This is a genomic window from Pseudomonas sp. AMR01, from assembly GCF_041946035.1.
GTDB classification, from domain to species: domain Bacteria; phylum Pseudomonadota; class Gammaproteobacteria; order Pseudomonadales; family Pseudomonadaceae; genus Aquipseudomonas; species Aquipseudomonas antarctica_B.
In genome coordinates, this window is the sequence record NZ_JAUTYR010000033.1 from 1 (window position 1) to 49,912 (window position 49,912).

A 49,912-nucleotide genomic window follows, 5' to 3' on the forward strand; every position below is an offset into this window, starting at 1 on the left:
GGTGCACTCGACAGGATTCGAACCTGTGACCGCTCGGTTCGTAGCCGAGTACTCTATCCAGCTGAGCTACGAGTGCATTTGTTGCCGCGCATTATAGGCCGTTCAATCTCTATGTAAAGCTATTTTTTCGAGTAATTTCAACAACTTACCGAAAAAACCAGATTGCAACGTACTAAGCAAATAATGGCGGAGAACGGGGGATTCGAACCCCCGACACCCTTTTGAGGTGTACTCCCTTAGCAGGGGAGCGCCTTCGGCCACTCGGCCAGCTCTCCGCAACACGGGGCGTATATTAACCACGTTCATCCCCGTTTGCAAACATAAAAAACGATAAAAATTAAAGGCTTGGTTCTTCGTCCTTCTCTTTCTTGATCCGCAGGTAAATTTCCTCGCGGTGGACCGCTACCTCTTTCGGAGCGTTAACCCCGATACGCACTTGATTGCCTTTGACGCCGAGCACGGTCACGGTGATTTCGCCATCACCGATAATCAGGCTTTCTGCGCAACGACGAGTCAGAATCAGCATACCTTTCACCTCACGCAATACAGTTCAGGAACCACAGTCTGCAAAAAAAGGCCTTCGGCCTACGACCAAAAGCCATAGTCCTACTGCCTAAGTATTGTCGAGCCCACGCAAAACAACATGCGCCCCACAAAAAAATGAAAGGCGCGGTAAACCGCGCCTTCCTGGCATTGCATCACTCGCCCTGTCGGGCCGGTGCGTCCAGCTCAAAAGCGGTGTGCAGTGCACGCACAGCCAGCTCCAGGTACTTCTCTCCGATCACCACCGAGACTTTGATTTCCGAGGTGGAGATCATCTGGATGTTGATGCTTTCCCTGGCCAGGGCTTCAAACATGCGGCTGGCAACGCCGGCATGGGAACGCATGCCCACACCCACGATCGACACCTTGGCAATCTTGGTATCGCCGACCACTTCACGGGCGCCAATCTCGCTCGCAGTGTTCTGCAGAATCTTCTCCGCCGCATCGTACTCGTTGCGGTGCACGGTGAAGGTGAAATCGGTGGTGTTATCGTGCGAAACGTTCTGCACGATCATATCGACTTCAATATTGGCGCTACTGATAGGACCGAGAATCTTGAACGCCACGCCCGGAGTATCCGGCACGCCACGGATCGTCAGCTTGGCTTCATCGCGGTTGAAAGCGATGCCGGAAATGATCGGCTGTTCCATGGATTCCTCTTCATCAATAGTAATAAGGGTGCCCGGACCCTCTTTGAAGCTGTGCAATACGCGCAGCGGAACGTTGTACTTGCCGGCAAACTCCACCGCGCGAATCTGCAACACCTTCGAACCGAGGCTGGCCATTTCCAGCATCTCTTCAAAGGTGATCTTCTCCAAGCGCTGAGCCACGGAAACAACGCGCGGATCAGTGGTGTAAACACCGTCCACATCGGTGTAGATCTGGCATTCATCGGCCTTTAAAGCTGCAGCCAGTGCCACGCCGGTCGTGTCCGAACCGCCGCGCCCCAGTGTGGTGATGTTGCCGTGTTCGTCCACACCCTGGAACCCTGCTACAACTACCACGCGCCCGGCTTTGAGATCAGTACGAATTTTCTGATCATCAATTTGCAGGATGCGCGCCTTGGTGTGCGCGCTGTCGGTGAGGATGCGCACCTGACTGCCAGTGTAGGACACCGCTGGCACACCACGTTTGTTCAGCGCCATGGCCAGCAAGGCGATCGTCACCTGCTCGCCCGTGGAGATGATCACATCCAGCTCACGCGGCAGCGGTTGTTGATCGCCGCTGATTGCCTTGGCCAGATCGATCAGGCGATTGGTCTCGCCGCTCATGGCCGACAGCACCACCACCAGGTCGTCGCCGGCATCGCGGAATTTCTTAACCTTGTCAGCGACCTGCTCGATTCTTTCAACAGAGCCGACCGAGGTGCCTCCAAATTTCTGTACGATCAAAGCCATTTCTAAGCCGCCTCAGCCCGTAAAGGGGCGCCCAATAAACGAATTCAAGCAACCGAGCGAGCCCATGACTAGACCATGGGCTCAGTAACAGCGCCTTAAATGCCTGCCTCGACAAACGGCACGGTCAGGGCCAGTGCCGCGTCCAGGGCGCCAGCGTCTACACCACCGCCTTGCGCCATGTCCGGACGACCACCGCCCTTCCCGCCCACTGCCGCGGCGGCTTGCTTCATCAAATCACCGGCCTTGAGTTGGCCAGTCAGGTCCTTGGTTACACCGGCAACCAGAACGACCTTTTCCTCATGGACACCGCCGAGCAGGATCACTGCGCGGCCGAGTTTGTTCTTCAACTGATCGACCAAGGCCAACAATGCCTTGCCGTCCTGACCGTCCAGGCGCACCGCCAGGACTTTCACACCCTTGACGTCCAGCGCGCCGGCCGACAGATCGTCGCCCGCCGCACTGGCTGCCTTGGCCTGCAGCTGCTCCAGCTGTTTCTCCAGCGCACGGTTGCGCTCCAGAACGGCGGACAGCTTGTCGATCAGGTTGTCACGGCTGCCCTTGACCAGGCCCGCCGCTTCCTTGAGTTGTTCTTCAGCCGCATTGAGGTAGGCCAGGGCCGCAGCGCCGGTCACCGCTTCAATACGCCGTACACCGGACGCCACACCGCCTTCGCTGATGATTTTCAGCAGGCCGATGTCGCCGGTGCGGTTGGCGTGGATACCGCCACACAGCTCCACCGAGAAGCTGCCGCCCATGCTCAGTACGCGCACTTGGTCGCCGTACTTCTCACCAAACAGCGCCATGGCGCCTTTATTCCTGGCGGTCTCGATGTCGGTTTCTTCAGTTTCCACCGGGGTGTTCTTGCGAATCTCGGCGTTGACGATGTCTTCCAGAGCCTTCAATTGCTCAGGCTTGATCGCTTCAAAGTGGCTGAAGTCGAAGCGCAGGCGCTGACTGTTAACCAATGAACCTTTCTGCTGCACATGTTCACCCAATACTTGACGCAACGCGGCGTGCAGCAGGTGAGTGGCCGAGTGGTTCAAAGCAGTTGCATGCCGTACGTCGGCATCCACTTGAGTGTCTACCGGTGCGCCGACCGTCAGGTTGCCCAGCACCAGCACGCCGTGGTGCAGGAACGCACCGCCGGTCTTGGTGGTGTCACGCACTTCAAAACGCCCGGAGGTCGAGCTGAGGAAACCACAGTCGCCAATCTGGCCACCGGACTCGGCGTAGAACGGCGTCTGGTCCAGGACCACAACGGCCTCGTCGCCTTCGCTCAACGCATCGACGGATTTGCCATCTTTGTAAATGGCCACGATTTTGGCCGAGCCAACGGTCGCCTTGTAGCCGACGAACTCGGTCGGCACATCAACCTTGACCAGGGTGTTGTAGTCCAGGCCAAAGGAGCTGGCCGAACGGGCACGCACGCGCTGGGCTTCCATCTCACGCTCAAAACCGGCTTCATCGACGGTCAGCTCGCGCTCACGGGCGATGTCGGCAGTCAGGTCCATCGGGAAACCGTAGGTGTCGTACAGTTTGAACACCACGTCGCCCGGCACCACGGTGCCTTTGAGCTCAGCCAGGTCCTGTTCGAGGATCTTCAGGCCGTGTTCCAGGGTCTTGGAGAACTGCTCTTCTTCAGCCTTGAGCACGCGCTCGATGTTGGCTTGCTGCTGCTTGAGTTCCGGGAAGGCTTCGCCCATCTCGGCCACCAGTGCGGCTACGATTTTGTAGAAGAAGCTGCCGGTGGCGCCCAGCTTGTTACCGTGACGGCAGGCGCGACGGATGATACGGCGCAGCACATAACCACGGCCTTCGTTCGACGGCAACACGCCGTCGGCGATCAGGAAGCCGCAGGAACGAATGTGGTCCGACACCACCTTGAGCGAAGACTGGCCTTCGTTGGCGCAGCCAATCGCCGCAGCCGAAGCGCTCAGCAGGTTGGTGAACAGGTCGATTTCGTAGTTGGAGTGAACGTGCTGCATCACCGCACTGATCCGCTCCAGGCCCATGCCGGTGTCCACCGACGGCGCCGGCAGCGGGTGCAACACGCCATCGGCGGTGCGGTTGAACTGCATGAACACGTTGTTCCAGATCTCGATGTAACGGTCGCCGTCTTCTTCCGGCGAGCCCGGCGGGCCGCCCCAGATGTCGGCGCCGTGATCGTAGAAGATCTCGGTGCAGGGGCCACACGGGCCGGTATCGCCCATGGTCCAGAAGTTATCGGAGGCGTAAGGCGCGCCCTTGTTGTCGCCGATGCGGATCATGCGCTCGGCCGGCACACCGATTTGCTGGGTCCAGATGTCATACGCTTCGTCGTCGGTGGCGTAGACGGTGACCCAGAGTTTTTCCTTCGGCAGCTTCAACACGCCGGTCAGGAAGGTCCAGGCAAAGGTAATCGCATCTTTCTTGAAATAGTCACCGAAGCTGAAGTTACCGAGCATTTCGAAGAACGTGTGGTGGCGCGCGGTGTAACCCACGTTTTCCAGGTCACTGTTCTTGCCGCCGGCGCGTACGCACTTCTGGCTGCTGGTAGCGCGGGTGTAGGCGCGCTTTTCCTGGCCCAGGAAGCAGTCCTTGAACTGGTTCATCCCCGCGTTGGTGAACAGCAGGGTTGGGTCATTGCCTGGGATCAAGGAGCTGGAGGCTACACGGGTGTGGCCTTGTTCTTCGAAGAAGCGAAGGAAGGCTTCACGGATTTCTGCGCTTTTCATTAGGTTCTTCCACGGAGGCTGCGGCCAAAGGCCAGTGCGCAACATCATCAGACGGAGCGACGGCAAAGGGCCGCATTATATCGGCCCTTTGCCGGTGGTACAGCGTGTTTATGCGATAGAGACAGTCAATTAGACGGTCTGCAGTGTCATTTTCGGGAAAACTCGACAAATGTCTCCAGCACGCGCTCGATCTGCGCCCGGCTCACGTCCATATGCGTGACCATGCGCAGGCGCGGCGCGGCGCTCAACGTTATCGCGCGTTCAGCGGCGAACGCCTTCAAGGCCTGCGCGCGATCCCCCAGGTGCACGTAAACCATATTGGTCTGCACCGGCTCGACCTCGTAACCGGCCTTACGCAGTTCATCCCCCAGCCACTGCGCGTTGGCGTGGTCATCGGCCAGGCGCTGCACCTGATGATCCAGCGCGTACAACCCCGCCGCAGCCAGGGAGCCGGCCTGGCGCATGCCGCCGCCGACCATCTTGCGCAGGCGCCGCGCCTTGGCGATCAGCGCCGCGGAACCGCACAACACCGAGCCAATCGGCGCGCCGAGGCCTTTGGACAAACACACCGACACCGAGTCGAAATAACCGGCAATCTCACGCGCATCCACGCCCAGCTTGACCGCCGCATTGTAGATTCGCGCGCCGTCCAGGTGCAGGGCCAGGCCGTGTTCATGGGTGAATGCCCGGGCTTTGGCCAGGTACTCCAGCGGCAATACCTTGCCCTGCATGGTGTTTTCCAGCGCCAGCAGACGGGTGCGGGCGAAGTGGAAATCATCGGGTTTGATCGCCGCCAGTACCTGATCCAGGTCGAGGGAGCCGTCCGCCTGCACGTCCAGCGGCTGAGGCTGGATCGAACCGAGTACCGCCGCCCCGCCACCTTCGTATTTGTAGGTGTGGGCTTGCTGACCAACGATATATTCCTCGCCGCGCTCACAGTGAGCCATCAACGCCAGCAGGTTGCTCATGGTGCCGGTGGGCACGAAGAGTGCCGCCGCAAACCCCAGGCGCTTGGCCATTTCGGCCTCCAGGTGGTTGACGCTGGGGTCTTCGCCATACACGTCGTCGCCGCTGGCGGCGTTGGCCATCGCGTCCCGCATGCCGGGGGTGGGTTGGGTCACGGTGTCGCTGCGCAGGTCGATCACAGACATGAAACAAGCCTCTGGAGGGTTAAGTCGTTTCTTATATGAGTGATTACTGCGGGCAAAGCCACGCAATATCAAGCCCCGCTGTACCTTCAATCGAATACCAACCAAACAAACCGATATAGCTTATCGATACGGCGCCCGTGCAGTTTTTGAAAATCCATGTTAAAAACTCACCGCCGCCAGGGTTCTGGTGGCAACGTTCTCAGGGCGGGGTGTAATTCCCCACCGGCGGTAATTGCGCGCAATGTGCATAGCCCGCGAGCGCTTGGCGCCTCGAACTGCTCACGCAGGACGGCGACAAGGTCAGCAGACCCGGTGTGATCCCGGGGCCGACGGTCATAGTCCGGATGAAGAGAGAACGGGATTGGCACCTAAGGGCCGAGCGCCGCGTTCATGCTTGCATGGCGTAGCTGTCCGTACCCTTAAATCCCATTCGATTCATAACGCCCTGTTTTTTTCTTAAACAGGAGTCAGAACATGCAACCCATCTCAATCGACAGCAAAAGCAAAAACCATCACGGCGAGCGCGTCGCGTTTATCCAGGCCTGCTGGCACAAGGAAATCGTAGACCAAGCCCGTAAAGGTTTCCTCGCCGAAATGATCGCCCAGGGCTACCAGGAATCGGACATCGATTTCTTCGAAGTCGGCGGCGCCTTTGAACTGCCCCTGCACGCCAAACTGCTCGCCAAGACCGGCCGATATGCCGGTATCGTTGCCGCAGCCCTGGTAGTGGACGGCGGCATCTACCGTCACGAGTTCGTCGCCCAATCGGTGGTCAGCGGCCTGATGCAGGTTCAGCTCGAAACCGAAGTGCCGGTGTTCTCGGTGTCCCTGACCCCGCACCACTTCCACGCTGGCAGCGAGCACACCACGTTCTTCTACGAACACTTCGTGCACAAGGGCCAGGAAGCGGCACGCACCTGCGCCGACACCCTGCACAAAGTCCGCGCGATCCGTCGCAGCGAGCAAAAACTGGCGGTCTGACCCACGCTCAGCCCGTTACAAAAAAAGCCCCGACAAGCTCGCTTGTCGGGGCGTTTTTGTGGGCGCTTGCATAGTTACCGCCTCAACAGCGCGCCCTTGCCGTTAAGTACCGCCTGCCTACTTAACCAAAGGACACGCGACATGTTAACCCCCCCAAACGCCGACGGCGTCTACGTCATCGACGCCAACACACGCACCGCCAACCCCAGGCGCGAGCCCACCCATAATCGCCCGGGCGGCCCGGGGTTTATCGAGGTACATGAAATCCTTGAAAATGAAAATGTGCGTATCGAGCGCAGACTGTTCAAGGAGCAACACGTTGATCAACTGTGCCTCACCACCTTTAACGTGCCCGACAACGTCAACGTCTTCGCCGCTGCACCTCCCGCCGGGCCGCTGTCGACGCTGTCTGTGCAGATCAACCAGTCACGCTACGAAATCACGCTCAACTGGCAGTCACAAACGCTGGTACTGGACACACAGGGCGGCAACGACCGGATTCACATCGAGGACAACGTGATTGTTCCCGTCTTCATCTACACCGGCGAAGGCGACGACCGCGTGTTCACCGCCGCCAGAATCGCCAGCGTGTACACAGGCCCCGGTGATGATTTCATCGCGGTCCTCAACGGCAAGTGTCACGTCGAGGCTGGCGACGGCAACGACGAAGTGCACGGCTATCAAGGCACTCACATGACGGTGTACGGCGGCCCCGGCAGCGACGACATCAGCGGCGGTGATGGCAGCTGCTTTATCGACGGTGGTGAGGGCGACGACCATATTCTCGGTGGCCGTGGGCCGAATATCCTCAGCGGCGGCCCCGGTAACGACCGGATCAAGGCCGGCCCGGCGAGCAATGTGATCTACACCGGCGACGGGCTCAACGAGGTCACCCAGCTCAAAGCCGACGACGTGACCTACTTCAACTTCAAGAGCAACCTGACCGTTAACTGCGCCCTGATGATGCACCCGGACACCCTCCCCGACCTCCCGCAAGGGCAGTTGGCTTCCCATGCCATCCACCTCGAACCCAAGCCACTGGCTCACAGCGGCATAACCATTCAGGGCAGTGCGCCATTCATTGCACGGGTCAACGACGACCTGCGTCTGTTGCTTGGTTCACCGACCGGTCAACGGTTGTTGGCGGAACTGGAACGCGCCACGTTGGCGAGTGGCCGCCCCATCACCATCCATGAGTTTTACCCAGAACCCAACGGGCTTTTCGCGCCGGACCCTGCAAGCGCGACATGGCCGTTTATCGACAATAATCAGCCAGGGCGCCCGTCCTATGGCGGAAGCATCTGGTACAACACCACCGATATCGTTCCCGGAACGCCCAGCATCATCAACCTGTTCCACGAACTGTGCCACGCCTACAACAACATCAGCGGCACGGTATTGCGGGGGGGAAGCCTGGATGGAATCGACGGCACCAAACCGCGCGACCTGGTCCCCAACAGCGAACTTCAGGCCGTAGGCTTGCCGACCACTGCGCAGCCGTTCGACTTCGACAGAGACCCCGGCACCCCGCCGACAAACACCAACCCGCCAGCGTTCAGTGAAAACGGCTTGCGCAAAGAACTGGGGTTACCGCCGCGCCTGCAATACCGCAAAGACTAAGCCAAGCCCTGCTCGGTGGTCGGCACAATGAGGATCCCGGCGCGCAAGCCGTTCTTCACTTTCGGGTTGGGGAAGATGATGCGCGCGCCCTCCTCCTCGATCACCCAGCGGGTCTTGGCGACGTCTTCGGCCAGCAGATAGCCCTTGGCGAGCGGCGAGAAGTTTTCCACGTCGGCCGGCAGGTGCATCAGGAAGGCGTCACTGTGCTTGATGACTTCGCGCGACACGGCAAACAGCTGCAGGCCGTCGAGGCTATCGGTCTCAGGCTCAGTGCCTTCAATGATGTGCTTCAAGCGAGCCTCCAGGCGTGACACGTCTACGCCCTCGTTCTGCCCGAATGGTCGCGCCTTGCCCAACTCCAGGGTGAACGCCTCGGCGTCAAGTTGCTCGTAGGTAAACGCGGTGAAGGTGATCGAGGTCTTGTTCTGCAACAGCACCGCTTCCATGCCGGCGGCGCGCAGGCGCGCCAGCTCTCGAAGGGAATGCTGGCGCCCGTCTTTCCACGGGTACAGGGCGAATTGCTCGATCTTCGAGCCACGAATAGCGGTGTGCAGGTCGTAATGCAGGCGCGAACGGCCAGGCAAACTGAAAAAGCTGCGGGCCAGTTGCTCAAGCTCGGCGGCGCGCATGGCTTCGGGGCCGATGTTTTTTTCATGACGGCCGTTGAACAGCCGGTTGACGTCCAGTTCCAGGTAACGCTCGCCGCGGCGCATGGCCTCGGGGTTGCCGAACAGGAACAGAATACGGTTGCGGGGTTTGATCTCCCCACGGGCAATGCCATGCAACAGGCGGTCGAGCAGTTCGATCGGCGCCGTTTCGTTGCCATGAATGCCGGACGACAGCAACACGTCGCTGCCGTTGTCCCGGGCCTGCGGCGGGCGCACTTCAAGTGCGCCCTCGCTGAGCCAGCGCATCTGCACGCCGTCGACAGTCAGTTGAATTTTTTGCGCCGGTTCGCGACCGGCGAGGGTCAGTTCAAGCAGTTTGCCGAGGGCGAGCATAAGCGGCTTCCTTAGTGGTTGCAGCCTGGGCCGTGGACGTGGTCGTCGTCATCACCTTCAACCTCAGCCGGTTCCATTTCCAGTTGCAGGCTCATCAGGTTGGTGGCCAATGGGCGCATCAGCAGGTTGGCGTATTCGGCGTCGCCTTCTTCCACATCCACACCGATCAGCAATTGGCCACGGCCGTCGTGCTGGATCCAGATTTCCTTGCCCTGCCACACCACCGCAACGCGGGTGCAAGAGGTTTCGAGCTGGGTGCCGTCGGTGTCTTCAAGGATCAGTTTCAAGGTGTCGGTGGTCATAAAAAAACTCTCAACATAGGGCGTAAAAGGAGGTGGCGTTAATTGATCTGGAAAGGATATACCGAGCCCAGTTTAAGGATTTGCGTCAGTTCATCCAGTGCCGTCCGGCACTCAAGCAGCAATTGCGGGTCCGCCAGGTCGCTTTCGCGCAGGCTGTCGCGGTAGTGCTTGTCGACCCATTGGGTCAGCGTTTCGTACAACGGCGCGGTCATGATAACGCCTGGGTTCACCGCCGCCAGTTCCGTTTCGTTCAGCGCCACGCGCAAACGCAGGCATGCCGGGCCACCGCCGTTCTGCATGCTTTGCTTGAGGTCGAAGACCTTCACCTCGCGGATCAGCCCACCGGACGCCGTCAGGCTTTGCAGGTACTGCCAGACGCGTTCGTTGGCGCGGCATTCTTCCGGCACGATCAGCAGCATCGAGCCGTCGGGGCGGCTGAGCAACTGGCTGTTGAACAGGTAGGAACGCACGGCGTCTTCAACGCTGACCTGGGCACGGGGCACGCACACCGACTGGAAATTACCGCCCAACTTGCCCAGCTTGCCTTGCAGCTCGGCGAGCATTTGATCGGTATTGAGGAACGCATCCTCGTGATAGAACAGCATCTCGCCGTTGCCCACCGCGATCACGTCGTTGTGGAACACGCCGGCATCGATCACCGCCGGGTTCTGCTGGCCATAGACCACGCCGTCTTCCTTCAAGCCGTGCAGGCGCGCGACCGCCTGGGACGCTTCAAGCGTCTGGCGCGCCGGGTACTTTTGCGGCGCCGGGTAACGGGTGTCGAACGCACTGCGGCCGAACACGAAAAACTCTACGCCCGCCTCGTCGTACTCACGGCAAAAACGCGTGTGGTTGGCGGCGCCTTCGTCGCCAAATTGCGCCACCGCCGGCAAGGCGGCGTGGTGGGCGAAGTGTTTCCCGTCGGCAAACATCGCCCCCAGCACGCGGCTGGTGGTGGGGTGCTCAATGCTGCGGTGGTATTTGCAGTTGAGGTTGGCGGCGGTGAAATGCACGCGGCCATCCGCGGTGTCGGCGCTCGGGCTGACCGTGGCCGCGTTGGCCACCCACATGCTCGAGGCCGAGCAACTCGCCACCAGCAACGGCATGGCGTGCTTGGCGGCTTGCTGGATCACTTGAGCGTCAGTGCCACTGAAACCGAGGTTGCGCAAGGCGGCCACGTCAGGACGTTCCTGAGGCGCCAGCACCCCTTGCTTGAAGCCCATGTCCATCAGGGCTTTCATTTTTTGCAGTCCCTGCAACGCCGCTTCCTTCGGGTTCGAAGACTGCTGGCTGTTGCTCTGGGACGCGACGTTGCCGTAGGACAAACCGCCGTAGTTATGGGTCGGCCCCACTAGACCGTCAAAATTGACTTCACAGGATTTCATCGGCGAGGCTCCACGAACATCTGTTTTTATAGGCTTCAAATTACTTGAATACACCGCAAATCAACCGTGGGAGCGGGCTTGTGTGGGAGCGGGCTTGCTCGCGAAGACGGTGTGTCAGTCAATACATCCGGCGACTGAACCACCGCCTTCGCGAGCAAGCCCGCTCCCACAGGGGCCCGCTCCCACCGTTAGATCAGCGTTACACCGGGCGTCAGCGTTGCTGGCAGCACCAGACTCGGGGTCTCAAGCGAGGCCACCGGGTACGCGCAATAATCCGCCGCGTAATACGCACTGGCGCGGTGGTTGCCCGACGCGCCTACCCCGCCAAATGGCGCGGTGCTGGCGGCGCCGGTCAGCTGTTTGTTCCAGTTGACGATCCCGGCACGGCTTTGCAGCCAGAACTGCTGATAACGCGCTTCGGAGTCAGACAACAAGCCCGCGGCCAAACCATATTGAGTGTTGTTGGCCTCGACAATCGCCGCTTCAAAATCAGCGTAGCGGATCACCTGCAGCAGCGGGCCAAACAGTTCTTCGTCTTCGCGCTCGGTCACGCCGGTCACGTCGATGATGCCCGGAGTCAGCAAAGCGGCCTGATCCTGCGGCTGAGTCATTTCCAGCAGCGCCACGCCGCCATTCGCCAACATCAGTTCCTGAGCGTCCATCAAGGCTTTGGCTGCGCCGAGGGAGATCAACGAACCCATGAACGGCGCAGGTTGCCTGTCAAACGCGCCAACTTCAATGCTCGCGCTGACCTCCACCAGACGCGCCAGCAACGCATCGCCCCACACGCCTTCCGGCACCAGCAGGCGGCGCGCACAGGTGCAACGCTGGCCGGCGGAGATGAACGCCGACTGAATAATCGTGTAGACCGCCGCGTCCACATCGGCGACTTCGTCCACCACTAACGGGTTATTGCCACCCATTTCCAGCGCGAGGATCTTGTCCGGGCGCCCGGAGAACTGCTGGTGCAGATGGTTGCCGGTGCGGCTGGAACCGGTAAAGAACAACCCGTCGATACCCGGGTTGGCCGCCAGCGCAATCCCGGTTTCCCGCGCGCCTTGCAGCAGGTTCAACACGCCCGCCGGCAAGCCCGCTTCGATCCAGCACTGCACGGTCAACTCGGCGACTTTGGGGGTCAGCTCGCTCGGTTTGAACAGCACGGTATTACCCGCCAGCAAGGCCGGTACGATGTGCCCGTTCGGCAAGTGGCCGGGGAAGTTATACGGCCCGAACACCGCCACCACACCGTGAGGTTTGTGGCGCAATACGGCGGTGGCGTCGCCCAAGGGGCCGCTCTTTTCGCCGGTGCGCTCGCGGTAGCTCTGTACCGAGATGGCAATCTTGTTGGCCATGCTGGTGACTTCAGTCGCCGATTCCCACAGCGGCTTGCCGGTTTCCTCACCGATGCAGCGGGCGATTTCATCGGCGCGGCGTTTCAGGGTGGCGGCGAAGGTTTCCAGCACGCCGATGCGGTCTTCCAGCGAACGGCTGGCCCATGCGGGGAACGCTTGGCGCGCCGCCTGCACGGCGGACTCAACTTGTTCTGCGCTCGCGCCATTGCCGGCCCACAGCACCTGCTGGGTCACCGGGTTGCGCGATTCAAACAGTTCACCCTGGCCAGCCAGCCAGCTGCCTGCGATATACAGCGAATTCATTATTTCGACTCCCGAGCAGCGGACAACGGAACAGCACGCACTTGATCACCCACCACCAGTTGCAAGCGTTTGGCGGTTTGTGGGTCGACCACCAGCGTGCCTGCCGCCAGGCGGGCTGGCGCGGCGGTAATGCGGCATTCCTCACGCTTGCGGTTATGGATCAGGAACGGCGTGGCGTCGTCCCCCGGCGTGCCGATGGCCAACACCAGCGACTGGCTGTCACGCACGGCGCGGATCTTGGAGGTTTCACACTCCACCGCCGGGCCAGCGTCGAAAATGTCGACGTAACCCTGGTAGCTGAACCCTTCGCTCTTGAGCATGCTCAACGCAGGCTCGGTGTCCGGGTGGACTTTGCCGATCACGTTGCGCGCGTCTTCAGAGAGGAAGCAGCTGTACAGCGGAAACTTCGGCATCAGCTCGGCGATAAACGCCTTGTTACCCACGCCGGTGAGGTAATCCGCCTGGCTGAATTCCATTTTGAAGAAGTGTCGACCCAGGCTTTCCCAGAATGGCGAGCGGCCGGCGTCGTTGGACACGCCGCGCATCTCGGCAATGATCTTGTTGCCGAACAACTGCGGGAATTCCGCGATAAACAGCATGCGCGCCTTGGCCAGCATGCGGCCGTTGAGGCCCGTGCGGTAATCGGCGTGCAGGAACAACGAGCACAATTCAGAATTGCCGGTGAGGTCGTTGGCCAAAAACAGCGTCGGAATCTCGCGGTAGATATTCAATTCCTGGGAGGCGCTGACGGTCAGGCCCACCCGGAAGTTGTACCAGGGCTCGCGCAGGCCAACGGCGCCAGCGATGGCGGAAATGCCCACCACCTGGCCTTCGTCGTTTTCCAGCACAAACAGGTAGTCGGCATCGCCCCGCCCGGCGTCGCCGCGAAAGGTTTTTTCCGCCCAGCCAACCCGGTGGGTCAGGCGCTCTTCGTTGGCCGGCAAGGTGGTGAGGCCGGTGCCGGTGCTGCGCGCCAGATCAATCAGGGCCGGTAAATCGCTGCTGCGTACGGGACGAACGATCATGCTATCTCCTCAGACGGGCCGCTGTTGCCAGCCACCCGCGAAACTCTCTTTTAACCGCAGTGTTTAAACCGCAACCAGACGCACACTCGCGCCTTCGCCAACACCCAGTGCTTCGGCCGTTTCCAGGTCCAGGGTCACTGGTTTGCCCGGCGCGTAGTCCAGGTCGAGCATCACCGCGCGGTAATCCTGCAACTGCGCGTTGCTCACCAGGTATTGGCGGCCGACACCCTTGAGCATCTCGCCGATTTTCACCGGCACCACGCGGCTCTGGGCAATCGAGCGAATGCCGGAGACCCTTGCGTGCAGCGTCGGGCCGCCGTCGAAGATGTCGATGTAGTGGTCGGTCTCGAAGCCTTCGCGCATCAGGATGTCGAAGGTGACCTGCGCGCGCGGGTGCACCTGGCCCATCGCTTCCTGGGCTTCGTCCGGCAGCAGCGGCACGTAGATCGGGTAATGCGGCATCAGCTCGGCGAGGAACGTACGGCTTTTCAGCCCGCACAGGCGCTCGGCGGCGGCGTAGTTGAGGTCGAAGAAGTTGCGACCGATGGCGTCCCAGAACGGCGAATCACCGTTCTCGTCGCTGTAGCCGACAATTTCGGTAACCACCGAGTCGGCAAAACGCTCGGGGTGGCTGGCGACGAACAGCAAGCGGCCACGGGAGTTGAGTTCCGACCACGGCGAACCGACCAGCTCAGGCACCACGTAGAAACTGGTGAGCAGGCTGTTGCCGGTGAGGTCGTGGCACTGGGAAAGCACGTGGATCTTGTTGTGGATCTTCAGCTCGCGGGAAGCGTGCACGAAGGTCTCGTTACGAAAACTGTAGAACGGCTCCGAGTAACCGGCCGAGGCGACGATGGCCGAGCAGCCCGCAAGCTTGCCGGTCTCGGTGTCTTCGAGCACGAAGAAGTAGCTTTCTTCACCGTTGAAACTGACCTCTGCCGCGAAGGACGCCTCGCTGGCGGCGATCTTGTCGCTGAGGCGTTCCACATCATCCGGCAAGGAGGTGACACCAATCGGGCTGTCCGCAGCCAGACGCTGTACCTCGCCCAGATCAGCCATTTGCGCGGGGCGCATCACCAGCATGGTGTCACTCCTTAACTCGAAAACTTCATAGGAAAAAATGCCGGACATCTCATGATTCAACACAGGTCAAAATGTGGGAGGGGGCTTGCCCCCGATAGCAGTCTGTCAGTTGATAAATCAGGTGACTGATCCACCGCTATCGGGGGCAAGCCCCCTCCCACATTTGATCCGGTCCGGCAGACAGATTTGTATCAGGCTTGGGTCAGCGTTTTCACAGCACGTTCCAAACGGTCCAGACCTTCCTGAATATCCGCCTCTTCCACCACCAGGCTCGGGGCGAAACGCACCACGTCGGGGCCTGCTTGCAGGACCATCAGGTTTTCTTTCTCGGCCGCGTTGAACACGTCCTTGGCCTTGCCTTTGAAGGCATCGCTCAGCACGCAACCGATCAGCAAGCCCAGGCCGCGCACTTCGCTGAAGATGCCGTACTTCTCGCCGATCTGTTGCAGGCGCGCCTTGAACAGGTCGTGTTTGGCGTTTACACCGGCCAGCACTTCTGGGGTGTTGATCACATCAATAACGGCCTCAGCCACCGCGCACGCCAGCGGGTTACCGCCGTAGGTGGTGCCGTGGGTGCCGACGACCAAGTGCTTGGCCAGCGCTTCGGTGGTGAGCATCGCCGCAATCGGGAAACCGCCGCCCAGGCTCTTGGCGCTGGTGAGGATGTCCGGCACCACGCCGTAATGCTGATAAGCGAACAAGTGGCCGCTGCGGCCCATGCCGGTTTGCACTTCGTCGAAAACCAGCAATGCGTTGTTCGCATCGCACAGTTCGCGGGCGCCTTGCAGGTAAGCCAGCTCAGCCGGCAACACGCCGCCTTCGCCCTGAATCGGTTCGAGCACCACGGCGCAGGTCTTGTCCGACACGGCGGCTTTCAGCGCGTCCAGGTCGTTGTAAGGCACATGGGTAATGCCGGTGATTTTAGGGCCGAAACCATCGGAGTACTTCGACTGGCCACCGACGTTAACGGTAAACAGGGTACGGCCGTGGAAGCTGTTCAGCGCGGCAATGATTTCGTATTTCTCGGTGCCGAAACGGTCGAACGCGACTCGACGGGCCAGCTTGAAGGCGGCCTCGTTGGCTTCGGCGCCGGAGTTGCAGAAGAACACACGCTCGGCAAAGGTGGCGTCGATCAGTTTGTGAGCCAGGCGCAGGGCCGGCTCATTGGTGAAGACGTTGGAGACATGCCACAGCTTGTTGGCCTGTTCGGTCAGCGCGCCGACCAGCGCCGGGTGGGCGTGGCCCAATACGTTGACCGCGATGCCGCCTGCGAAGTCGATCAGCTCGCGACCCGCCTGGTCCCATACGCGCGAACCTTCGCCACGCACAGGAATGAATGCGGCAGGTGCGTAGTTAGGCACCATGACTTGGTCGAAATCGGCACGTTGCACCGGGGCTTGCTCAACGGACATCGGAGTCTCCTGAAGAGGAACGCCTGCCTGGACATGGCGGGCGATGCTGGGATTGTAAGGACAGTTTTCGGCGCGGCCTTGCCGCCAAGCGACAACTTCTTATAGCGCAAACCCCTGTTTTCAGCGGGTTTACGCCAATGCGACAAATAGCGTCGCAATGGCGCAGTTTAAACTAACTATCTAGAGCAGACCGCCTGAAACACACTGATCTACTGATGCGCTTTCCTGCCCATCAGAGATTCAGCATGAGTAAGCCCTCCGCCCGTCACCGTCACCGCCGGCCCGACAGCCATTATCACCACCTCAATAACGCGATTCCCGCCTGGCTGGGCAAGGCGTCGAACGCCAAGCGCCAAGCCTTTTCCAGCGCCAAACTGCAGCCGGTTGAGGCCAGCACCGCACTCAAGGGCCTGAACGCCGACCACTGGACCGCGCAAAATGCCGTGGATAACGCCCTCAAACACATCAAAAACCCCCAGGCATTTGCCCGCGAGGTACTCGAAAACGCCTTGCTGACACGCTATGGCCTGAGCCTGGACAGCGAAGCCGTGCACCTGCGCCTCTACATTGCGCTGAATGTGCCGTGGTTTTCGATCCCCTCCGGCGCAGCGCGTACCTGGACCGTGTCACTGCTGGACGCCGCCCTGCACAACTTCGAACACGCCGAAACCCTGGAGGGCGCCTTTGAAGCGGGCTCGACCTTCATCACGCGCCCCTCGCCCAGCGGCCAGTTCGAGACACTGCCGACCATCGGGCAAACAATCACCGTCAACGCCTTCACCACCCTGTGTCGCGAGCTGGATATCGGGGCGCGCTACCAGCGCTATCTGAACGAGCAGTTGGGCATGACTGAACCGGTGAGCGCCGCCGTGCTGAGGCGCAAAGTAGATGCCAGTGGCAAAGCCGCCCTGCGCGCAGCCTTGCAACTGGCGCGTTTGCGCGGCGATATCGGCGACGATTACGCCCGACAGATCGAAGGCTTACTGGAAGGACGCCGCGACCTGGAACGGGCGAACCTGCCCCTGCGCTGCCACGACTTGAAGATGATGGACGCGCCCCTCAGCGGCATCCTGCTGCTGGCCCCCGACCTGGAAAACACGCGCTCAGTGCAACGCCTGGTGGCCTACGTGCCCGATGACCCGGCGCATCCGCTCAAGGAATATGCGTCGCCACTGGCGTTTAAACAGGCACTGACCCAACAACTGCGCGACGACGACTACCAAGTGTTTTTCAGCCGCTTCGTTGCCCACGAACACCGCGGGCAGTTTTTCGCCAACCTGAGCCAGCGCCTGGCAAGAATCACCTGGCACCCGCCCGTGCACGGCAGCGGGCAGGCGCCGTGGCGCAAAGAGCCGACCGACGACCCGAAACTGCAGTTTGCTGCCAGCGTGATTCAGGGCGATGTGTGGCAACACCTCTATCAGCAAAAGCTCAACCAGGTGCTCAACGACGCACGCACTCAGGCAGTGGCAACTGCCGATGTCGACCGCAACGCCCGCTGGGCGCTGTGGGACTCGTTCGTCAACGTTGCGTCGTCGATTCTCAACGCCGCCGTGCAGATCGTCGCGCCCTTTATTCCAGGGCTGGGCGAATTGATGCTGGGCTACATGGCCTATCAACTGCTCGACGACGTGTTCGAGGGCATCATCGACTGGGCCGAAGGCGAAACCCGTGAAGCCTTTGCGCATTTGATGGGCGTTCTCCAGTCACTGGTGGAACTGGGCGCGTTTGGCGCCGGCAGCACCATTGGCGTGGCCGAACTTCGCAAGGCATTGCCAAGCGATGTGGTGGCGTTTTTCGACCGCTTCAAACCGGTGACCCTGGCCAACGGCAATAACCGTTATTGGAAACCCGACCTCACACCCTACGAGCAACCACTCACTTTGCCGCCTCGCATGGGCATCAGCGAACACGGCCTGCACACCGTGCGAGGCGAGTCGATACTGCCGCTGGAAGGCACGCTGTACGCCGTGGAAAAAATCGACAACAGCGCCCATTACCGGATCAAGCACCCTACACGCGCCGACGCTTACACACCCACGGTGCGCCATAACGGCAGCGGCGCCTGGCACACCGAACTGGAGCGCCCGTTGCAATGGGATCGCCCTACCCTGCTGCAACGCCTGGGGCACAAGGCTCAGGGCTTGAATGAGGCGGATCGCGAACTGGCCCTGAACATCAGCGGCGTGCAGGAAAACGCCCTGCGCAAAATGCACGTCGACAGCCAACCGATCCCGCCGCTGCTCGACGACACCCTGGCGCGCCTGCGCATCGACCGCGACCTACAGCGGCTGATCGATAACCTGCGCAGCGACGACCCGGCGCTGTACCAAAGCATCGATCCTCAGGACCAACTGCAGTTGCTGACCACTTACGGCAATTGGCCGGCGGGCAAATCACTGCGCTTTTTGAATAAACAGGGTGAGGTCACCTGGACCTTCGGCGACCCGACCAAACCCGTGGTGCAGATTCATGAGGCCCAGTTGAGCAACGGCGAACTGCTCAAGACGGTGCTCCAATCCCTGACCGAGGATGAACTGCGCATCCAATTTGATGAGCGCATCGGCGACCCGCAATTGAGCCTGGACGTGCGCACTCGCCACCTGCGCGAAAAGCTCGCGCAAAGCGTCGAACGTCAACGTGCCGGCCTGTTTGACTCACGGTACGCGCCGCTGACGCTTGCCTCGACGGCGGATACCCGTCAACTCCTGCAGACCGCGCCAGGCCTGCCGGTCAGTGTTGCCCAACGGCTTTCGGAACAGGCCAGCGGCGCAGAACTGGACGTTTTGGATCAACACAGCACGCCTCCGCGCCTGGCGGAGCTGGCGCGGGCAGCACTGGAGGAAGTACAGCTGAGCCGTGCCTACGAAGGCCAGCACCTGAGTTCACCACAGACGCTGGACACCGACCGGTTGGCACTGAGTTCGCTGATCCTGCAACCCGGATGGTCCGACCAGGTCCAGCTTGAAGCCCGGCATCGCAGCGTCGATGGCGCACTGTGGAACGCCGTCGGCCCGGCTGACGCCGCCATTCGCCGCACGCTGGTGCGCCTGGGCTCTGGCCGCTATGTAGCGTACGAAGGCGGCGCCGCGTTATGCGGCGAAATCGACCTGTATGCCGCCATCTTGCACGCCCTGCCGGATGCCCAGCGCAATGCACTGGGCATCGATATCCATGCAGGGCCTGAACTCAGACGCCGTCTGGCCGACCGCCCGCTGGCGCGCGAGACCCTGCGCGTGCTGCTCGACGCGCCTGCGCCCGAGTCGGTGCGCGTTGAAACCCTGCGCCTGCTGGGCAACACCGTCGGCTATGCCGGCGAGCCTCCCACTGCGGCCCAACCGCTGAGCCTGGGGCAACGTATACGCGCACTGTTTCCCATCCTGGACGAGCAGCAGGCACAGCAAATGATAGACGCCATGGCACCGGGCAGCGCCGATGTGGCGGTTGCTGCACTGGAAACCATACATCTGCAACTGCAGTCGACGCTGGCCACCTGGCAAAACGACATCCCCACCCATCATCCCACCTTCGGCACTGAACTGGCCGCACGTCAACGTCGGTACGAGCTGCGCAACCGGCGCCTGATTGTCGAGCAAATCCAGCAATGCTGGCGCCGAGAGACCGACGCTGACAACCACTACGGCGACCACACGCGCGACGGCTTCACGCTGCAACTGAGGTGGCCGATCATGGGTGACCTGCCGCCGCTGGCCACCGAATTTGCGCATGTGTCCTTCCTGTCCCTGCTCGGCGCTGAAAGCACCTCTGGGACAGCACGTTTTATTGAACATTTCCCGCGCTTGCGGCACCTGGAAATCAGGGAAACGCCGCTGGGCGAATTGCCCGCTTCGATCAGCGCGATGCCCGCACTGCGCAACCTCAGCCTGGACAACTGCAACGTGGTGCTCACTCCCCAAGGCGCAGCCCGCCTGGCGGCAATGAGCCGTCTGGAGAACCTGAACCTGCATCAAAACCCGTTGGGGCAGTTGCCCGACGTGCAATCGATGAGCGACTTGGAAGCCCTCGACCTGTCCCGGACCGGCATTGACCAACTGCCCGCAGGGTTGCTGAATTTGCCCAGACTGCGCACGGCCTTTTTGAGTGGCAACCGCCTGCGCGAACTGCCCCCGGCGCTGTTTGAACTGTCGCCTTCCAGCAGCCAGCGTTTTGACTTTTCCGGTAACCCGCTTGCGCAACCGACGCTGGAGCGCATCAAGGCCTACTACCAACAGCACAGCACCTATTGGGAGGCTGACGCAGCGCCTGTAGACCAGCGCGATACACGCTTGCTGTTCCCATCAATGAACAACGACAGCGTGAATAAATTCATCTTCAGCCTGCCTGGGGATATCGAGGCTGGCAGGCGTGAGCTGGCGCGATTGGCGCAAGAACTGGGCACCCTGCAAACGCAATTGAGCGCCTGGTCGACCGAAACCGGGTTGGCGGACCTGGAGCAGGCCAGGCGACAGGCGCTGCATCAATTGCTGGAACGCAGCTGGCGGCGGGAAACGCCTCAGGGCACTCAGTTTATCCACTCGCTGATGATTCCCCGCGCAATGGCCGGCGACCTGCCAACGCTGAGCGCACAGTTCAAGCATATTGGTTACCTGAGCCTGGAAGGCAACGGCGGCCCCATGCAGGTCAACACGTTCATCCAGAGCTTTGCGGCGCTGGACATTCTCAACATCCAGGACGCGCGGCTGGGCGATATTCCGGCCAAGGTATTCGACGCTCCTACGCTGACCCACTTGTCCCTGCCGCGCTGTGGGATCACCCTGACCGACGCCAGTCAAACAGCGCTGCAAGGCATGACCCGCCTGCAACACCTGGACCTCGGCGAAAACCCCCTCGGCCGCGCGGTGGATTTTCGCCAACTGGTGAACCTGCAAGAGGTCTCCCTGCAGCACACCGGCTTGACGCAAGCGCCAGCAGGCTTGCTGACCCAGAACCGGTCTATGTCGATAAACCTCAGTCGCAACGCGATCCAGGAACTGCCCGATGCGATCTTTACATTGCCCGCCACCCTGACTCACCGGCTTGACCTATACGCCAACCCGCTTTCAAGCCGCAGCCTGAACCAGATCAAGGCGTACTGCCAACGCACAGGTGAGTTTTTCAATGCCCAAACGCCCGCTGCAGAACGCGAACGCGTCGAGGCGCTTTATCCGTTCCTGCTGGAAAACGAAGCCGACCGTTTTATCTTCAGGCTGCCTGGCGACATGAGCGATGTCGCCGGGCACGTGACACGCCTTGAAGCAGAGTACCAACAGCTGGGCATTGACCTTGACCAATGGATTTTGGATGTGCCCGAGCGCCATCCGCTTCTGGACCTGCCACTGGATGAACACACGCGCGCTCAGGAGCAACTGCACCGACGTGACTTCAAGACGCTGCTGGAACAGGCATGGCGCCGTGAAACTGCGGAAGACGAAGAAAGCCTCGACGATGAACTGACTCACAGCCTGAGTATCGACACGCCGATCATGGGTGCACTGCCACAGCTGAGCGCGCGCATAGAGCACATTTCGCGGTTTGAATTTCTCGGCAATGGCACCACGACCGCAGTCGATGGCACGCTTCAGTGCTTTCCCAACCTGCAAACACTCAACGTGCAGCGCTGCTCGTTGCGCGCGCTACCCCGTTCACTGTTCAGCATGCCCAGGCTGTGCAGCGTGGAGTTGAATTACTGCGAGATCACATTGACGGAGGACGCGGCACGTTCGGTAAACGATTTGAGCGCGATGGAATTTCTTGACCTGAGTAACAACCCGTTGACCCTGGCGCCCGATGTCAGCGGCATTCAATCGTTGATAGCGCTGCACTTGCGCAACACCCAGATCACTCGCGTGCCGCCCGGCGTATTCCAGCTCTCTGAATTGCAAGTGCTGGACCTGAGCAGCAACCAGATAACGGAAATTCCGGCGGACTTGCTGGAGATGACTCCGAGCCTCAACGAGGACTCCGACCTGAGCGCCAACCCGTTGTCGGCCCAAAGCCTGGCTTACCTCAGAACCTATTTCCAACGCACGGGAAATGACTTTGAGGTGCCCGGAGCAACATGGGATGAACAGGGTAATGCACTGCCGCAACCCTTCCCGCATCCGCAGGAAGAGTAAAGCGACTCAGCCGCGCTCGGACGGCACCGACGATAACTCGAACGGGCTGCTGCTGCGCCGCTGGTTGCGGTCTTCACGGGGGGTGGCGCCAAAGAAGTTGCGGTAGGCGCTGGAGAAGTGCGGCCCCGAGGAGAAGCCGCACGACAAGCCGATCTGGATGATCGACTTGCTGGTTTGCATGAGCATCTGGCGTGCCTTGTTCAGGCGCAGTTCCAGGTAGTACTGGCTCGGGACGCGGTTGAGGTATTGCTTGAAGATGCGTTCGAGTTGTCGTCGCGACACGCACACGTGCTGGGCGATTTCGTCGGTGGTCAGCGGCTCTTCGATGTTCGCTTCCATCAACAACACCGCTTGGGTCAGCTTCGGATGGCTGGAACCCAGGCGGTTTTGCAGCGGAATGCGCTGACGCTCGCCACCTTCGCGGATGCGCTCCACCACCAGTTCTTCGGAGACCGCACCGGCCAGTTCGGCGCCGTGGTCACGGGCCAATACCGCCAGCAACAGGTCGAGTACCGACATGCCGCCGCAGGCGGTGAGGCGGTCGCGGTCCCAGTCAAACAGGTGGCTGGTGGCGATGACCTTGGGGAAGCGCTCGGCGAAATCATCCTGCCAGCGCCAGTGCACGGCGGCGCGGTAGCCATCGAGCAGACCGAGCTGGGCCAGCGGGTATACGCCCGCCGACAAACCGCCAATCACGCAACCGGCACGCACCAGCTGTTTGAGCGCGGTACTCAGTTGCGAGGCGATGACGGTGGGCGGCTCATCCGCCAGCAGGAACAGTTTCTGGAAGCCCTCAAGCTTACCGGCCCACGGCTCGCCCGGCAGTTGCCAGGCACCCTCGGCCGCAGGTTCAGCGAGCAGGAACGACAGCTCGTAGACCACGTCCGGATGCACCCGCTGAGCAACGCGCAAGGCCTCCTCAGCCAGCGCAAGCGTCAGGGCTTTTGTGCTGGGCCAAATCAGGAAACCAATTTTATGGGCGGTCATGGAGTGCTATCCGAAGCGAGTAACGGTAATGAAGACAAAGGCCAATGCTAGCCGGTAAACGATCACAAATCTCAAAACATGTGGAGATCCAATGTGGGAGCGGGCTTTTGTGGCGAGCAAGCTTGCTTGCGCTGGGGTGCGAAGCGCCCCCAAAAAAGCCGGAGACTGCTACGCAGTCAGCGGGAGCAAGCTCCCTCGCCACAACAAGCCCGCTCCCACAGGGGGATTGGGCACGTTCTTGATTATTTCAGGCTGCCGGAGAGGAACTGTTGAAGGCGCTCGGACTGCGGGTTCACCAGCACTTCACGCGGGTTGCCACGCTCCTCAACAATGCCTTTGTGCAAGAACACCAGCTGGTTCGACACTTCACGGGCAAAGCCCATTTCGTGGGTCACCACCACCATGGTGCGGCCTTCCTGGGCCAGGTCCTGCATCACCTTGAGCACTTCGCCCACCAGTTCCGGGTCGAGCGCCGAGGTCGGTTCGTCGAACAGCATCACCTCAGGTTCCATCGCCAGGGCGCGGGCAATCGCTACGCGTTGCTGTTCGCCGCCGGACATATGGCCAGGGAACGCATCCTTACGATGGCACACGCCGACTTTGGCCAGGTAGTGCTCGGCTTTTTCACGTGCGTCTTTTTTCGACATGCCCAACACGTGCACCGGCGCTTCCATCACGTTTTCCAGCGCAGTCATGTGCGACCACAGGTTGAAATGCTGGAACACCATAGACAAGCGCGAACGCATGCGTTGCAGCTGTTTCGGGTCGGCGGCCTTCATGGCGCCGTCCTTGTTGGTTACCAGTTTCAGCTCTTCGTTGTTGAGCAGAATCTTGCCGGCGTGGGGTTGCTCCAGCAGGTTGATGCAGCGCAAAAAGGTACTTTTGCCCGAACCACTGGAACCGATGATGCTGATCACATCACCGGCCGCGGCGGCCAGGGACACGCCTTTGAGCACTTCATGACTGCCATAGCGTTTATGCAGGTCTTGGACTTCAAGTTTGTACATGCGGTCGGTTCTCACAAAAACAGGTGGTCAGTCGTTGAGCAAGCGCCCGTGACGCAGCGCTTCGCGCCCCGCCACCTTGGCCAGCCAGAAACCCGCTTGGGCATAACGTAGCCGTTCAACGGCAAACAACACCCCCGAAGTGCCCGCACAGATGATGCTTACGCGGTCGTCCAGAGGGTCAATCACTTCAAAAATCGGCTCGCCTTTTTCGACCCGGTCACCGGCTTTACGCAGGTAACTGATCACCCCGGCGTGGGGCGCGAACAGCAACTCGGTGCCGCCGAAGGGCAAGCCTTCGCACGGTTCGTGTTGCGGCGCAGGCCATTCACCCTTGATCAGGCCCTGTTCGGCGAGGAACGCCAGAATGCCTTCGGCGTGGAAGATCGCTTCATCACGGCCGGTGTCGGCCTGGCCAGCGAGTTCCAGCGTTGTCGCCAGGCACGCCAGCGGAATCTGCGCCTCGGGAAACGCCTGGGCCAGGCGTAACCACGGCAGCGAACAGGCTTCATCGAACGAGCTGCCGCCGGAATCTTCCGCCAGCAAGCCCACCTTCACACCCAGGTGCGCCGACAGCGACCGCCACTGCGGCCAGTGCTGAGGCAACGCGTACATGTGCAGCGCGGCTTCAGCGTCGCAATGCAAATCGAGAACGATGTCCGCCGTGCAGGCGTGGCTCAGCAGCACACGCTGCATGCCTTGCAATTGGCTGCTCGGCGCAGGTAAGGCGGCGAGTGCATCGGCCATCGCCTGGCGGATCATGCGCACGTTGGCGTGGGGATCATCGCCGAGCTTGCCATCAAGAGAGGCGGCGACCGGCTGGCTTAATTCCACGAAGTCGCGGTTAAAATTCTTGCCGCTGCCCACCTCGAAACGCCCCTGGTGGCTGCCTTGCAGCAACTGGCCCAGGCCCATCGGGTTGGCCACCGGCACCAGCTCGATCACGCCATTGAGGGCGCCTTGCGCTTCCAGTTCGGTCAGGCGCTTTTTCAGCTCCCAGGCGGCGCGCATCCCCGGCAATTCGTCGGCGTGCAAGCTGGCCTGAATGTAAGCCTTGCGCTCGCCGGTGCCGAAACGAAACACGCTCAGCTGGCGCTCGCAGCCCAGGTGACCCCAGGGCAACAGGTGATCGATGCGTTCCATATCAATGCTTCCGTGGAGCCAGGTAGCTCAGCCAGCGGCCTTCGGCCAACTTGAACAAGCGCACCAGGATGAAAGTCAGGCACAAGTAGAACGCGCCGGCGGTGATATAGGCTTCAAACGGCAGGTAGAACTGGGCGTTCACCGTGCGCGCGGCACCGGTGATGTCGATCAGGGTCACGATGGACGCAAGGCTGGTGGTCTGCAGCATCATGATCACTTCGTTGCTGTACTGCGGCAGCGCCCGGCGCAGGGCCGATGGCAGCAGGATGCGGCGGTACAGCTTGTAACGCGACATGCCCATGGCCTTGGCGGCTTCGATCTCGCCATTGGGCGTGGCCTTGAGGCTACCGGCGATAATTTCGGCGGTGTAGGCGCTGGTGTTGATCGCAAACGCCAGGCACGCACAGAACGTGGCGCTGGACAGCAACGGCCACATAACGCTTTCGCGCACCGCCTCGAACTGGGCCAGGCCGTAGTAGATCAGGAACAGCTGCACCAGCATCGGCGTGCCGCGAATCACGTAGGTGAACAGCCAGGCCACGCCGTTGACGATCGGCTGCTTGGACACGCGCATCAAGCCCAGGGGCAAGGCGGCGAGCAGGCCGAAGAACAGCGAGATGGCGAGCAGTTTCAGGGTGGTCAGCAAGCCGCCGAGGTACAGCGGCATGGCCTCCCAAATGACGTTGTAGTCGAAGATCATAGATCAGCCGCCCTTACGCCTACCGAGTAGCGCTTCTCAAGGTAACGCAGGGCCAGCAACGAGACGCTGGTGATCACCAGGTACATCGCCGCCACTGCGAGGAAGAAGGTAAAAGGCTCGCGGGTGGCGTCTGCCGCCTGCTTGGCCTTGAACATCATGTCTTGCAGGCCCACCACCGAAATGAGCGCGGTGGCCTTGGTCAATACCAGCCAGTTGTTGGTAAACCCAGGGATGGCCAGCCGAATCATCTGCGGCACCATCACCCGGAAAAACACCTGGAAGCTGCTCATGCCATACGCCAGGCCGGCTTCGGCCTGGCCCTTGGGAATGGCCATGAAGGCGCCACGGAAGGTTTCCGAGAGGTAGGCGCCAAAGATGAAACCCAGGGTGCCGATACCGGCGGCCAAGGGGTTCAAGTCGATATAGTCGTCAAAGCCGAACATCGGCGCGACGCGGTTAAGCAGGTCCTGACCGCCGTAGAAAATCAGCAGGATCAGCACCAGGTCGGGGATCCCGCGGATCACCGTGGAGTACAAGTCACCCAGCCAGGCCAGCCAGCGCACCGGCGACAGGCGTAACGCGACCCCGATCAGACCCAGAACGATGGCCAAGGCCATGGACGACAAGGCGAGCTGAAGCGTCAACCATGCGCCATCGAGGATGACGGCCCCGTAGCCTTTCAACATGATTCAGGTCCTCGAAAAGGGGGATGAAAAAATGGCGCAAACTTCAGAGACCTCTGTTGCTTGCGCCATTCTGAGCAGACTACGACTTCGCGTTACTTGGCTTCAGGACCATAGATGTCGAAGTTGAAGTACTTTTTCTCGATTTCTTTGTACTTGCCGTTGGCACGGATCGCGGCAATGGCTGCGTTGATGCGGTCCAGGTTTTCCTTGTCGCCTTTACGTACCGCGATGCCTACGCCGTCGCCGAAGTATTTGACGTCGGTGAAGGCCGGGCCGGTGAACGCGTAGCCTTTACCGGCTGGGGTATCGAGGAAACCTTCCTGCAGCAGGGTGGCGTCAGCCACGGTGCCGTCGAGACGACCGGCTTCGATGTCCAGGTAGATTTCGTTCTGCGAGCTGTAAGGCACAACGGTGGCGCCTTTAGGGGCCAGGACTTCCTTGGCGAAACGGTCGTGGATCGAACCGCGCTGCACGCCGATCTTCTTGCCTTTCAATTCATCCAGGCTGTCGCTGACGGTGGTGCCTTCCTTCAAGACCAGGCGCGCCGGAGTCAGGTAGTAGCGGTTGGTGAAGTCCACGGATTTTTTGCGGTCATCCGTGATGGACATGGACGACAGAATCGCGTCGATCTTGCGCACTTTAAGCGCCGGGATCAGGCCGTCGAATTCCTGCTCGACCCAGGTGCACTTGACCTTCATCTCTTCGCACAGGGCGTTGCCGATGTCGTAGTCAAACCCAACGATGCTGCCATCCGGCGCCTTCGAGGCAAACGGAGGGTAAGCCGCTTCGATACCAATTTTCAGGGGCTTCTCGTCAGCGAAAGCCTGCATGGACAGCACGGACAGCGCCAGGGCGCCCAACAGCACAAGTTTCTTCATCTTGGGACTCCATCGGTATAGGGCAAAAAGCAGTATGAGCCGTGGCCCACGATGCGACTTCAGTGAAACCGAATAGCGGTGCTGCGTCCTACGCAGGTTCGACACCTGAGACGACGAGCGAGTGATCGGCATTCTAACGACAGGCTGGAAGCCGATATTTCCTCAATGCGACAACAATTTACAGAAGCACCGAGAAAGTGGATCCAGCACATTGACAGCCTCTGAATTTTATGCAGAGACAAAAGATAGTAAACCTGCTGATACTGCAAATAGCGGGCCTATTATTCGCAAACCCTTCTAGCACGGCAAGTCTGGCGTTTAATCTTATTTCTGGGGGTGTCTGGAATGCGGCTTTTCGGGGCATTGGCGTAGCGCATTGCCTCAGGATTGGGCGGCGGGTTACACATTCAGGGGCGAAGGTAACATTCAGAAACCTCCTACGGGTGAAGCCGATATTTATTAGCTTGGGGGTTCTGCGGAGCCGTCAGACCACTACCCGTTTCAATTTGAAATTCGGTCAAATGTGGGAGCGGGCTTGCTCGCGAATGCGGCGGATCAGTTAACAGATGTGTAGCTGACCCACCGCATTCGCGAGCAAGCCCGCTCCCACAGGGGATCTCCATTTTTTTCAAAAGCTCAATAAAAAGCCCCACCCGGCTCTCACCGAATGGGGCTTCGTACGCTTCTTTAAGCGGCGTTCATGGTCTTGTGCGTCTCAATCAAATGCGCCACCACACCCGGGTCTGCCAGCGTGGAGATATCCCCCAACCCGTCATACTCGGCCGTGGCAATCTTGCGCAGAATCCTGCGCATGATTTTCCCGGATCGCGTCTTCGGCAAGCCCGGCGCCCACTGGATCACATCCGGCGAAGCAATCGGGCCAATCTCCTTACGCACCCAGTTCTTCAGCTCCAGGCGCAGCGCTTCGTTCGGCTCTTCGCCGTTTTTCAGCGTGACGTACACATAGATGCCCTGCCCCTTGATGTCATGCGGCACACCCACTACGGCGGCCTCAGCGACTTTCGGGTGCGCAACCATCGCACTTTCAATTTCGGCGGTGCCCATGCGGTGGCCGGACACGTTCAGCACGTCATCCACACGCCCGGTGATCCACCAGTAGCCGTCTTCATCGCGACGCGCGCCGTCACCGGTGAAATACATGCCACGGAAGGTCTTGAAGTAGGTATCCACAAAACGGTCATGGTCGCCGTACAGCGTGCGCGCCTGGCCTGGCCACGAATCGAGGATCACCAGGTTGCCTTCAGCGGCGCCTTCGATGATGTTGCCCAGGTTGTCCACCAGCGCCGGCACCACACCGAAGAATGGCCGTGCCGCCGACCCCGGTTTGAGCGCGTGCGCACCCGGCAGCGGGCTCATCAGGGTGGCGCCGGTCTCGGTCTGCCACCAGGTATCGACAATCGGGCAACGGGATTGGCCGACGTTCTTGTAGTACCAGTCCCACGCTTCCGGGTTAATCGGCTCACCCACCGAACCGAGCAGACGCAGGCTGCTGCCATCCACGCCTTCGCAGGCCGCAGTGCCAGAGGCCATCATCGCGCGGATCGCGGTTGGCGCGGTGTAGAGGATGTTGACCTTGTGCTTGTCGACGATCTTGCCGACGCGGGTGATGTCCGGGTAGTTCGGCACGCCTTCGAACAGCAGCGTGGTCGCGCCATTGGCCAGCGGGCCGTAAACGATATAGGTGTGGCCAGTGATCCAGCCGACGTCGGCGGTGCACCAATAGATTTCGCCCGGGCGGTAGTCGAACACGCGCTCGTGGGTCAGGGCGGCGTAGAGCAGGTAGCCGCCGGTAGTGTGCTGCACGCCCTTCGGCTTGCCGGTTGAGCCGGAGGTATAAAGGATGAACAGCGCTTCTTCGGCGCCCATCTCTTTCGGCGCACACACGGTGCCCGCCACTTTCATCAGGTCTTCGTACCAGATGTCGCGATGCTGGTTCCACTTGATTGCGCCATTGGTGCGCTTGCACACGATGACTTTTTGGACGCTGCTGGTTTCCGGGTTGGTCAGCGCGTCATCGACGTTGGCCTTCAGCGGAATTTTCTTACCGGCACGGATGCCTTCGTCGGCGGTGATCACCACCTTCGACTTACAGTCGATGATGCGACCGGCCAGGGCCTCCGGCGAAAAGCCGCCAAACACCACGGAGTGAATCGCACCGATGCGGGTACACGCCAGCATGGCGACCACGGCTTCGGGGATCATCGGCATATAGATAGTCACCACGTCGCCGCGATGCACATCCTGGCCGCGCAAGGCGTTGGCGAACTTGCAGACTTCTTCATGCAGCTCGCGGTAGGTGATGGTGCGGCTCTCGGAGGGGTCATCGCCTTCCCAGATGATCGCCGCGTGGTCGCCACGCTCAGCGAGGTGACGGTCCAGGCAGTTGTAGGAAACGTTCAGGGTGCCATCGGCGAACCATTTGATGTCGACATGGTGATCGTCGAAAGAGGTCTGCTTGACCGCGGTGAAAGGCTTGACCCAGTCAAGACGCTTGGCTTGCTCACGCCAGAAACCATCGGGGTTGACCACCGACTGCTGGTACATGGCCTTGTAGGTCGCCTCGTCGGTCAGCGTGTTGGCTGCTACTTCGGGGCGAACGGGGTACAGGGAAGCCGCACTCATCTTTCTTACCTCGGTGACATAGTTGTTGTTGTATGGCCCCTGTTGTAGCCGGGGCTGCCCCATAGAACCATTCGACGATGGTAGTAACAAGCCCCTACAAAATACCCTGCCTTGCCGGTTTACGGCTCTGGCCCGCGGCCCGTGGCGCTTTGCGCCTTGATGAAAAAAGCTTTACCACGGGATTGTTACAAAAACCGCCAATAGTGTTTATCAAAAGCACGGGTATATGAATAAAACCCGCACGCCTAAAATCAACTCCGCCAACAAGGCACCGCGATTAACAACGTTACAGCCCCCACGAAGGCATCGTTAATCCGAACTAACCCATCCTAAGTTACACACGTGGCCTCATAAGGGCCCCGTGACCCCTTTCGCCCTGAAGAAGGTAAATACAGTAATGAAAGCTTTAGTAGTTATGGCCATCAGCAGCCTGTGCGCCACCGCCGCCCTGGCCGACGAAGCCCCGACTGAACTGGCCGGCCAGAACGCCCCGCTGGTAGAAGACTACACCTACAGCACCCACCTGGACGTTGCCAAAGTATTGTCCATGAGTGAAGTTCCGCAAGTATGCCGCGTTGTACCGGTACAAATGGAATATGAAGACTCACGCGGTCAGCGGCATATTCTTAAGTATCAAGTAATGGGCGATGGTTGCTCTAACGGCTAATAACTATATAAGTGTGCGTTAAACCCGGACCTTGGCCGCCGCAAGAAATCGTTCTTGCGGCCAAGGACCCAACCCAGCCATACCCCAATCCAAATGTGGGAGCGGGCTTGCTCGCGAAAGCGGTAGCCGCCACGCCACCGCAATCAGCAACAGCCACCCTCCTCCAGCCTCAACAAAATACCTCCACCGCCCGTCACCCCGCCAAACCCCTGTAAACCCTCACTCTGGCTCAAACAACAGGCTTTTTGCCTGTGATCCGAGACCATCCGCCGCAAGACAAAGCGTATTTTTTCCCTATAATGCGCGGGTAAATCGGGCCTGCAATATCCCTTTACACCGGGATGAAGAGCCAGACCTGAGGCCTCCGCTGGAGCCTGCACCTGTCGCTCCGCACCTCAGCCTCAAGCAGAACACCCGTTACCTGATTCCGTTTAATGCCTGCGCGAGCTGTTGCAACAAACGATTCCTTAAGATCCACCGCGGCCTCAGGGCCGTGTGAACACCCAACAATCCGGTTTCACACGGGCACCTTTGAGCCCTCACGCAGGAGACGACACGTCATGCTGAGCTGGGACGAATTCGACAAAGAAGAAGAAGGCGAAGTAGCCACCAAAGGCGCCAACGCCGGCCACGCCACCGAAGCCAACATGGACCGCCTCGACGGCGCCGGCGCTGCCGCCGCCATCGAAGCCCGCGCCGTGACCGCCAACGACTCCGCCGCCATCGCGCGCGCCAAAGCTGCGCTGGACAAACTCGACGTCGCCGAAGGCCTCGCCGAGCTCGAAGGCTCCGCCGCCCGCGTCGCCGTCGACGAAAAGCGCATGATCAACTGCCGCGCCGACCTCAACCAACTCGTGCCCTTCAAGTACGACTGGGCCTGGCAAAAGTACCTCGACGGCTGCGCCAACCACTGGATGCCGCAAGAGGTCAACATGACCGCCGACATCGCCGTGTGGAAAGACCCCGAAGGCCTGACCGACGACGAACGCCGCATCGTCATGCGCAACCTGGGCTTCTTCTCCACCGCCGACTCCCTGGTTGCCAACAACCTGGTGCTGGCCGTGTACCGCCTGATCACCAACCCGGAGTGCCGCCAGTACATCCTGCGCCAGGCTTTCGAAGAGGCGATCCACACCCACGCCTACCAGTACTGCATCGAATCCCTGGCCATGGATGAAGGCGAAATCTTCAACATGTACCACGAGATTCCGTCGGTCGCCAAAAAGGCCGCTTGGGGCTTGAAGTACACCCGCTCGATCTCCGATCCGAAGTTCGAAACCGGCACTGTTGAGACTGATAAAGAACTGCTGCGCAACCTGGTGGCGTACTACTGCGTACTGGAAGGCATCTTCTTCTATTGCGGCTTCACCCAGATTCTGTCCATGGGCCGTCGCAACAAAATGACCGGCGTGGCCGAGCAGTTCCAGTACATCCTGCGCGATGAGTCGATGCACCTGAACTTCGGTATCGATGTGATCAACCAGATCAAAATCGAAAACCCGCACTTGTGGGATGCCGAGATGAAGGAAGAAGCGACCCAGATGATTTTGCAGGGGACGCAGCTGGAGATTGAATATGCGCGGGATACGATGCCGCGTGGTGTTCTCGGCATGAATGCGGCGATGATGGAGGACTATTTGAAGTTCATCGCGAACCGTCGTTTGTCGCAGATTGGGTTGAAAGAAGAGTATCCGGGGACTACTAACCCGTTCCCTTGGATGAGCGAGATTATGGACTTGAAGAAAGAGAAGAATTTCTTTGAGACCCGTGTGATCGAGTACCAGACCGGCGGTGCGCTTAGCTGGGATTAATTCCTAAGCCAAGTAACATCAAGAAGCCCTGACTCGCTCAGGGCTTTTTTATGCCCGCTGATCCAGGCGGGAGCTTTCTTACACTGCGATCGTCCATTGGGTGATTGATGTAAATGACGAGGCACAATAATCTCGTCCGCCGGTGCCTAAGAAACGCCCAACGTAGAAGCTTGCCTCAATCACACAGCTGAACATCCATCTGACCCTCGTCAGGCGGAACGTATGCTGTCGTGAGGCTAAGCCAGTTGGAGTTTCTTAATCCGTCTCTACGTTGGGCTCTAGCCCTCCTGAAAATCACGTAGAGGTCATAAGGAATGCCCAGTCAATATTTGCTCGATTTGCCGACTGCCAAGAACGCAGCCACGTCTGAGCCGTCGATTGCCATTGTATTCACGCGTCACTCTCTTCAACTTCACGCCCTACTTATAGAAAACCAAGCCTGGTTCTGCGCGCGTGACCTTGGACGCTTGATGGGGACTTACTTGGATGAGCGAACGACGCGAAAGCTTGATGAAGACCAGCGACAAAGCCTGAGATTGTTATTTCACGGTCAACCGGAAGAAATGCTGATGATCAGCGAGTCAGGTGCCTATGCGCTGCTGGTCTATCACTACGCGCCGGAGAACCGGCTGCTACGTAGCTGGATAACTCATGAGGTTATTCCGACTTTGAGAGATGAGTGTCAGCCAAGAGCGGTGGAGCGGCCGTTGTTAAGCATGTTGGATTGGCCGCAGATGTCATTAAACCTGCTGCATTGGCAGGATGAAGGCTGGATTCGGCTTCGGGATATGCCGTATTTATTGGTGAATCGAACCTATCGAAATAAAGCGGTAAGGGCTTCGTGGTGGAAAAAGCTCACTCAGGGTTTCCGAATGAAGCAGCGAATTCACTAAAGCAAGCGACAGCCACTTCCCACATGCGTGTAGGAAATTTCGTAGACGCCATAATAGCTACTCAGTATCGTCCGAGGGTTTTCTACCCTCGGCGGCTGTATGGATACGAAAAAAACGAGTAATGGCTGGAGTGACGAGGAGCTTGAAGCTTCAGTCGATGCCTATTTGAAAATGTGGACGCTTGAGCAGAGCGGGCAAGCCTTTACGAAATCAGTTGAGAACCGGTTATTGCGAGAGGGGCCACTCCACCTTCGTAGCGCTTCGTCTATTGAATACCGCATGCAGAATATTTCTGCGGTGTTTGAACAGTTGGGTTTGAAACGTATCACTGGCTACATGCCAGCAAAAAACATCGGCGCTGGAGTGAGTGAGCGTATCCGTAAAGTGTTGGCCGCGAAACCTGCCTTGCACGCTGAGCGCCATACGGCAAAGGCAGATAATCCAGTGCCTGAAAAGCGCACAACCGCCTCGAAGCCCTCTCTTGAAATCGAGCCACAAGGCATTCTTAATCCGCGGCAGCTATTTACTGTCAGCGTTTCGTTTGCGCGCGCACTGCATGTGCGAAGGCTGGTTCGACAGTTAGCAAATGGCATCTGCGAAGGCTGCGATCAGCCAGCACCGTTTGCTGGAGAGGACGGCCAGCCATTTCTCGAAGTACATCACGTCAAGCACCTCGCCCAGAAGGGTTCGGATCGCACCACCAATGCTGTAGCCTTGTGCCCCAATTGTCATCAGCGTTGCCACCGTTCAGGTGATCGGGATGCTTTCACCGAAGGGCTTTACTCAAAAGTCCAAAGATTGGCACGGGAGTAAACTCCTGTGGTCACACCTGATGAACACTCAAAAAACACCAGATAGGACCGAGGCCAACCCGTGAACCCAGAAATGCTCGAAGCCGGCCCCGCTGACGCCAAAGTGCTCTCCGTCTTTGACTTCGACGGCACCCTGACCCATCACGACAGTTTCGTGCCCTTCCTCAAGTTTGCCTTTGGCACCGGTGAGTTTTATGGCCGGATGGTCAAGCTGGCCGTGCCGGGGCTGCGGTTTTTGTTGCGGCGCATCAGCCGGGATCAGTTGAAGGCGCAGTTGATCCGCACCTTTATGACCGGCGTGGAGAAGGCTTGGGTGCAGCAGAAGGCCGAGGAGTACTGCCAGCGTAATTGGGCGCGGTTGATGCGCCCGGCGGGGGTGCTTTCGGTGGAGCAGGAGTTGGGCTCGGGGGCGGAGGTGACGTTGTGTTCGGCTTCGCCGGCGTTGGTGTTGCAGCCGTTTGCGAATCGGCTTGGGATCAAGTTGATCGGGACTGAGCTTGAGGTGGTCGACGGGGTGCTGACCGGGCGACTGACCGGGAATAATTGCCGCTGTGAGAACAAGGTGCTGCGCCTTGAGGCGGTGTATGGGGATTTGGGCGAGTATCGGCTCAGGGCCTGGGGCGATACGCGTGGGGATCGGGAGTTGCTGGCGGCGGCGCAGGATGCGCATTTTCGGCATTTTCATGCGAAGAAGAAGCGCAAGCAGCTGCGGTAGTCACGCACTAGCATGGGGTGCCAGGGGTTGAGAGATTGAATCACATTACCCCGAATTTCGTTTTCATTAAGCCCAATCTAGAAGGTTGGGCTTTCACACGCGCTGTGAGTTGATACCTGACTCAATTCTTATAGGCAGTTCCTGTCTCAGCCTTGTTGATCAGATCGTCGAGGGACACATGAATGAGCGTTTCGTTGGCGTCGAGCCGTTCATGAACTATCTGATTCAACTCCAGAACCTCCAATCGGTCATCCTCAGGCATAAAGTCGTCGGACACTGATTCGCCATGGAGGAAGTAGCTGTCCCAAGTGCTTTCTGCCGGGGGGCTGTTTTTTGTTTGAGTCATGGGCATCCCTCCTTTGATTTGGCTGCAGACAATACAAGTCAGGTTGTTTGTTGCCTAGGCGGAAAATGTATCGATGCGAATGGCAGGCTCGAAAGGAAGACTGCGTCGATCCCTTCGCAGCCTCGCTGGGGCTCGAGAGCTCCCACATTTGAGCTTTGTCAGCGTGTTGATCGGTGTTTGGCGGGAGAGCTACGTGGCTGCTTTGAGGTCTACGCCCAGGGCTGTTGCGAAGGCTTTTACCATCGGACTGCGCGGGGCGTTGTGGCGCAGGATCAGGTTGAAGGCGGTGCTCAGGTGGACTTGCTCCGGGCACAGTGCGCGCAGGAGCCCTTCCCTTACCAACGGTGCGGCGTAATGCTCTGGCAGGAAGCCGAGAAAACGTCCTGTGAGGACGAGGATGGCGACGGCTTCAACCTGTGACGCTGAGGCGGACTGGCTGTCGTAGTTGACGAAGTTGGCCTTGTCACGATGGATCGCGTACCGATGGTTGACCACTTCGTATTGGCGTAACACCTCGGGCGTGATGTTGCTCGCCGTGAAGAGTGGGTGCCCTACGGCGCAGTAGGCGTGGGCCTTTTCTTCGTACAGCGGGAAGTAGTCGAACTCTTCGCGGCGTTGGTACACCGGCACGATGCCGACGATGAGGCGCCCTTCCACCACGCCGCGCTCAACTTCGTCCAATTGTGAGGCATGCAGGCGCAATCTAATTTTTGGCGATTCACTGTGTAACTTCCCCAATGCAGCAATGAGCGGGGAATTAACGTCCGATACGGTGTTATCAATAACGCCCACACTAAGGTCGCCGATCAGTTCGTTTTGCGCCGAACTAAGCTTGTCTCTAAAACTGTCCACCGAGGTAAATAACTCGATGGACGCTTGATACACCAGCTTGCCTTCTTCGGTGAGGCCAAAGCCTTCCCTGCCCCGTGTACACAGGCGCATGCCAATACGAATCTCCAGGTCGGAGATCTGTTTGCTGATGGCGGCCAGGCCCACGTTCAGTTCGTTTTGCGCCGCGCTGAAGCCGCCGGCTTCGACCACGGCCATAAATACCCGCAGCAATTTAAAGTCCAGCCCGCTCAGTTGCAGGGGCGGTCTTGTGCCGGGTTTGGGTGGCATGTTTCCAGAAGTGGAAAGTGGGGTTTCCATAATACGCGTTGACCTCTAGTGCCATATTCAACAGGCTTCAACCCAGTCCTTGAACATAGCCAGGCGGCGATAATGAACATAAACAACCGCCCTTGGCAACCTTGAATACGGCGCGTCAGACGCCGGTTCAACACTGATTAACTTCTGCTTCAACTGCCTCCGACTCTTCTAAAAACAAGCGTGAGGAACATCCATGTCTCAGCCCACCGACCGCCTTTGGGGCGCTCGTTTCAAGACCGGTCCGTCTGCTGCATTGGCCGCGTTGTCGCGTTGCCCCGAGCGCTATTTCCGCCTGACGCCTTACGACCTGGCCGGCTCCCGCGCCCATGCCCGTGAGTTGCAGCGCGCCGGTTTGCTGGATGAGTCCGAGACGTTGCGCACCCTGGAAGCACTGGACCGTATCGGTGAGGACTTCGCCGCTGGGCGCTTGCATCCCACCCTGGATGACGAGGATGTGCACACCTTTATCGAACGTGTATTGACCGAACGCCTCGGCGCCTTGGGCGGCAAGTTGCGCGCCGGGCGCTCGCGTAATGACCAGACGGCCAATGACCTGCGCCTGTTCCTGCGCGACCACGCGCGCACCATCACCACTGAGGTGCTGGGTTTGCAGCAGGCGCTGGTGGCGCAGGCCGAGCAGCATATCGAGAGCATCTGCCCGGGCTTTACCCATTTGCAGCAGGCGCAACCCATTGTGTTTGCTCACCACTTGCTGGCGCATTCGCAGTCGATGCTGCGCGATGTGCAGCGGTTGGTGGATTGGGATGCGCGCACGGCGCTGTCACCGTTGGGTGCGGCGGCGATGGCTGGGTCGGCGATTGCGCGTCAGCCGGAGCATTCGGCCAAGGAAATGGGCTACACCGGGCCGTGCGAAAACTCCATTGACGCTGTCGCCAGTCGTGACCATGTGGCGGAGTTTCTGTTTGTGGCGGGCATGCTTGGGGTGAATATTTCGCGGCTGTCTGAGGAGTTTTGCCTGTGGTCGTCGCGCCAATTTCGCTGGGTGGTGCTGGACGATGCCTACGCGACAGGCAGCTCGATCATGCCGCAGAAAAAGAACCCGGACATTGCCGAATTGGCGCGGGGCAAGGCTGGGCGGTTGATTGGCAACCTGACCGGGTTGATGTCGACGCTCAAGTCGTTGCCGCTGTCGTACAACCGCGATTTGAGTGAAGACAAGCACAGCGTGCTGGACAGCGTCGACACCTTGCTGCTGGTGCTGCCGGCCATGGCCGGGATGGTTGCGACCATGAAGGTGCAGGTTGAAGAGCTACGGCGTCAGGCGCCGATGGGCTTTACCTTGGCCACCGAGGTGGCGGACTGGTTGGCCACGCGGGGTGTGCCGTTTAAAGAGGCGCATGAGATTACCGGCGCGTTGGTGCAGGCCTGTGAGAAGCATGAGATTGAGTTGTGGGAAGCCTCGCCGGCGATGTTGGCAGAGGTGGATGCGCGGCTGTTGCCTGAGGTTCGGGACTGCTTGACCCTGGAAGCGGCGATCTCGGCGCGCAGTGGTTGGGGCGGGACGGCGCCGGAGCGGGTTAAAGAGCAGATTGGGCGGTTGAAGGTGGCGTTGGCTCAGCAGCAAAAGTGGGCTGAGAGTTATCAGGGGTTCAGAATTTAGGATTTGTGGTGTGAGAGTTGGCGCCATCGCAGGCAAGCCAGCTCCCACATTAGACCGAGTACATCCGCAGTAGCGTTATCAGTTTTTGGAGAGTCACCATGAACCAAACCCCGGCGGAGCGCCTGGAAGCCGGGCGCAAGTTGTCCGAGAACCAGTTCGATATCACGCAGTACGAGCACGTGCCGCGTCGGTATTACGGGCGGATGTTTTTTGCCACGTTGATCGTGATCGCCCTGGCGGCGTTGTTGCGTGCATTTGCCAACGGCCAGATCGAATGGTCCTACATCGGCCAGTTCCTCACGTCTGAGGCCATCTTGTGGGGCCTGGTAAATACCATCGTCATGTCGGTGCTGGCGATGGCGCTGGGGGTGGTGATCGGGGTGATCACGGCGATCATGCGCATGTCGGCCAACCCGATCCTGCGCTATGTGGCCATCACTTACACCTGGCTGTTTCGCGGCACGCCGCTGATTTTGCAGCTGCTGCTGTGGTTCAACCTGGCGCTGATTTTCCCGGTGATCGCGATTCCGGGCGTGTTCAGCATCGACACGGTCGACCTGATGACGCCGTTCGTGGCCGCCCTCCTCGGCTTGAGCATCAACCAGGGCGCGTACACCGCCGAAGTGGTGCGCGCCGGTTTGCTGTCGGTCGATACCGGCCAATACGAAGCGGCCAAGTCCATCGGCATGCCGAGCCTGCAAGCGCTGCGCAGGATCATTCTGCCGCAGGCGATGCGAGTGATCATTCCGCCGGTAGGCAACGAGTTCATCAGCATGGTGAAAATGACCAGCCTGGCGAGCGTGATCCAATACTCGGAGCTGCTGCACAACGCGCAAAACATCTACTACGCCAACGCCCGGGTTATGGAGCTGCTGATTGTGGCCGGCATCTGGTACCTGGCGGTGGTGACTGTTCTTTCATTTGGTCAAAGCCGCCTTGAGCGTCGTTTTGCCCGCGGCGCCGGCAAGCGTTCGTAAGTTTGGGTTGAGGAGATTTGCCCCATGAGAAGCATCGTCAAGGCCGTCAACCTGAACAAGTATTACGACGAGTATCACGCGCTGCGCGACATCAATATCGAGGTCGAGCAAGGTGAGGTGATGTGCATCATCGGCCCGTCGGGTTCGGGTAAAAGCACGCTGCTGCGCTGCGTCAACCAACTGGAAAAAATCGATAAGGGCGGCCTGTGGGTCGACGGCGAGCTGGTGGGTTACCGGGTGGTCGGCAACAAGCTGCACGAGATGAATGAATCGCAGATTGCCCGCCAGCGTTTGGCCACCGGCATGGTGTTCCAGCGCTTCAATTTGTTCCCGCACATGACCGTGTTGCAGAACATCATCGAAGGCCCGTGCCAGGTGCTCAAGCGTTCGCCCAAGGAAGCCACCGAAGACGCGCTGGAATTGCTCGCGCGGGTGGGTTTGGCCGGCAAGCGCAATGCCTACCCGGTGGAATTATCCGGCGGCCAGCAACAGCGTGTAGCGATTGCCCGGGCGTTGGCGATGCGCCCCAAGCTGATGTTATTCGACGAACCCACGTCAGCCCTCGACCCGGAGCTGGTAGGAGAAGTGCTGTCGGTGATGCGTGATTTGGCTACCACCGGCATGACCATGATCGTGGTCACCCACGAATTGGGCTTCGCCCGCGAAGTGTCCAACCGCATGGTGTTTATGGATGCCGGCCAGATTGTGGAAGCCGGCAGCCCTGAAGAAATTCTAATAAGCCCACAAAACCCGCGTACCCAAAGCTTTATTTCTGCCGTTCGCACTTAACTAAAAAACAAACGAGAACGCCCCCATGAAAAAATTGTTTATCCCAACGTTGCTTGCAGGCCTGATGGCCTCCTCGTGTGTATTCGCGGCATTGCCGGCGGCAATCAAGGAAAAGGGTGAGATCAGCGCGGCCATCGTGCCGAACTACCCGCCGATGGATTTCAAGGACACCGCTACCAACCAGCTCACCGGTTTCGACTTCGACCTGGGCAATGCCCTGGCCGAGCGCCTGGGTGTGAAGATCAAGTGGCAGGAAACCGGCTTCGAGCAGATGCTCAGCGGCTTGACCACCAAGCGCGTGGATATTGTGCTGTCGGGCATGACCGACACCGCAGAACGCCAGAAGTCGGTGACCTTTATCGACTACTTCACCAGCGGCCCGCAGCTGTACACCCTGGCCAAGCGTGAAGAAATCAAGGAATTGACTGACCTGTGCGGTAAAAAAGTCGGCACCAGCCGCCGTACCACCTGGCCATCGGAAATTGCCGCGTGGAGCAAGGAAAACTGCGAAGCCGCAGGCAAGCCGGCGATCGTGGTGATTGGCACTGAAGGCTCGGCGGATGCGCGCGCGCAGTTGCAGCAGAACCGTCTGGATGCGGCGATGCAGGGCAGCGAGACCATTCCGTATTTGATGTCGCTGGATAAGGGCAAGTACAAGCCGGTCGGCCTGGCAATTTCCAAGCAGTTCACGGGGCTTGGGATTGAGAAGAGCAATACCGAGCTGGTCACGGCGATCAGCGAGGCGTTGCAGGGCATGATTGATGATGGGACGTACGGCAAGATCCTCAAGAAGTGGGATCTGGAGCAAGGTGCTGTAGCCAAAATCTCCATCAACGCCGGCCAGTAACACGTTCTAAATGTGGGAGCTGGCTTGCCTGCGATAGCGGTGTGTCAGCCATCCAATACTGCCTGACTTACCGCTATCGCAGGCAAGCCAGCTCCCACATTTGATCTGTGTTCACCCGTTGATGTGTGTTGTGTCGAGAATATAACAAGGACGCTCGCCCCACCGTGGCCACCTACTCCCTGGTAATCCGCCGCCTGATGATCTGCTCGGTGACCATCGTGGTCAGCCGCGCCATGACCAGCCCATTGCTGGCCTTGCTGCTGAGCACTCGCCTGGGCCTGAACCAACAGGACATCGGCCTGCTGATGGGCATCGCCGTGTTCATCGCCACGCTGCTCGGCCTCTACGGCGGCTACATCATCGACCGCCTGGAAAAGCGCAAGCTGCTGATCCTGGCCATGCTGTCCAGCTCCATCGGTTTTCTGTTGCTGACCTTTGCCAGCAACCTTTACCTCACCACCCTGACCCTTGTCATCACCGAAGCCGCGTCGGCGCTGTTCCTGATTGGCTCGAAAGCCATCATCAGCGAGAACCTGCCGGTGGGCGACCGCGCCAAGGTGTTTTCCCTGCGCTACACGCTGACCAACGTAGGCTACGCCACCGGCCCGATGGTCGGCGTGGTTATCGCTGGCCACTTCCCGCTGGCGCCGTTCCTGATCGCCAGCGCCATTGCCTTTGGCAGCCTGTTCCTGATGATCGGCATCCCGCCGACCCAGCGGGATGACAGCCACAAACCCCTGAGTTTCCTCAGCACCCTGCGCACCTTGCGCAGCGATCGCACACTCATCCTGTTCACCAGTGGCAGCCTGTTGAGCACCATTGTCCACGGGCGCTACACCCTGTATCTGTCGCAGTTTCTGCTGGTGGCCTACACGCCTGCGCAGGCGTTGAAGATTTTGTCTGCGGTGCTGGCGTGCAATGCCATCACCGTGATTTTGATGCAGTACCAGATTGGCCGGTTTCTCAAGCGTGAACAGCTGCGCTACTGGATCGTGCTGGGAACGTTGCTGTTTATTGCCGGGTTGGTGGGTTTCAGCCTGGCGGACAGTTTGGTGAGCTGGTGCGTCGCCATGTTCGTGTTCACGTTGGGCGAGATGATCATTTACCCGTCTGAATTCCTGTTCATCGACACCATCGCCCCGGACGCGCTACGTGGCAGCTATTACGGCGCGCAAAACCTGGCGGCGTTCGGCGGGGCGCTGAGCCCGGTGATCTGTGGTTACCTGCTGATCAATGCAGCACCGGCCAGCATGTTCTATGCGCTTGGCGCACTCACGGCGGTGGGCGGAAGCTTGTGTTTCTTGAGTGGCCGGCGGGTGGCTGCGAACCCAGCGCCTGCACCTTCACACATCTAATGTGGGAGCTGGCTTGCCTGCGATAGCTCTGTAACAGGCGACATATTTGTCGTTTGATACACCGTCATCGCAGGCAAGCCAGCTCCCACATTTTTTGATCTCCATGCCGACGGATATTTGCGTAATATCCGGTATTCATCTCACGGACCCGAGCCCCATGAAATTCGACACGGCCTACAGCCTGAGTCTCGACGACAAGCTGTCGATCTACGACGTACGAGACCTGAATTTCGACGAAACGGCTGCCTTCGATTCCGACCAGGACAGCTTTCTGTGCCCCAACGACGAATGCCGCGCGGCGTTCGACACGGGCAATACGCTAAGCACCTTTAACGCGAAAAACGTCAATTACCTGCGCACTCCACACTTCAAAAACAAGGTTGGCACGCGGCACATCGACGGCTGCCGTTATGCCAGCACTCACAAGAGTGCGACCGGTGAAAGTGATGACGAGCGCGAGGAAAATTTCCCGTCGGAATTTGTACTGACCCGCCGTCAGTACGCGCGTAAACCGCCGGCGCCTGGCGCTGAGGGCGCTGTCCCACAAGAGCCAACGAAAGCACCGTCAAACCGCATCTATACGTCCCACAGCACCAGCGACGCCACGCCGGATAAAACCAGCGTGTTTGCCCACCCGGTGGAATGCTATGTGTCCAACATCGACGACAAGGCCAAGCTCAAAAGCATGCCGTTGAAGATCGGCGACCACACGGCCACCTACCTGACGTTTTTCAAAAAGATCGAATACCTGCAAGACAACAAGGGGCTGATCTACTGGGGCAAAATCAAGGAGATCAAGGACTACACCGCCAGCTTTCGCATCGACTTTGAAAAGAAGGTGTGGCTCGACAAGAAGCCCTACTCGGTCAACGTCTACCTGAGCAAAAAGCTCATCGAGAATTACCGCAAGCGCACGGCGTTCCTGGAACAGATCAAGGCAGCGGTCGACAGCGAAAAGGTGTTGTACTGCTTCTTTTATGGGGTTACGCCGGAGCTGAAACAGGTGCCGAGCAAGAAGAATCCCGAGCAGACATTCGGCGTGTTCAGCGCGAATATCGAAAACCTCGATCACCTGATTATTCGCGAGGCACCCGGAGTGGAATAATCGGAGGCTGAAACGCCAACGAAAAAATCCAGTTGATGAGCGGTACAAACAACTGTACAAAAACACAGTATAGTTTGTCCTCCCCCGTCGAATCCTGGAGAAACCCCATGTCCTCTCTGGCAATGAGCTCTTTCGTAGAACAGCAAATCGTCCTGCATCAATTCACCGCCAAGCACAGCGTGCAGGCCCGCGCGATGCTGGGTTGGGGTCGCGAAGACCTGGCCCGCCAGGCGGGCGTGGCGCTGGAAGCGGTTGAACGCTTTGAAAGCCACGCCGACGTAGACGACGAAATCCGTCTGACCCTGGCGTTTCGACTGGAGGCTGAAGGGCTGGTGTTCTTCCCGGGGTTTGCGCCGGGCTGGGGCATGAGCGCGCGCAGGTTTGACGCCACTCCACCGGAACCCGCTGCGCGAGGCATTATTTCGCGGCTGATGGGCTCAACAGCGGCAGCAATTGACTCACCAACGCCTCAGCCGAATGGTGCGTAGAGTCCAGCCGGATCACCGGGCAGGCCAGCGGTTTCAACCAGGTTTCATGCCGACGCAAACTACGCAGGCTGTGGTTACCGCCATCGTATCGCGCTGCCCAAGCGAGGAAGGCCACGCTGTTTTCATGGCGGCTACCGCCTTCCAGAACGCGGTCGCCATAACGTTGCAGTTCCCGCAGGCGCAGGCGGTGCAGGCGTACTTCCGGGTCCAGCCGCAGAAACACCACGTGGCTGAATTGCGCGATCATCGGGTCGCCCCAGCCGCACACTGAGCCAGACAGCACCCAGCCTTCAAGGCCGGCGCTTTGTTCCTGCAACAGTCGGATGCGCTCACCCTTCGGTCGGGCAACGGAGAAAGGGTCTGGCGTTTGCTGCCAGAAAAAGAAGTCGGAGTCGAAATAGGCGACGTTCAGGCGTTCAGCCAAGGCTTTGCCTAGGGTCGTGGTGCCGGCACCGGCCGCGCCGAGGATATGAATTTTGTAAGCCATGGCGCCCCTCCGTTGCATTGAGTGTAAACCGCAGTGCCGTTCAGCACGTTTTGTCGTTGCTAAGCGCTGATGTGTCGATAGGCGCGCAACAAGGCAGGCAACGCATCACGCGACCAACGCGCGCCATAAACCCACAGCTTCGTGCCATCGTCCAACGGCTCACACAGCGAGGGGTAACCGCTTCTGCACGCGCCATGAAATGCAGCGCTCTGGCTGTCAGACACCAGGGCATCAAGACGATGCTCAGTCACCAGTTCATCGATTTCATTGCGTGTATGAAGGTCAAACTGAAGGGTTTCATCTGTGCGTTGTGCGTCCACCGGCACCAATTGCGCGCCCGCTTGACGCAGGATGTCCAAGGCCCGGCAAAAAGCCGCAGTGAGTTCAACAGGCTCAACATGATGACCGCGCACATACCGCGCGGCGAAGCCGATTCGCCACCCGCAGAGTAATTGGGCGTCGGTGAAGGTGGTGTTATTCAACACCAGCGGGACTTCCACCATCACGGGATCGGTTGGGTCGATACCGCTCAAGGCGATCAGCGATAACGCCGGGTCGCGGCTGGTTCTGATCTGCGGAGCCAGGGCGTTGTATCCGGGGATGGGTGTGGCGTTCTCACGCCGCTCATTACCGAAAACGATACTGCGCGGGCTTGCAGACTCGGTGGAAGGGAGTTGCAGACCCGCGGGATCTTCCGTCAGTGGCAACGAATGCCCTGGAGGACAGGACATGCCTATATGCCAAAATTTCCTACACTCGCTGTCCATCAGAACCTGCACCCCGAAAACGTAATTCGCGGGATCATCGCACTCTCGTCTGACGTTTGTCGCAGGGCTGAAACACCCTGAAAACTCCTTTTTTCAAAGTGCCCTTTTCTCAGCCCGCAACCTGTTCTTTTGTGCCTTGGGTTTCCACTTCCAACCACCACGCATGTCCGCGTTCAGGTTGGTTCAAGCTGAACGCCTGCCCCATCGCTGGCGTGGTAATTGACACGTTGCGCTCCCAGGCCAGGGCCATGATCCGGTCAAACGGTTCGTGCCAGGCGTGGAACGCGAGGTCGAAGGTGCCGTTGTGAATCGGCAGCAACCAACGGCCCTTGAGGTCGATGTGCGCTTGCAGGGTTTGCTCCGGCTGCATGTGCACGTGGGGCCAGTCGACGTTGTAAGCACCTGTTTCCATCAGCGTCAGGTCAAACGGGCCGTACTGTTCGCCAATACGTTTGAAACCGTCGAAATACCCGGTGTCGCCGCTGAAAAATATCCGCCGCCCCGCGTCGATCATCACCCAGGAACACCACAACGTCTGGTTGCTATCAAACAGGCCGCGCCCGGAAAAGTGTTGGGCCGGGGTGGCGATAAAGCGAATGCCGTCCACCTCGGTGCCTTGCCACCAATCCAGTTGGCGGACTTTGCTGGCATCTACGCCCCATTTGACCAAGGTGTCACCCACGCCCAGGGGCGCGAGGAAATAACGGGTTTTGTCGGCCAACTGGATGACCGCATGACGGTCAAGATGGTCGTAATGGTTGTGGGAAAGAATCACCGCTTCCAGTGGCGGCAACTCTTCCAGGCTGATCGGCGGCTGGTGAAAACGCTTGGGGCCAGCCCAACTCAACGGCGACGCGCGCTCGGCGAACACCGGGTCGGTGACCCAGAATTTACCGCGCATTTTCAGCAATACGGTGGAATGCCCCAGGCGAAACACGCTGTGGTCGGGAGCGGCCATCAGCTGTTCGCGCGTCAGGGGCTGCACCGGAATCTGCCCCACAGGCCGCGTGGTGCGCGGTTTGTTGAAGAGCATGTTCCAGAAAATCCGCAACGTTTTACCAAGGCCGCCATGTTGCACCGGAGCGCCGTTGCTGAAATGCCCTTGCTCCTGCTCGGCAGGCTTGAGCGCTGCGGGCGCTGGGTCGCGACGAGTTGAAAGGGTGGCCATTGCAGAGTGACTCCTGAGGTCCGCGCATCAATTACACTGCACAGTGTAGTTTCTACATTGCAACAAAACCCGGAACAAGTAAACTACCGAGTGTAATTTCCTTCTAGAGCCAAACATGACTGCACCTCTGCGCCTCACCGACCGTAAACGCGAAGCCATTGTGGCCGCGGCCATTGCTGAGTTTCGGGCTAACGGGTTCGAGGTCACCAGTATGGACAAAATTGCCGCTACCGCCGGTGTGTCCAAGCGTACGGTGTACAACCACTTCCCCAGCAAGGAAGAGTTGTTTGCAGAAATTCTTAACCAGTTGTGGGCCAGCAGCGTCGCTCAACTCGACGTGAGCTACGCAAGCGACCGCCCACTGCGTGAGCAATTACGCGGGTTGCTGCAGGCCAAGATGCAGATGATGTCGGACGTCAACTTTCTCGACCTCGCCCGTGTAGCGATCGCCGCCACTATCCATTCGCCGGAACGCGCTCAAGACATGGTCAACCGGCTGAGCAAGCGCGAAGAAGGTTTCACCCTGTGGGTGCGCGCCGCTCAGGAAGATGGCCGGTTGTCTTGCGCTGACCCCGCATTCGCTGCGCATCAAATACAAAGCCTGCTCAAAGCCTTCGCGTTCTGGCCACAGATCACCCTCGGCCAACCCACCCTCGACGCCGCCGCCCAGGCCGATGTTATTGAATCTGCCATTGACCTGTTTCTCGCCGGTTACGAAATCAGCACGCCCTGCCCGCACTAAAACCCAGCCCGTTAAGGACGAACACTGCCCCTGTGGCGAGCGGGCTTGCCCCGCGTTGGGCTGCGAAGCGGCCCTAAAAAGGAAAAATGCGGTGAGTCAGATACTCCTCGACCGCTGGTTTTGGGGCCGCTTCGCAGCCCAACGCGGGACAAGCCCGCTCGCCACAGAGTGCGTATCGCCTGTTCTACCTACGTCCTGGGTCGTTTTCGCTTATTCGCACGCTGTCGCATATGTGCCAGGGAGATTGCCGCAACCAGGCTTATATCAGCGACTCTGTCGTTGTCTATTTCCCCTAAGTCGTCCTACGACATCTCGTCTGAAATATCCGACTGGAACACACAGAGATAGCATAATGCCTCTATCCACCCCCTTTTTTAAAAATGCTTTTTGATGGCCCGAACTTCTCGCGTGACACGCGACTCTGAACCCACTGTTCCACTACATCTGTCAGCATCAGGAAGCTGACAATGAGCAAGTCAACCGTTCGGCCAGGTGCCTTACGGGGGCAGGCGCAATCCCATGGATACCCCCAGACGCGTGCTTGCCCGAGCTCACGAATATGCTATTCAACGCCCATAAAAAAACCATCAGTGCCCTGCAACATACCAACGCCCAGCAGACCAGCCTGTTGAACGCCATTGAGCGCTCCATGGCGGTCATCGAATTCGACCTGCAAGGCAGTGTGTTGCGAGCCAATGACAACTTCCTCAAGACGATGGGCTACCGCGCCGAACAGATTGTCGGCCAGCCCCACCGAATGTTCTGCACACCCGCGTTCGCCCGCAGTGCCGAGTACAACCAGTTGTGGACGCAATTGCGTAACGGCCAGTTCCAGTCCGGCACCTTTGAACGGGTGGCAGGCAACGGTCAATCGGTGTGGCTGGAGGCCAGCTACAACCCGGTGCGCAATGAAGCAGGCCAGGTGATTAAAGTGGTGAAGTACGCCATGGACGTCACCCCGCGCCTGCAGGCCGAAAGCGAGGCCAACGCCAAACTGGGCGCCATCGACCGCGCCATGGCGGTGATCGAGTTCAACCTCGACGGCACGATCATTACGGCCAACTCAAACTTCCTGCAGCGCATGGGCTACAGCCTGGCGCAAATCCAGGGCAAGCATCACCGCCTGTTCTGCAAGCCGGAGCTGACCGACAGCTCGGCCTATAGCGACTTCTGGAAACGCTTGAACCAGGGCGAACTGTTCAACGGCCAGTTCGAGCGCGTGGATAAAAATGGCCAGACGGTGTGGCTCGAAGCCAACTACAACCCTGTGTACGACGCCAGCGGGCGCCTGTGCAAAGTGGTCAAGTTCGCCTCCGACATCACTGCCCGAGTGCAACAACATGCCGCCGACGCCCAAAGCGCCGCCCAGGCGTACCACATCTCGCTGAATACCCGAGACATCGCCGAAAAAGGCGCCGAGGTGATCCAGCAAACTGCCAGCGGCATGCGCGAAATTGCAGCCAACATTGACGGTTCGTCACAGCTGATCGCCAAGCTGGGCGAGCGTTCGCAGCAGATCACCGCCATCGTCAACACCATCCGTGGCATTGCCGACCAGACCAACTTGCTGGCCCTCAACGCCGCCATCGAAGCCGCGCGCGCTGGCGAGCAAGGCCGTGGTTTTGCCGTGGTGGCTGATGAAGTACGCCAATTGGCGGCGCGCACCAGCGGCTCCACGGCGGAAATTTCCAGCATGATCGCGATGATCCAGGAAGAAACCCGCCAGGCCATCGACAGCATGGAAGGCACCCGCGACCGTGCAGCCCTTGGTGTGGAATTGGCCAACCAGGCCGGTACGGTGATTTTGCAGATTCGCGAAGGCACCGGCCAGGCTGTGCACGCGGTCAGTGCATTTGCCAGTGAGCGGAGCACCAGCTGACCCGATCTTCATGTGTCCGGCCCAGAGGCTCGGTCTATAGTGCTGACTGTTTTCACGCTAAGGATCCGAGCCCGCCATGACCCCAGACAAGCCAGACGCCGCCCCTGCTGACCACCTGCGTTTCCACCGAGGCCACGCCCACCTGGCGCCGACGTTTGGCAACGACACCTTCGCACTCAAGGCCGAAGCCTTCGCGCGCTTTTTCGGTACGCCGACCTTCCTTGGCGCGCAAACCGCCATCGTGGTGTTGTGGGTGGTACTGAACATCACCGGCGTCACGCACTTTGACGTCTACCCGTTCATCCTGCTCAACCTGGCGTTCAGTCTGCAATCGGCCTACGCCGCGCCCCTGATCCTGCTGGCCCAGACGCGACAAGCGGCCCGCGATAAAGCGCAGTCAGATGCAGACGCGCAACACCGCGAGGCCCTGGCAACTGCCAATACCGAACGCCAGGCACAAGCCGAACAGACCACCCAACAGTTGCTGGAACTGCTCGAGCAGAACACACGGCTGACGGAAATGACCAAGCAACTGACCGAGCGCATAGAGACCCTGACGTGTGAGATGCATGAGCAGTTTATGCGCAAGGCCTGAGTGCGGTGGATCAAGAACACTCCAGCCCAGCTTCCACAGAAAAGCAGACTTGTGCAGCTACTGAAGTTGTACTCGGTCAAAACTGTGGGAGCGGGCTTGCTCGCGAAGGCGGTGGGTCAGCCAATTCATCCATCAACTGACACACCGCCTTCGCGAGCAAGCCCGCTCCCACATTTGGATCTCCATACATTTTGGATCTCCATTTGGTCTGGAGAATCGCGATCTGCTCTAGAAAAAAACAGCGCTCTTGATTCAACCACTCAGGTCGGCTAC

The 49,912-nt window shown here is 59.5% G+C and carries 41 protein-coding genes, 2 tRNA genes, 1 pseudogene and 1 riboswitch; of the genes and pseudogenes, 18 read left to right on the plus strand and 26 right to left on the minus strand.

Features of this window, described 5'->3' with window-relative positions:
• Nucleotides 1-2: 2 nt before the first annotated feature.
• From Q7C20_RS21740 to ltaE, 6 genes are all read right to left on the minus strand, one after another.
• Nucleotides 3-76 (minus strand) — tRNA-Arg (locus Q7C20_RS21740).
• A gap of 108 nt (nucleotides 77-184) precedes the next feature.
• A tRNA-Ser gene (locus Q7C20_RS21745) sits at nucleotides 185-275 on the minus strand.
• 62 nt (nucleotides 276-337) lie between these two features.
• Complete coding sequence (gene csrA / locus Q7C20_RS21750; RefSeq protein WP_003175645.1) at nucleotides 338-526, minus strand: carbon storage regulator CsrA; 189 nt, start codon at nucleotides 524-526, stop codon at nucleotides 338-340.
• A gap of 172 nt (nucleotides 527-698) precedes the next feature.
• Nucleotides 699-1,940, minus strand: a complete 1,242-nt coding sequence (locus Q7C20_RS21755; protein WP_375070107.1) for an aspartate kinase — start codon at nucleotides 1,938-1,940, stop codon at nucleotides 699-701.
• A gap of 95 nt (nucleotides 1,941-2,035) precedes the next feature.
• The gene (gene alaS / locus Q7C20_RS21760) at nucleotides 2,036-4,654 is read right to left on the minus strand and encodes an alanine--tRNA ligase (protein ID WP_375070109.1); all 2,619 of its coding nucleotides are present in this window, start codon (nucleotides 4,652-4,654) and stop codon (nucleotides 2,036-2,038) included.
• Nucleotides 4,655-4,800: 146 nt separating this feature from the next.
• A complete protein-coding gene (ltaE, locus tag Q7C20_RS21765) occupies nucleotides 4,801-5,805 on the minus strand; it encodes a low-specificity L-threonine aldolase (protein ID WP_375070111.1) in 1,005 nt (334 codons plus the stop codon).
• Between the two features lie 191 nt (nucleotides 5,806-5,996).
• Nucleotides 5,997-6,166: riboswitch (FMN riboswitch) on the plus strand.
• A 113-nt stretch (nucleotides 6,167-6,279) separates the two neighbouring features.
• Between ltaE and Q7C20_RS21770 the strand changes: the two genes are divergently transcribed.
• Both Q7C20_RS21770 and Q7C20_RS21775 read left to right on the plus strand, forming a co-directional pair.
• A complete protein-coding gene (locus Q7C20_RS21770; RefSeq protein ID WP_375070113.1) occupies nucleotides 6,280-6,786 on the plus strand; it encodes a 6,7-dimethyl-8-ribityllumazine synthase in 507 nt (168 codons plus the stop codon).
• 141 nt (nucleotides 6,787-6,927) lie between these two features.
• The gene (locus Q7C20_RS21775; RefSeq protein ID WP_375070115.1) at nucleotides 6,928-8,406 is read left to right on the plus strand and encodes a M91 family zinc metallopeptidase; all 1,479 of its coding nucleotides are present in this window, start codon (nucleotides 6,928-6,930) and stop codon (nucleotides 8,404-8,406) included.
• Here Q7C20_RS21775 and astE read toward each other — a convergent pair.
• From astE to Q7C20_RS21810, 7 genes are all read right to left on the minus strand, one after another.
• Complete coding sequence (gene astE / locus Q7C20_RS21780; protein ID WP_375070117.1) at nucleotides 8,403-9,407, minus strand: succinylglutamate desuccinylase; 1,005 nt, start codon at nucleotides 9,405-9,407, stop codon at nucleotides 8,403-8,405. The two genes, Q7C20_RS21775 and astE, sit on opposite strands and share 4 nt — an antisense overlap.
• 11 nt (nucleotides 9,408-9,418) lie before the next feature.
• Nucleotides 9,419-9,709: a topoisomerase II gene (locus Q7C20_RS21785; protein WP_071493983.1), complete on the minus strand. Its 291-nt coding sequence runs from the start codon at nucleotides 9,707-9,709 to the stop codon at nucleotides 9,419-9,421.
• 38 nt (nucleotides 9,710-9,747) lie between these two features.
• Entirely contained in the window at nucleotides 9,748-11,094 is a 1,347-nt protein-coding gene (gene astB / locus Q7C20_RS21790; protein WP_375070119.1) for an N-succinylarginine dihydrolase, read from the minus strand.
• A gap of 188 nt (nucleotides 11,095-11,282) precedes the next feature.
• Nucleotides 11,283-12,752, minus strand: coding sequence for a succinylglutamate-semialdehyde dehydrogenase (gene astD, locus Q7C20_RS21795; RefSeq protein WP_375070165.1), 1,470 nt, complete (start codon nucleotides 12,750-12,752; stop codon nucleotides 11,283-11,285).
• Nucleotides 12,749-13,774 carry an arginine N-succinyltransferase gene (gene astA, locus Q7C20_RS21800; protein WP_348061863.1) on the minus strand — a complete coding sequence of 342 codons (1,026 nt, stop codon included), beginning with the start codon at nucleotides 13,772-13,774 and terminating at the stop codon, nucleotides 12,749-12,751. Before astA ends, astD begins: the two co-directional genes overlap by 4 nt.
• Before the next feature lie 63 nt (nucleotides 13,775-13,837).
• Entirely contained in the window at nucleotides 13,838-14,857 is a 1,020-nt protein-coding gene (aruF, locus tag Q7C20_RS21805; RefSeq protein WP_375070121.1) for an arginine/ornithine succinyltransferase subunit alpha, read from the minus strand.
• A gap of 191 nt (nucleotides 14,858-15,048) precedes the next feature.
• Entirely contained in the window at nucleotides 15,049-16,269 is a 1,221-nt protein-coding gene (locus Q7C20_RS21810; protein WP_375070123.1) for an aspartate aminotransferase family protein, read from the minus strand.
• Nucleotides 16,270-16,514: 245 nt separating this feature from the next.
• On the opposite strand from Q7C20_RS21810, the gene Q7C20_RS21815 reads away from it, so the two are divergent.
• Nucleotides 16,515-22,385 (plus strand): dermonecrotic toxin domain-containing protein, encoded by a 5,871-nt coding sequence (locus Q7C20_RS21815; RefSeq protein WP_375070125.1) that lies wholly within the window; start codon nucleotides 16,515-16,517, stop codon nucleotides 22,383-22,385.
• 6 nt (nucleotides 22,386-22,391) lie between these two features.
• Here Q7C20_RS21815 and argR read toward each other — a convergent pair whose 3' ends face one another.
• The 7 genes from argR to acs all read right to left on the minus strand — a co-directional run bounded on the left by argR (nucleotide 22,392) and on the right by acs (nucleotide 30,426).
• Nucleotides 22,392-23,372 carry a transcriptional regulator ArgR gene (gene argR, locus Q7C20_RS21820; protein ID WP_049711881.1) on the minus strand — a complete coding sequence of 327 codons (981 nt, stop codon included), beginning with the start codon at nucleotides 23,370-23,372 and terminating at the stop codon, nucleotides 22,392-22,394.
• Between the two features lie 242 nt (nucleotides 23,373-23,614).
• Nucleotides 23,615-24,379: an ABC transporter ATP-binding protein gene (locus Q7C20_RS21825; RefSeq protein WP_375070127.1), complete on the minus strand. Its 765-nt coding sequence runs from the start codon at nucleotides 24,377-24,379 to the stop codon at nucleotides 23,615-23,617.
• A gap of 27 nt (nucleotides 24,380-24,406) precedes the next feature.
• Nucleotides 24,407-25,519: a succinylglutamate desuccinylase/aspartoacylase family protein gene (locus Q7C20_RS21830; RefSeq protein WP_375070128.1), complete on the minus strand. Its 1,113-nt coding sequence runs from the start codon at nucleotides 25,517-25,519 to the stop codon at nucleotides 24,407-24,409.
• A gap of 1 nt (nucleotide 25,520) precedes the next feature.
• A complete protein-coding gene (locus Q7C20_RS21835) occupies nucleotides 25,521-26,219 on the minus strand; it encodes an ABC transporter permease (RefSeq protein WP_375070130.1) in 699 nt (232 codons plus the stop codon).
• Nucleotides 26,216-26,905 carry an ABC transporter permease gene (locus Q7C20_RS21840; protein WP_348060302.1) on the minus strand — a complete coding sequence of 230 codons (690 nt, stop codon included), beginning with the start codon at nucleotides 26,903-26,905 and terminating at the stop codon, nucleotides 26,216-26,218. The genes Q7C20_RS21835 and Q7C20_RS21840 overlap by 4 nt, the downstream gene beginning before the upstream one ends.
• A 92-nt stretch (nucleotides 26,906-26,997) precedes the next feature.
• Nucleotides 26,998-27,783 carry an ABC transporter substrate-binding protein gene (locus Q7C20_RS21845; RefSeq protein WP_348060300.1) on the minus strand — a complete coding sequence of 262 codons (786 nt, stop codon included), beginning with the start codon at nucleotides 27,781-27,783 and terminating at the stop codon, nucleotides 26,998-27,000.
• 687 nt (nucleotides 27,784-28,470) lie between these two features.
• Nucleotides 28,471-30,426, minus strand: a complete 1,956-nt coding sequence (acs, locus tag Q7C20_RS21850) for an acetate--CoA ligase (RefSeq protein WP_375070132.1) — start codon at nucleotides 30,424-30,426, stop codon at nucleotides 28,471-28,473.
• Nucleotides 30,427-30,823: 397 nt separating this feature from the next.
• On the opposite strand from acs, the gene Q7C20_RS21855 reads away from it, so the two are divergent.
• The 5 genes from Q7C20_RS21855 to Q7C20_RS21875 all read left to right on the plus strand — a co-directional run bounded on the left by Q7C20_RS21855 (nucleotide 30,824) and on the right by Q7C20_RS21875 (nucleotide 35,324).
• Entirely contained in the window at nucleotides 30,824-31,093 is a 270-nt protein-coding gene (locus Q7C20_RS21855) for a DUF2790 domain-containing protein (protein WP_375070134.1), read from the plus strand.
• Nucleotides 31,094-31,653: 560 nt separating this feature from the next.
• A complete protein-coding gene (locus Q7C20_RS21860) occupies nucleotides 31,654-32,904 on the plus strand; it encodes a ribonucleotide-diphosphate reductase subunit beta (protein WP_375070136.1) in 1,251 nt (416 codons plus the stop codon).
• A 314-nt stretch (nucleotides 32,905-33,218) separates the two neighbouring features.
• Nucleotides 33,219-33,797 (plus strand): Bro-N domain-containing protein, encoded by a 579-nt coding sequence (locus tag Q7C20_RS21865; RefSeq protein WP_375070138.1) that lies wholly within the window; start codon nucleotides 33,219-33,221, stop codon nucleotides 33,795-33,797.
• Nucleotides 33,798-33,896: 99 nt separating this feature from the next.
• Nucleotides 33,897-34,610 (plus strand): HNH endonuclease, encoded by a 714-nt coding sequence (locus Q7C20_RS21870; RefSeq protein ID WP_375070140.1) that lies wholly within the window; start codon nucleotides 33,897-33,899, stop codon nucleotides 34,608-34,610.
• A 72-nt stretch (nucleotides 34,611-34,682) separates the two neighbouring features.
• A complete protein-coding gene (locus Q7C20_RS21875) occupies nucleotides 34,683-35,324 on the plus strand; it encodes an HAD-IB family hydrolase (RefSeq protein WP_375070167.1) in 642 nt (213 codons plus the stop codon).
• 121 nt (nucleotides 35,325-35,445) lie between these two features.
• Here the strand turns inward: Q7C20_RS21875 and Q7C20_RS21880 are convergent, their stop codons facing one another.
• Both Q7C20_RS21880 and Q7C20_RS21885 read right to left on the minus strand, forming a co-directional pair.
• A complete protein-coding gene (locus tag Q7C20_RS21880; protein ID WP_375070142.1) occupies nucleotides 35,446-35,670 on the minus strand; it encodes a hypothetical protein in 225 nt (74 codons plus the stop codon).
• A 189-nt stretch (nucleotides 35,671-35,859) separates the two neighbouring features.
• On the minus strand, nucleotides 35,860-36,819 hold the full coding sequence (locus tag Q7C20_RS21885; protein WP_375070144.1) for a LysR family transcriptional regulator: 960 nt from the start codon (nucleotides 36,817-36,819) through the stop codon (nucleotides 35,860-35,862).
• Between the two features lie 193 nt (nucleotides 36,820-37,012).
• Here Q7C20_RS21885 and argH point away from each other — a divergent pair, with 193 nt between their 5' ends.
• From argH to Q7C20_RS21920, 7 genes are all read left to right on the plus strand, one after another.
• The gene (gene argH, locus Q7C20_RS21890) at nucleotides 37,013-38,440 is read left to right on the plus strand and encodes an argininosuccinate lyase (protein WP_375070146.1); all 1,428 of its coding nucleotides are present in this window, start codon (nucleotides 37,013-37,015) and stop codon (nucleotides 38,438-38,440) included.
• 98 nt (nucleotides 38,441-38,538) lie between these two features.
• Nucleotides 38,539-39,417, plus strand: coding sequence for an amino acid ABC transporter permease (locus tag Q7C20_RS21895; protein ID WP_375070148.1), 879 nt, complete (start codon nucleotides 38,539-38,541; stop codon nucleotides 39,415-39,417).
• 24 nt (nucleotides 39,418-39,441) lie between these two features.
• Nucleotides 39,442-40,206 (plus strand): amino acid ABC transporter ATP-binding protein, encoded by a 765-nt coding sequence (locus Q7C20_RS21900; RefSeq protein WP_375070150.1) that lies wholly within the window; start codon nucleotides 39,442-39,444, stop codon nucleotides 40,204-40,206.
• Between the two features lie 25 nt (nucleotides 40,207-40,231).
• Nucleotides 40,232-41,053: an ABC transporter substrate-binding protein gene (locus Q7C20_RS21905; protein ID WP_348057998.1), complete on the plus strand. Its 822-nt coding sequence runs from the start codon at nucleotides 40,232-40,234 to the stop codon at nucleotides 41,051-41,053.
• A gap of 164 nt (nucleotides 41,054-41,217) precedes the next feature.
• Nucleotides 41,218-42,408, plus strand: a complete 1,191-nt coding sequence (locus tag Q7C20_RS21910) for an MFS transporter (RefSeq protein ID WP_375070153.1) — start codon at nucleotides 41,218-41,220, stop codon at nucleotides 42,406-42,408.
• Between the two features lie 157 nt (nucleotides 42,409-42,565).
• Entirely contained in the window at nucleotides 42,566-43,513 is a 948-nt protein-coding gene (locus Q7C20_RS21915) for a hypothetical protein (protein ID WP_375070154.1), read from the plus strand.
• 107 nt (nucleotides 43,514-43,620) lie between these two features.
• The gene (locus Q7C20_RS21920) at nucleotides 43,621-44,001 is read left to right on the plus strand and encodes an XRE family transcriptional regulator (RefSeq protein ID WP_375070156.1); all 381 of its coding nucleotides are present in this window, start codon (nucleotides 43,621-43,623) and stop codon (nucleotides 43,999-44,001) included.
• Here the strand turns inward: Q7C20_RS21920 and Q7C20_RS21925 are convergent.
• The 3 genes from Q7C20_RS21925 to Q7C20_RS21935 all read right to left on the minus strand — a co-directional run bounded on the left by Q7C20_RS21925 (nucleotide 43,931) and on the right by Q7C20_RS21935 (nucleotide 46,423).
• Nucleotides 43,931-44,488 carry an AAA family ATPase gene (locus Q7C20_RS21925; protein WP_375070158.1) on the minus strand — a complete coding sequence of 186 codons (558 nt, stop codon included), beginning with the start codon at nucleotides 44,486-44,488 and terminating at the stop codon, nucleotides 43,931-43,933. The two genes, Q7C20_RS21920 and Q7C20_RS21925, sit on opposite strands and share 71 nt — an antisense overlap.
• A gap of 59 nt (nucleotides 44,489-44,547) precedes the next feature.
• A complete protein-coding gene (locus tag Q7C20_RS21930) occupies nucleotides 44,548-45,219 on the minus strand; it encodes a hypothetical protein (protein WP_375070159.1) in 672 nt (223 codons plus the stop codon).
• 145 nt (nucleotides 45,220-45,364) lie between these two features.
• Entirely contained in the window at nucleotides 45,365-46,423 is a 1,059-nt protein-coding gene (locus Q7C20_RS21935) for an MBL fold metallo-hydrolase (RefSeq protein ID WP_375070160.1), read from the minus strand.
• A 115-nt stretch (nucleotides 46,424-46,538) separates the two neighbouring features.
• On the opposite strand from Q7C20_RS21935, the gene Q7C20_RS21940 reads away from it, so the two are divergent.
• The 3 genes from Q7C20_RS21940 (at nucleotide 46,539) to Q7C20_RS21950 (ending at nucleotide 49,639) form a co-directional block, all read left to right on the plus strand.
• Nucleotides 46,539-47,165, plus strand: a complete 627-nt coding sequence (locus Q7C20_RS21940) for a TetR/AcrR family transcriptional regulator (protein ID WP_375070161.1) — start codon at nucleotides 46,539-46,541, stop codon at nucleotides 47,163-47,165.
• Nucleotides 47,166-47,724: 559 nt separating this feature from the next.
• On the plus strand, nucleotides 47,725-49,044 hold the full coding sequence (locus Q7C20_RS21945) for a methyl-accepting chemotaxis protein (RefSeq protein WP_375070162.1): 1,320 nt from the start codon (nucleotides 47,725-47,727) through the stop codon (nucleotides 49,042-49,044).
• A 76-nt stretch (nucleotides 49,045-49,120) separates the two neighbouring features.
• Complete coding sequence (locus Q7C20_RS21950) at nucleotides 49,121-49,639, plus strand: DUF1003 domain-containing protein (protein WP_375070164.1); 519 nt, start codon at nucleotides 49,121-49,123, stop codon at nucleotides 49,637-49,639.
• A gap of 76 nt (nucleotides 49,640-49,715) precedes the next feature.
• On the opposite strand, the pseudogene Q7C20_RS21955 reads toward Q7C20_RS21950, so the two are convergent.
• Nucleotides 49,716-49,912: pseudogene (locus Q7C20_RS21955) on the minus strand (hypothetical protein); the annotation flags it as partial.

Coding starts and splice junctions, on each gene's coding strand:
- csrA (WP_003175645.1), bottom strand. CDS start 526: ATGCTGATTCTGACTCGTCGTTGCGCAGAAAGCCTGATTATCGGTGAT.
- Q7C20_RS21755 (WP_375070107.1), bottom strand. CDS start 1,940: ATGGCTTTGATCGTACAGAAATTTGGAGGCACCTCGGTCGGCTCTGTT.
- alaS (WP_375070109.1), bottom strand. CDS start 4,654: ATGAAAAGCGCAGAAATCCGTGAAGCCTTCCTTCGCTTCTTCGAAGAA.
- ltaE (WP_375070111.1), bottom strand. CDS start 5,805: ATGTCTGTGATCGACCTGCGCAGCGACACCGTGACCCAACCCACCCCC.
- Q7C20_RS21770 (WP_375070113.1), top strand. CDS start 6,280: ATGCAACCCATCTCAATCGACAGCAAAAGCAAAAACCATCACGGCGAG.
- Q7C20_RS21775 (WP_375070115.1), top strand. CDS start 6,928: ATGTTAACCCCCCCAAACGCCGACGGCGTCTACGTCATCGACGCCAAC.
- astE (WP_375070117.1), bottom strand. CDS start 9,407: ATGCTCGCCCTCGGCAAACTGCTTGAACTGACCCTCGCCGGTCGCGAA.
- Q7C20_RS21785 (WP_071493983.1), bottom strand. CDS start 9,709: ATGACCACCGACACCTTGAAACTGATCCTTGAAGACACCGACGGCACC.
- astB (WP_375070119.1), bottom strand. CDS start 11,094: ATGAAATCCTGTGAAGTCAATTTTGACGGTCTAGTGGGGCCGACCCAT.
- astA (WP_348061863.1), bottom strand. CDS start 13,774: ATGATCGTTCGTCCCGTACGCAGCAGCGATTTACCGGCCCTGATTGAT.
- aruF (WP_375070121.1), bottom strand. CDS start 14,857: ATGCTGGTGATGCGCCCCGCGCAAATGGCTGATCTGGGCGAGGTACAG.
- Q7C20_RS21810 (WP_375070123.1), bottom strand. CDS start 16,269: ATGTCCGTTGAGCAAGCCCCGGTGCAACGTGCCGATTTCGACCAAGTC.
- Q7C20_RS21815 (WP_375070125.1), top strand. CDS start 16,515: ATGAGTAAGCCCTCCGCCCGTCACCGTCACCGCCGGCCCGACAGCCAT.
- argR (WP_049711881.1), bottom strand. CDS start 23,372: ATGACCGCCCATAAAATTGGTTTCCTGATTTGGCCCAGCACAAAAGCC.
- Q7C20_RS21825 (WP_375070127.1), bottom strand. CDS start 24,379: ATGTACAAACTTGAAGTCCAAGACCTGCATAAACGCTATGGCAGTCAT.
- Q7C20_RS21830 (WP_375070128.1), bottom strand. CDS start 25,519: ATGGAACGCATCGATCACCTGTTGCCCTGGGGTCACCTGGGCTGCGAG.
- Q7C20_RS21835 (WP_375070130.1), bottom strand. CDS start 26,219: ATGATCTTCGACTACAACGTCATTTGGGAGGCCATGCCGCTGTACCTC.
- Q7C20_RS21840 (WP_348060302.1), bottom strand. CDS start 26,905: ATGTTGAAAGGCTACGGGGCCGTCATCCTCGATGGCGCATGGTTGACG.
- Q7C20_RS21845 (WP_348060300.1), bottom strand. CDS start 27,783: ATGAAGAAACTTGTGCTGTTGGGCGCCCTGGCGCTGTCCGTGCTGTCC.
- acs (WP_375070132.1), bottom strand. CDS start 30,426: ATGAGTGCGGCTTCCCTGTACCCCGTTCGCCCCGAAGTAGCAGCCAAC.
- Q7C20_RS21855 (WP_375070134.1), top strand. CDS start 30,824: ATGAAAGCTTTAGTAGTTATGGCCATCAGCAGCCTGTGCGCCACCGCC.
- Q7C20_RS21860 (WP_375070136.1), top strand. CDS start 31,654: ATGCTGAGCTGGGACGAATTCGACAAAGAAGAAGAAGGCGAAGTAGCC.
- Q7C20_RS21865 (WP_375070138.1), top strand. CDS start 33,219: ATGCCCAGTCAATATTTGCTCGATTTGCCGACTGCCAAGAACGCAGCC.
- Q7C20_RS21870 (WP_375070140.1), top strand. CDS start 33,897: ATGGATACGAAAAAAACGAGTAATGGCTGGAGTGACGAGGAGCTTGAA.
- Q7C20_RS21875 (WP_375070167.1), top strand. CDS start 34,683: ATGCTCGAAGCCGGCCCCGCTGACGCCAAAGTGCTCTCCGTCTTTGAC.
- Q7C20_RS21880 (WP_375070142.1), bottom strand. CDS start 35,670: ATGACTCAAACAAAAAACAGCCCCCCGGCAGAAAGCACTTGGGACAGC.
- Q7C20_RS21885 (WP_375070144.1), bottom strand. CDS start 36,819: ATGGAAACCCCACTTTCCACTTCTGGAAACATGCCACCCAAACCCGGC.
- argH (WP_375070146.1), top strand. CDS start 37,013: ATGTCTCAGCCCACCGACCGCCTTTGGGGCGCTCGTTTCAAGACCGGT.
- Q7C20_RS21895 (WP_375070148.1), top strand. CDS start 38,539: ATGAACCAAACCCCGGCGGAGCGCCTGGAAGCCGGGCGCAAGTTGTCC.
- Q7C20_RS21900 (WP_375070150.1), top strand. CDS start 39,442: ATGAGAAGCATCGTCAAGGCCGTCAACCTGAACAAGTATTACGACGAG.
- Q7C20_RS21905 (WP_348057998.1), top strand. CDS start 40,232: ATGAAAAAATTGTTTATCCCAACGTTGCTTGCAGGCCTGATGGCCTCC.
- Q7C20_RS21915 (WP_375070154.1), top strand. CDS start 42,566: ATGAAATTCGACACGGCCTACAGCCTGAGTCTCGACGACAAGCTGTCG.
- Q7C20_RS21920 (WP_375070156.1), top strand. CDS start 43,621: ATGTCCTCTCTGGCAATGAGCTCTTTCGTAGAACAGCAAATCGTCCTG.
- Q7C20_RS21925 (WP_375070158.1), bottom strand. CDS start 44,488: ATGGCTTACAAAATTCATATCCTCGGCGCGGCCGGTGCCGGCACCACG.
- Q7C20_RS21930 (WP_375070159.1), bottom strand. CDS start 45,219: ATGTCCTGTCCTCCAGGGCATTCGTTGCCACTGACGGAAGATCCCGCG.
- Q7C20_RS21935 (WP_375070160.1), bottom strand. CDS start 46,423: ATGGCCACCCTTTCAACTCGTCGCGACCCAGCGCCCGCAGCGCTCAAG.
- Q7C20_RS21940 (WP_375070161.1), top strand. CDS start 46,539: ATGACTGCACCTCTGCGCCTCACCGACCGTAAACGCGAAGCCATTGTG.
- Q7C20_RS21945 (WP_375070162.1), top strand. CDS start 47,725: ATGCTATTCAACGCCCATAAAAAAACCATCAGTGCCCTGCAACATACC.
- Q7C20_RS21950 (WP_375070164.1), top strand. CDS start 49,121: ATGACCCCAGACAAGCCAGACGCCGCCCCTGCTGACCACCTGCGTTTC.